General features: G+C 59.6%; 41 protein-coding genes. 15 read left to right on the forward strand and 26 right to left on the reverse strand.

Annotated features, from left to right (window positions below; genetic code table 11):
- From HP546_RS01930 to HP546_RS01945, 5 genes are all read right to left on the reverse strand, one after another.
- Positions 1–779: hypothetical protein (locus HP546_RS01930; RefSeq protein WP_172219095.1), on the reverse strand; the 779-nt coding region annotated here is incomplete at its 3' end.
- Complete coding sequence (locus HP546_RS01935) at positions 739–1,620, reverse strand: hypothetical protein (RefSeq protein ID WP_172219096.1); 882 nt, start codon at positions 1,618–1,620, stop codon at positions 739–741. The genes HP546_RS01930 and HP546_RS01935, both read right to left, overlap by 41 nt.
- Before the next feature lie 141 nt (positions 1,621–1,761).
- Positions 1,762–2,052, reverse strand: a complete 291-nt coding sequence (locus HP546_RS31250) for a hypothetical protein (RefSeq protein ID WP_256678410.1) — start codon at positions 2,050–2,052, stop codon at positions 1,762–1,764.
- Entirely contained in the window at positions 2,049–3,029 is a 981-nt protein-coding gene (locus tag HP546_RS01940) for an integrase domain-containing protein (protein ID WP_172219097.1), read from the reverse strand. Before HP546_RS01940 ends, HP546_RS31250 begins: the two co-directional genes overlap by 4 nt.
- A gap of 950 nt (positions 3,030–3,979) precedes the next feature.
- Positions 3,980–5,236 (reverse strand): integrase domain-containing protein, encoded by a 1,257-nt coding sequence (locus HP546_RS01945; RefSeq protein WP_172219099.1) that lies wholly within the window; start codon positions 5,234–5,236, stop codon positions 3,980–3,982.
- 413 nt (positions 5,237–5,649) lie between these two features.
- Here HP546_RS01945 and HP546_RS01950 point away from each other — a divergent pair, with 413 nt between their 5' ends.
- Positions 5,650–6,456: an HNH endonuclease gene (locus HP546_RS01950; RefSeq protein ID WP_172219110.1), complete on the forward strand. Its 807-nt coding sequence runs from the start codon at positions 5,650–5,652 to the stop codon at positions 6,454–6,456.
- 218 nt (positions 6,457–6,674) lie between these two features.
- Here HP546_RS01950 and HP546_RS01955 read toward each other — a convergent pair whose 3' ends face one another.
- Together HP546_RS01955 and HP546_RS01960 are read right to left on the reverse strand one after the other, a co-directional pair.
- Positions 6,675–6,938, reverse strand: a complete 264-nt coding sequence (locus HP546_RS01955) for a DUF3077 domain-containing protein (protein ID WP_172219112.1) — start codon at positions 6,936–6,938, stop codon at positions 6,675–6,677.
- 161 nt (positions 6,939–7,099) lie between these two features.
- Complete coding sequence (locus HP546_RS01960; protein WP_172219114.1) at positions 7,100–7,342, reverse strand: hypothetical protein; 243 nt, start codon at positions 7,340–7,342, stop codon at positions 7,100–7,102.
- 472 nt (positions 7,343–7,814) lie between these two features.
- On the opposite strand from HP546_RS01960, the gene HP546_RS01965 reads away from it, so the two are divergent.
- Entirely contained in the window at positions 7,815–8,531 is a 717-nt protein-coding gene (locus tag HP546_RS01965) for a hypothetical protein (RefSeq protein WP_172219116.1), read from the forward strand.
- 30 nt (positions 8,532–8,561) lie between these two features.
- Here HP546_RS01965 and HP546_RS01970 read toward each other — a convergent pair whose 3' ends face one another.
- The 3 genes from HP546_RS01970 to HP546_RS01980 form a co-directional block, all read right to left on the reverse strand.
- Positions 8,562–9,260, reverse strand: a complete 699-nt coding sequence (locus tag HP546_RS01970) for a hypothetical protein (RefSeq protein ID WP_172219118.1) — start codon at positions 9,258–9,260, stop codon at positions 8,562–8,564.
- The gene (locus tag HP546_RS01975; protein ID WP_172219120.1) at positions 9,245–10,111 is read right to left on the reverse strand and encodes a hypothetical protein; all 867 of its coding nucleotides are present in this window, start codon (positions 10,109–10,111) and stop codon (positions 9,245–9,247) included. The genes HP546_RS01970 and HP546_RS01975 overlap by 16 nt, the downstream gene beginning before the upstream one ends.
- A 279-nt stretch (positions 10,112–10,390) precedes the next feature.
- Positions 10,391–10,549, reverse strand: a complete 159-nt coding sequence (locus HP546_RS01980; protein ID WP_172219122.1) for a hypothetical protein — start codon at positions 10,547–10,549, stop codon at positions 10,391–10,393.
- A 210-nt stretch (positions 10,550–10,759) separates the two neighbouring features.
- Between HP546_RS01980 and HP546_RS01985 the strand changes: the two genes are divergently transcribed.
- Positions 10,760–11,257 carry a hypothetical protein gene (locus HP546_RS01985; protein WP_172219123.1) on the forward strand — a complete coding sequence of 166 codons (498 nt, stop codon included), beginning with the start codon at positions 10,760–10,762 and terminating at the stop codon, positions 11,255–11,257.
- Positions 11,258–11,600: 343 nt separating this feature from the next.
- Here the strand turns inward: HP546_RS01985 and HP546_RS01990 are convergent, their stop codons facing one another.
- Positions 11,601–11,909 (reverse strand): DUF202 domain-containing protein, encoded by a 309-nt coding sequence (locus tag HP546_RS01990; protein WP_172219124.1) that lies wholly within the window; start codon positions 11,907–11,909, stop codon positions 11,601–11,603.
- Between the two features lie 11 nt (positions 11,910–11,920).
- On the reverse strand, positions 11,921–12,301 hold the full coding sequence (locus HP546_RS01995; RefSeq protein WP_172219125.1) for a YidH family protein: 381 nt from the start codon (positions 12,299–12,301) through the stop codon (positions 11,921–11,923).
- 315 nt (positions 12,302–12,616) lie between these two features.
- Here HP546_RS01995 and HP546_RS02000 point away from each other — a divergent pair, with 315 nt between their 5' ends.
- The 4 genes from HP546_RS02000 to HP546_RS02015 all read left to right on the forward strand — a co-directional run bounded on the left by HP546_RS02000 (position 12,617) and on the right by HP546_RS02015 (position 17,180).
- On the forward strand, positions 12,617–13,042 hold the full coding sequence (locus tag HP546_RS02000) for a cupin domain-containing protein (protein ID WP_172219126.1): 426 nt from the start codon (positions 12,617–12,619) through the stop codon (positions 13,040–13,042).
- Between the two features lie 181 nt (positions 13,043–13,223).
- A complete protein-coding gene (locus HP546_RS02005; RefSeq protein ID WP_172219127.1) occupies positions 13,224–14,276 on the forward strand; it encodes an MBL fold metallo-hydrolase in 1,053 nt (350 codons plus the stop codon).
- 68 nt (positions 14,277–14,344) lie between these two features.
- Positions 14,345–15,712: an MFS transporter gene (locus HP546_RS02010; RefSeq protein ID WP_256676312.1), complete on the forward strand. Its 1,368-nt coding sequence runs from the start codon at positions 14,345–14,347 to the stop codon at positions 15,710–15,712.
- A 190-nt stretch (positions 15,713–15,902) separates the two neighbouring features.
- On the forward strand, positions 15,903–17,180 hold the full coding sequence (locus HP546_RS02015) for an OprD family porin (RefSeq protein WP_172219129.1): 1,278 nt from the start codon (positions 15,903–15,905) through the stop codon (positions 17,178–17,180).
- A 40-nt stretch (positions 17,181–17,220) separates the two neighbouring features.
- Here HP546_RS02015 and HP546_RS02020 read toward each other — a convergent pair whose 3' ends face one another.
- From HP546_RS02020 to antA, 4 genes are all read right to left on the reverse strand, one after another.
- Positions 17,221–18,075: an alpha/beta hydrolase gene (locus HP546_RS02020; RefSeq protein WP_172219130.1), complete on the reverse strand. Its 855-nt coding sequence runs from the start codon at positions 18,073–18,075 to the stop codon at positions 17,221–17,223.
- A gap of 90 nt (positions 18,076–18,165) precedes the next feature.
- On the reverse strand, positions 18,166–19,191 hold the full coding sequence (gene antC, locus HP546_RS02025; protein WP_172219132.1) for an anthranilate 1,2-dioxygenase electron transfer component AntC: 1,026 nt from the start codon (positions 19,189–19,191) through the stop codon (positions 18,166–18,168).
- 18 nt (positions 19,192–19,209) lie between these two features.
- Positions 19,210–19,701, reverse strand: a complete 492-nt coding sequence (antB, locus tag HP546_RS02030) for an anthranilate 1,2-dioxygenase small subunit (RefSeq protein ID WP_172219134.1) — start codon at positions 19,699–19,701, stop codon at positions 19,210–19,212.
- Positions 19,702–19,703: 2 nt separating this feature from the next.
- Complete coding sequence (gene antA / locus HP546_RS02035) at positions 19,704–21,104, reverse strand: anthranilate 1,2-dioxygenase large subunit (RefSeq protein WP_172219136.1); 1,401 nt, start codon at positions 21,102–21,104, stop codon at positions 19,704–19,706.
- A gap of 229 nt (positions 21,105–21,333) precedes the next feature.
- Between antA and HP546_RS02040 the strand changes: the two genes are divergently transcribed.
- A complete protein-coding gene (locus tag HP546_RS02040) occupies positions 21,334–22,323 on the forward strand; it encodes an AraC family transcriptional regulator (RefSeq protein ID WP_172219138.1) in 990 nt (329 codons plus the stop codon).
- Between the two features lie 296 nt (positions 22,324–22,619).
- The gene (gene betT / locus HP546_RS02045) at positions 22,620–24,842 is read left to right on the forward strand and encodes a choline BCCT transporter BetT (RefSeq protein ID WP_172219140.1); all 2,223 of its coding nucleotides are present in this window, start codon (positions 22,620–22,622) and stop codon (positions 24,840–24,842) included.
- On the opposite strand, the gene HP546_RS02050 is transcribed toward betT, so the two are convergent.
- Complete coding sequence (locus tag HP546_RS02050; RefSeq protein ID WP_172219141.1) at positions 24,835–25,938, reverse strand: hypothetical protein; 1,104 nt, start codon at positions 25,936–25,938, stop codon at positions 24,835–24,837. The genes betT and HP546_RS02050 overlap by 8 nt on opposite strands.
- 282 nt (positions 25,939–26,220) lie before the next feature.
- On the opposite strand from HP546_RS02050, the gene HP546_RS02055 reads away from it, so the two are divergent.
- Positions 26,221–26,619 carry a hypothetical protein gene (locus tag HP546_RS02055; protein ID WP_172219143.1) on the forward strand — a complete coding sequence of 133 codons (399 nt, stop codon included), beginning with the start codon at positions 26,221–26,223 and terminating at the stop codon, positions 26,617–26,619.
- 524 nt (positions 26,620–27,143) lie between these two features.
- Here HP546_RS02055 and HP546_RS02060 read toward each other — a convergent pair.
- Positions 27,144–28,307, reverse strand: a complete 1,164-nt coding sequence (locus HP546_RS02060; RefSeq protein WP_172219145.1) for an AAA family ATPase — start codon at positions 28,305–28,307, stop codon at positions 27,144–27,146.
- 180 nt (positions 28,308–28,487) lie between these two features.
- Positions 28,488–28,667 (reverse strand): hypothetical protein, encoded by a 180-nt coding sequence (locus HP546_RS02065; protein ID WP_172219147.1) that lies wholly within the window; start codon positions 28,665–28,667, stop codon positions 28,488–28,490.
- Positions 28,668–28,944: 277 nt separating this feature from the next.
- Here HP546_RS02065 and HP546_RS02070 point away from each other — a divergent pair, with 277 nt between their 5' ends.
- Positions 28,945–29,244 (forward strand): hypothetical protein, encoded by a 300-nt coding sequence (locus HP546_RS02070; protein ID WP_172219148.1) that lies wholly within the window; start codon positions 28,945–28,947, stop codon positions 29,242–29,244.
- A gap of 8 nt (positions 29,245–29,252) precedes the next feature.
- Here the strand turns inward: HP546_RS02070 and HP546_RS02075 are convergent, their stop codons facing one another.
- The 3 genes from HP546_RS02075 to HP546_RS02085 all read right to left on the reverse strand — a co-directional run bounded on the left by HP546_RS02075 (position 29,253) and on the right by HP546_RS02085 (position 34,529).
- On the reverse strand, positions 29,253–30,080 hold the full coding sequence (locus HP546_RS02075; RefSeq protein ID WP_172219149.1) for a helix-turn-helix transcriptional regulator: 828 nt from the start codon (positions 30,078–30,080) through the stop codon (positions 29,253–29,255).
- A 286-nt stretch (positions 30,081–30,366) separates the two neighbouring features.
- Positions 30,367–33,318, reverse strand: coding sequence for an autotransporter domain-containing protein (locus HP546_RS02080; RefSeq protein ID WP_172219170.1), 2,952 nt, complete (start codon positions 33,316–33,318; stop codon positions 30,367–30,369).
- Between the two features lie 302 nt (positions 33,319–33,620).
- Complete coding sequence (locus tag HP546_RS02085) at positions 33,621–34,529, reverse strand: LysR family transcriptional regulator (protein WP_172219150.1); 909 nt, start codon at positions 34,527–34,529, stop codon at positions 33,621–33,623.
- A gap of 139 nt (positions 34,530–34,668) precedes the next feature.
- On the opposite strand from HP546_RS02085, the gene HP546_RS02090 reads away from it, so the two are divergent.
- Positions 34,669–35,493 carry a phytanoyl-CoA dioxygenase family protein gene (locus HP546_RS02090; protein WP_172219151.1) on the forward strand — a complete coding sequence of 275 codons (825 nt, stop codon included), beginning with the start codon at positions 34,669–34,671 and terminating at the stop codon, positions 35,491–35,493.
- Positions 35,494–35,573: 80 nt separating this feature from the next.
- The gene (locus tag HP546_RS02095; RefSeq protein ID WP_172219152.1) at positions 35,574–36,965 is read left to right on the forward strand and encodes an amino acid permease; all 1,392 of its coding nucleotides are present in this window, start codon (positions 35,574–35,576) and stop codon (positions 36,963–36,965) included.
- Between the two features lie 153 nt (positions 36,966–37,118).
- On the opposite strand, the gene HP546_RS02100 is transcribed toward HP546_RS02095, so the two are convergent.
- From HP546_RS02100 to HP546_RS02115, 4 genes are all read right to left on the reverse strand, one after another.
- Positions 37,119–38,465 carry an MFS transporter gene (locus HP546_RS02100; protein WP_256678412.1) on the reverse strand — a complete coding sequence of 449 codons (1,347 nt, stop codon included), beginning with the start codon at positions 38,463–38,465 and terminating at the stop codon, positions 37,119–37,121.
- A 93-nt stretch (positions 38,466–38,558) separates the two neighbouring features.
- Positions 38,559–38,741, reverse strand: a complete 183-nt coding sequence (locus tag HP546_RS02105) for a DUF2783 domain-containing protein (protein WP_172219153.1) — start codon at positions 38,739–38,741, stop codon at positions 38,559–38,561.
- 11 nt (positions 38,742–38,752) lie between these two features.
- Positions 38,753–40,453, reverse strand: coding sequence for an FAD-dependent monooxygenase (locus tag HP546_RS02110; protein ID WP_172219155.1), 1,701 nt, complete (start codon positions 40,451–40,453; stop codon positions 38,753–38,755).
- 130 nt (positions 40,454–40,583) lie between these two features.
- Positions 40,584–42,341: an OPT family oligopeptide transporter gene (locus HP546_RS02115; RefSeq protein ID WP_172219157.1), complete on the reverse strand. Its 1,758-nt coding sequence runs from the start codon at positions 42,339–42,341 to the stop codon at positions 40,584–40,586.
- A 175-nt stretch (positions 42,342–42,516) separates the two neighbouring features.
- On the opposite strand from HP546_RS02115, the gene HP546_RS02120 reads away from it, so the two are divergent.
- Together HP546_RS02120 and HP546_RS02125 are read left to right on the forward strand one after the other, a co-directional pair.
- A complete protein-coding gene (locus HP546_RS02120) occupies positions 42,517–42,768 on the forward strand; it encodes a helix-turn-helix transcriptional regulator (RefSeq protein WP_172219159.1) in 252 nt (83 codons plus the stop codon).
- Positions 42,768–43,729 (forward strand): type II toxin-antitoxin system HipA family toxin (locus HP546_RS02125; RefSeq protein ID WP_172219161.1); only part of this gene is annotated, 962 nt, incomplete at its 3' end. The genes HP546_RS02120 and HP546_RS02125, both read left to right, overlap by 1 nt.

Here is a 43,729-nt window from a genome sequence, read left to right on the forward strand (position 1 = left end):
GGATGGTGATCAAGAAGGAAACTTTGCTTTGCTCCCATGAGACGAACTCGGTAGAGGCCATTTTTTAGATTTTTGGAGTCGATCGGTTGGCCCAAGAAGCTCTTATATTCTATCGAAGCTGGATTGCAAAATTTGCCTTTCATGCATTCGAGGTACATCGAGTTAAAATCTAGGGCGATGATTGCTCGTTCTGGTCTGTTTTCTTTTAACTTGAAAACCTCTTGATATCCATCCTTGAATGCGAATAAGAATTTTCGATCGTAATCGTTCTTGTAACGGATTTTTTTTAAGACCGCTCGTAAGTGATGTCGAGATAAGTGCTTGCTCAGGCTGCTTGAGCGAATTCTAAGTTGATCAAGTTTTCTTAAGTGTTTTGTGAGTACATCATAGTTTGCGCGAAGAGATGGATTAAACTTGATGTCTGGAAAGATTGGGAATTTTGTCTCCAGTACATCGATTTGTATGCCGTAACCTGAAGCAGGAACGACAATTTCAAGATATTCCCTACTTGTGAGAACGCATAGGCGATGGACGCCTTTTGAAGCAGCCATCGCCAAGAAGGCGTCCAATTCCCAAGTCCGTCCGTTGAACCAGGCGCTAGATTTTTCGACGGATACTGGTAATGTTGCCGTCTGGCGAATCTTAGTTATGTCCCGTCCGCGCAATTTGTATTTTTTTGTAGCATGAATAGAAATTGAGCCGAGGTCGGACCGGTTGTCTAGTTTTCCACAAATAATGTCATTTGGCATAATTGTTGTTTGCGTAGGCGAACGCAGCATTTTTGATGAACTCTTCAGATGGCACATTTTCATCAAGCTTTCTTAAGGCCTGAATAGTTGCACGGTGATGCTGTGGGAAATAGTAGGACAACGGTCTTAGGTGCCTAACACGCCACCTTGGCCAGAATTTTTTACCGCTTAACGCAGTCGAAGGGCGTGGATCATCGTACTCCATCTGTAACGAAGCGTTGCTTACAGAATCTATATATTCGACGTAACCAGGTTGTCGGTCAACTATGTCAAAAATGTTAAAATGCAGGCGTGCAGCACTAAGTGCATTTTTCATTGGTGTGACGGGGATTTTCTGTGCTGTACCTATACCTAGATGTCGATCTACGACGGAGTGAATGAACTCTTGGATTTGGGTGACTCTATCGTACGCGGTGAGTCGGCTAGTATTTTGGCGTAGCGATTTACTTAAGTTGCTTATTTGGTCTTTAAGTAAGTTGGTGGGTTCTATTTTGCAGACCTTATACAGAATGCCTTCCGCTAATCTGTTTATACATTCACTATTTTTGAGAATGGTGGCGTAGTATCCTGGTAGGCTTTCTTTAGTCATATATCTCACAATTGCTAGTTGCAAGCTGTCATTGTAGACTTTGTAAATCAATGCTAGTTTTATTTTTCTATTGTTTTTTAGTCCAGCTACCAGTTTGACTGCTGCTTTGAATTTTTCTGAGTTTAAAGGTGCATTTTTTTTCTCATCCGGTTCGTGAGCGTGATCCAAATCGCATTCCCATCTGCCGCAGTGGCAGCGGGTCCCGCCGTTAAGAAGACGTCCAACTCCTGCTGCCCGTTCAAGCGGTGTTAAACAGTTATCATCCCAGCTATCAGAACTCAATTCCTTACCCTCCCTTGTGTAAAGCGTAGCGTACACCCGAATAGTCCCACGAGTATTGAAGCAGGTAAACCTAACACGGCGGACTAAGCATCTTGATTCTTCGCCCCTGATCAGCCGGCGTTGGTTAATCGTGCTGCAGCGTTAGGGCGGTTGCTGGCGGTCGAATATCCATGACTTTTCTAACCGAAAAGTGAGCAGCCGCACAGTCAGGAGGTAATAGTACCGCGTCGACTCACTGCGCCCACCTACGCGATGATCGAGAAACCAAGCTACGTGCTTTCTCTGCCAAGCCCATGGTGTTTCCAGCTGCCAGCGTTCAAATATCTCAGCTTGGATGAGCTTTGCTTGCCGTAAATGGCGTTGCCGCGTAGCGTGCGATCCTGTAAGTACGCCAGCCAAGAATAATTCCATGTTGAATGGCTTACTACTCATGTACTCCCTCCAATGTAGGCAGCAACCACGTCGATCCGACCGTGCCCCAGCTCGTAGCTGATTTGCCTCCGAGCCTCACAATCAAGGTTCCTATCTACCTGGCAACAGTGGCCGCTATTGATAGGCGCGCGGTGTTGGGTGATTTGCTCATAGCGCTCACATGCGTATGCCGCTCGTAGCTCATGGAAACCTTTGAGGTTGTTTGCATGCAGGATATCCCGCGCAGGACGGATGATTTCTTGTAGAAAATTCAGGTAGCTTTCGTGTGGCGCAATCAGGTTGCGGCTACCCGCAGGCGACACCTCGTACGCAAACCCAAGTGCACCCCGAACATGGTCGTCCACCGCAATCCATCGTTGCGCCGAGGCACCGGCGCGGCCGCCTTTGGTGCCGTCTTGGATGTTGATCATGCCGAACTCTTTAGCCTCACGACTTAGCCGCGGCAGGTCAGCCAAGATGGCCTCACGCAAGCGCACGCCGGTGGCTCGCGCCAACAGAACAATTGCGGCGGCCCGTAGCTGATGATCGCGGCAAAGCACATCAACGATCTGCTTAACATGTTTACGGTCTTGGCCCTGCGGCACTGAGTGGCGAATACCGGTGCGCTGCATACCCAACGCCTTGCTCGGACTGGGCAATTTCACGTTCTGATCACCGCGAAGCGCCGCCATGGTCCTGTTAACGCTGGATAGCCGGTTTTGTGCGGTGCTGACAGCAAGGTCACCGCGCCTAACCGCGTCTTGCAAGTACGCCTCGTAGTCGATTAGCACCTTCCGATCAATTTGCCGCGCATCATTGATGCCGGGGCCTGGGTCGGAGCGGCACCACTTAACGAATGCCTGCCACCGATCACAGTGTGCTTTCACCGTGCCGTAGTGGCCGTCGCCGAACATGTCTTTCAGCGCCTGCGGCCCTGCATAGCTCAATTGCCTGCCGTAGCCAAAATTACGACCATCGCGTTTACCCACCAATGCCATGTCGGTCACCTCATCTCTTGCTCTCCAGTCCTCGCCCCACGTCATCCCGCCAAGAATGCTGAGTGTTATCAGGGATCAAGGCCCCTGCGACCTGTGGGGAATGTCCTCTACGCGGGACTGGCGACTCCTTACGACCGGGAGCAGGGGCATCTCATGATCTGGCCTCCTGAGCACCGATACCGGTGGGCGGGTGGAGGCTGCATTGGCTGACGAGACCAGTGCCGCGAGATCCTGAGCCGTGTGCAAGCAGCAATGCGATGACCGGGGCATGCCTGACTGTCAGTCAGGTGCAGTCCATTCCCTGGTCTGCGGCACCATCATCTACAGCGCTGTTGCTGGTGACATCGGCGTTTGTCACGCCGATTGTCACGAGGAGAGTTGCCGCAAAGCCAAGTGCGATGAGGGCTGCAGCAGTGTTAGAAGCGCCCGTCTCTTTCCAGAGAAAGAGACGGGAACAGGTTGGCGCAAGATTCGGCCAAGCGGATAGGTTGCTGCAGGGCAGCGCAATAGGAAGTGTCGTCTGGCGCACGAGGGCCATGAAATGTAGTTGGCATCCATCACCGGGGAGGTGACCGGGCGAGCTGCCGGATGCGAATCGCCCTTGGGGAGAACCACCGCGAGAGCGGCGTGGCCTTGAAGGTTCGGGCCACCTGGGGTGCTGTCATCGACAGCGCTTGCACGGCCAGTTCTACGCCTGTGGATAAACCCGGTCAAGGGCCGCGATTCAGCGCTACTTGGGATCTGAAAAGCGGTTATCCACCGGTGGAATTCCGTGGTAACTCCCGGACAACGACGTGGCTTTTAGCTTTTCAAAGTGAGGTCCATCCAAACAGGGCGGCTTTGCAGCCCTGTTTGGATGGACCCGCGCTGACAAGCGGATAAACGAGGCTGCTTTCCCTGAGTCTTGAGCGCTCAGTTGCTGTCGCCGCCGTTATTGCGCCTATACAGCCCTAGCGGATCGATACCACGTTCTTGTCTCTGACTTGGCCGTATGCAGAGGCGAGCAGGCTGCCGGTGGCGGCTTTCTGGATGTACTCACTCCACCAGGCCATCATCGGACGTCGGCGCTCAATGTAGTCGGCTCGGTTGTAGGCGCTGCGCACCTCATCCTTGTCGACGTGCGCCAGTGCGACCTCAATGAGCTCCGGGTCCCACCCATGTTCATTCAAGATGGTGCTGGCCATCGAGCGCATGCCATGGCTGACCAATCGATCCTGAAAACCCATGCGTTTCAACGCCATGTTGGCCGTTTGGCTATTGGCGTGGGTGCGTGGATTTCTGTCTGCCGGGAAGACGTATTCGCGATGGCCGCTGTGAGTCTTTAGTGATTCCAACAGTGCGACAGCGTGATCACTCAACGGAATGCTGTGTGGGCGGCGCTTCTTCATCCGCTCCGCAGGGATAGTCCAAACGCGCCTTTCAAAGTCAATGTCTGCCCAGCGAGTAGTCGCCGCCTCGGCGGGGCGAGTCATCGTGTGCAACTGCCATTCGATCAGGCAGCGGGTGGTGCGTTTGATGCTGGCGTTCGCGATCTCCATCATGAGCTCGGGGAGTTCTTCGGGCGGAAGCGCTGCCATGTTCTCTTTCTTGGGCTTCTTGAATACAGCCCTGATGCCGCTGAGCGGGTTGGCGAAGATCAGGCCGGAATTTACGCCGTAGGTCATGATTTCGTTAAGCCGCTGGCTAAGACGCTTCACCGTCTCCAGGCTGCCTTTCGCTTCGATTGGACGAAGCAATGCGATCACCATCGGCGCGGTGATTTTTGCGAGTGGTGTCGTCTTCAAATCGGGGAACACGTGCAGTGTGAGCGACCGCCAGATGTCCTCGGCGTAGGCCGGGGTGACTGAGTCTTTCTTGAGCTCGAACCAGGCGGTGGCCACGTTCTCGAAGGTGTGTTCCGTTTCTGCGCGCTTGGCTTCATTCAACGTATTGCGCTGCACCTTCGGATCGATGCCTTGGGCGAGCAGCTCGCGCGCTTCGACTGCCTTCTTTCGTGCGTTCGCCAGTGACAGTTCGGGGTAGGTCCCAAAGCCAATGTTGATGCGCTTCTTGGTCACCGGTTCGCGGTAGTTGAAATTCCACAGCAACGAGCCGTTGCTGCGTACTCGGAGCTGCAAACCGTCACCGTCAGTAAGGACGTAATCCTTGGACGCCGGTTTGACTCCCTTGAGCTGTCGATCGGAGAGGCGGAGGTTTTGAGCAGGCATGAGATTGTCCTCAAGCACTGATTCGGTATTCCAAAGATTAGCACCTGGTGAGCTGGAATACCGTCTGGAATACCCGAACCGCTGGAACTCAAAAACTCTCAAAAGACCGCAAAAACGCTGGAAGCCGCGTATTTGATGGATCGCAGGCACAAAAAAAGACGTCCGTGGACGTCTTTGTTTGATCATTTGGTGGAGCCGGGGGAATCTGAACTCGCGTCCGCGTTTCTTTAGCTCGGCGCTCATATACAGGGCGGAATGTGAGGCGCATCCACTGGTTGGACCGGCTAACCGAAATCAACCCAGAAATAGCTCGTAGTAAGTCAACAGCGGTTAGAGATCACATCCACTTTCATTTCGTCGTAGGAAAATTCCTCTTTTTTGGTAGTCTTTCGTAACCAATGGAGAGGAATTTAATGCCCGTCATCATCGTTGAAAACGACACATCGCAGTGGGCAGACGAGACAGGGGCTGTCTATCACTTCCCAAAACGCTACAAAACCTGGCTCGCTCAGGGCACGGAAGTGATCTATTACAAAGGCCGCATCAAGGACAGAGCCTTTTCTCCGTCACGCCTCAGCGACGCGCCGCATTATTTCGGCAAGGCACGCATCGGCAAGGTCTATGCGGACCCTAAGAGTGATAAAGGTGATCTTTTTGCGTTCATCGAGAATTTCAGACCGTTTGAAAGCGCTGTCCCAGCGAAAGTCGGCGGAGCGTACCTGGAGACTATTCCCACTAACCGCGTTAAGAACTACTGGCGTGACGGGGTTAGACCCATCTCCCAGTCCGATTACGATGGCATTTTAAGCCATGCGAAGCTTTTGCCCTTCCAGGCCGAAGCGATCGTTTCCAATACGGACGATGATGAATTCATCTTTGAATCTTTCAGTGAAGGCAGCAAGACAAGCTACTTCGGAACTCGCTACGAGCGTCGGAAAGATCTGAGGGTGAAGGCCATCGCCTTCCACGGGCTTGACTGCAAAGCATGCGGGTTTGAATTCGAACAGGCTTACGGTGAGCACGCAAAGGGCTTCATTCACGTTCACCACGTGGTACCAATTTCAAAATTTGGTGGGGAGCAGGCTGTGAACCCTGAGACAGATCTGGTGACTCTCTGCGCCAATTGTCATGCGGTAGTGCACCGCAAGCGAGAAATGACTCTAAGCGTTGATGAGTTGAAAGGCATGCTGCGCGGACGATGGGTCAACGATCCTGTGTAGAGGTCTAAGCGAACACCGATTCGGGCCGATAGCCATGCGACGGGCTTGAACAGATCGCGCACCTTTTAGTCAGCTTACTCAAGCCTTTACGTTTAGCTTCGGCCTTGATGTCGAAAAGGAGCTGGAGCTCGGATGGGTCAAGCAAAACATATACTTGGGTCGCCTCCGAGACCAGATGTGAATTAGGTCTCGAAGCCATCCGTTGAGGAGTGGTCAGTTCAGCGCATCATGCCTAACTCGGCATCATCCATTAATGCTTTTGCCAACGCGCAGAGGTAGTGCGATGCCCAGATCAGGTGCGGCTTGTCTTCCATCAAGCCGTCCAAGGTCATATCCCGTGCATAGCCCATCAGCTCCGAGGCTTGTTCACGGGCGCTCTGGCAAGGAATGCCGGCTTCGATGCGAAAGAGGGGGTGGGTCTGGTTCTCACCTTGGAAGAAGGTAGTTTTGCCAACGGTAAATTTGGTTTCTTCTGTAGACATTGTTCAATCTCCCCGAAATCTCTAGTACCTGTGCTAACGCCATCGCCAGCAATCCCCCACAGTTGCTCACAAGCGCGTCGGCTTGTGACGAGGGTCAGTCCACTGTCGGGGCCTGGCTTGCTGGTGATGGGTTGTGCCCAGGCCAAACAACCAGTTAGACGTCAGTGCGAAGTCGCGGCTTCAGTGGGTGTCTGTAGCTGAACCAGCGCGGACTCAAGCAATGCTCGCAGCGTCTCCAGTTCGTGCATCGAGGTCATCATCAGAATCGACGCTGGTGACTTGGGTTGCAGCAGCATTGCCTGATGCACAACGGTCGCCGCGCATAGCGCGTAATCCGTGGCTTCGATCAGGGTGTCTTCAAGGCAAAGAGTTTTGTGGGGCGGATCAGGAACGATCTTCAGCATCTTTTGGTCCTCGGTGGAGCGACCAGCGCTTGCTGTCAAACAAGTGGAGGCAGCCGTGTATGGGTTGACAGACCGGTGAAGACCAAACCGGCGCACACGAGGTGCCCCACACACAGCCGCCATAGGCAAAACCGCGTGTTTGGTCGTCAATCAGCCTGTCAAAGCTAGTCGTTGATATGCAACGACAGACCGAGACTAAAACGCTGAAAAATCGACCGCAACGAAAAACAGCCGCAGGGAGTATCTTTGGGAAATGCCCTACAAGGAAGTTCTTATTTCTGATTTTTTACGCGCTTTCATCGCCAGAAATCTGCAGCGTTCATTGCTCGTTCAACAATCGAAAGCTCTCAAAAAGCTAACCAGCCAGTAATTGCTGTATCCAGCTATGTCCCGATGATGTCAAACGGTCACCATGGACTTACGCCCCCCAGCCCCCGAAACTGTCCCTCACGCACCCAGACCAAGGCAGGTCATGACCAACCTCAAGCGCGCCACCTCCCTCCTGCTGTTGCTGGCCACAGCCTCACTCACGGCGTGCCTCCCTTGGAAACGCGAACGCGCCGCCTACGCGGACCTCTGCGAATCCGAGTTCCAGTTCAAAGTCCCAGGCCCGCAGGGCGAAACCACTCTCTACCTGGAAACCTACCTCTACGATCACGCCGCCCTATGGGGCGAAAAGCGCTACGAGCAAGGCCTGCACGTGCAGTACCCGGGCGAGCAGTACCCGCGGCCGGAATTCTTCGTGCAGATGATCGCCTACAACAAGGACCGCCAGCGCCCGTCGACCGACTCCAAACGTGGCCAGCCGCCGATCCCGGTGCTGTACGACAGCCGCCAGGCCTACATTACCTTCGAAGACGGCTCGCGCCTGAATGCGCGGCCCGAGGTGTACGTGGGCCTCAACGATATCTACGACTATCCGACTGTGACTGAGCGGGCTGCCAGGCCATCGCCGTACGACATCAACAGCGATGAAGTGCACCGGATGATTCCCAAGCTCACCAACAACAAGCGCTATGGCTCGGCGTATGTGATCTTCCAGACGGACAAGCTGGACGCCGACGCCAAGTGGACCATTCACCTGGGTAGCCTGCAGGTGCAGGGGCGCGAGGTGGCGATTCCGCCGCTGCGGTTGTGTTATCACCCGGTGAAGAAATGGATCGGTATCGAGCCGCTGATGCGGCCCTGATACCAAGGTTTGAAGGGGGTAAGTGCTTTTCTAGTTTTGCTGCGGAAGGCCAGCCCACCCGTCCCGCATGCCTGCAAACACGTTCAAGCTCGGGCATACCAGGCGCACCATGCGATCTGCCTTGCGGCGGTATTTGAGGTTTTCGTCCTCTGTCCACACGTAGGCTTTGAGCCAGATCGTCACGGAACCGACCTGAAAGCGCAGGGCGCTCTCTTCATCCAGAATCTTCAGCGCTCGCTTGATCTTTTCGTCGCGCTCGAAAACGGTGGCTACCAGCCCGACGCGATAATCCAGGCCGCTATCCTGTTGCTGTTTCACCGCGCGGAAGTCGGCATCGGAGAAACGATAGTAGCCCCCTCGCTCCAGCTCCAGTTCGGTCTTGATCTCATCATCCTGATAGCTATACGGATGGCTGTGGTAATCGCCGAGGAACGTGACCTCGGGGAAGAAACTATCGATGAAGCTTTGTTTGATTTCCTGCGGGGCAGCACCGTAGGAAATCGACCCTTTGTCTCGGGTGACAGCGGTGCACGTGTCTGCCCAAACCACGCGATACAGGGTTTGTCCGCCAATGGTGGTTTGAGCGTAACCCCACAGGTGGCCGAACGTTTCCACCCGCGCTGAGAAATCACCGTTTTCGAGTTGGTGCTCGACCTTGTAGGCTTCCAGCGCCGAGGTGACGATGCTGAAGAATGCCTGTTCGGATATCGATACTACTGAGTTGACCATGGGTTGCCTGGGGTTAGTCGATCGGTTGTAGGGGCGCCGTTCGGCGTGGCTTTACGGTAGGGTTCGTCATCAACCGTGCTGTTGGCCGCGACGGTTTGAAGGTCCGGCAGATTGCGCAAGAGGATCTGGTCGATCAGGAAGCGGCGTGCTGCACGTGATTTGGCACTGACGCTGCTCGGGTGCTGTATGCGGTAGCACTGCACCGAGTCATGCAGGCGGAAGCGCCACAGTTGGTTAACCGGTATGCCGTGCATACGGTAATCACCAAGCTCGCTGCAAACACTGTGCTCACCCTTGTGCGGAAAGAACTGCTGCCTTATGCGGGCACTGCTCGCGCCGTTGGCAAACACGATGATGTCAGGGCGAAGAATGTCGATTTGCGCCTCGAGCAGGCGCTTGGATACCTGCATGAGCTGCGTGAAATGCCGCCAACGCAGTGGGGAGCTTCGCTGCCATGCGAAGCTGAAGAGGTTGGCCCAGGCGATACCCAGGGTTTGATCAGCCTGGCGTATTTCGCGGAGAAAGTTGAAGAAGCTGGCTCCGCGGTCGGTTTTGTCGTGTAGATACTTTGCAAAATGGCTTTGCTGTATTGCCATGGCGCGCTGGATGTACTCGTCCAGGTCTGCAAAGGGTTTGCCGGGGGTCAACACATCCCAACGGCGCGTTTCGCGGCCCACGACCATGATGCGGTTCGTGGCCTGCTCGAACTCAGGTGAGGTACCAGGAAGGAACAAGCCTGAAAGGTGCTTGAAATCCGCTTCTTGATCGCGGCTGCGGTCCAGCCAATGCAGCGGGAGGTCTGATAATGCTTGGCGGTACGCTTCCGTCAATTGCTGATGTTTGCTTTCCATCGCTTGCTTTCCAAGGCCGCATCAATGCGGAAATTCTGTGGTAAGGAAGGTTTGCAAATTGGTGGGGTAGTGTCAAATTGATGTCACGCATCGCGCGCCCGGCAGCGCATCAGCGGTTGAGGGTAGGGCGGTTCATTGGCGGGCGCCTGAGAGGTGAGCGGCGATGAAGGGGGACTTCTGGCCTTCTCATCCGGGCGATTCACGGCATGTGATCATGCTGATCGCAAATTCGGGTAAACGCGCTTCAAGCCATGTTGGGCTCGGGCAAATCTCGTCACTTCACTGCCGCTGTGAACGTTGAAACCCGCTGACTGCGATCTGCACGGCGGCTGCCACCAGGCAAAGCAGCCCGATCTGCCAGCCGCCCTGCAGCCCAAAATAATCGCCTATCGTTCCGACCATCAGGACGGTGAAGAAGATGGTGAAAGGCAGAATCATTTTGTTTATCGGGGCTTTCAGCAGGCTGCATGGGCATAGGTAAAGCGCAGCGTACTCGGCAGAAATGAGCGCGGATCATAGCAAGCCCGGTTCCGCGTAAGGCGTCGTGTGCATGGCTTCATCACTAGTATCAAAGTGATATCACTTTGGATATAGTTGCGCCCGGCCGATGACCGGCCTTGCCAATGATGGCGCAGTGGAGCACTCCTGATGATGGTTCGGAAGTTGATTGGGGCAGCAGTAGTCGTAGCAATGCTGGGTACTCAGGGTTGCGCGAGCATCGTTGGAGAGTCGCGATACCCGGTCGCGGTATCCAGTGCGCCGATGGGGGCGTCATTTGAAATCACCGACAAGAACGGCACCGTCGTACACACGGGCAATACCCCAAGTACCGTTACCCTGAAGTCGGGCAAAGGCTATTTCTCGGGGCAGACCTATACGCTGCGGTTCAAGAAAGAAGGCTATCCGGACAAGACCGTGGAACTGGATTCGAGCCTCAGCGGTTGGTACTGGGGCAACATCCTGATCGGGGGAATCATCGGCCTGCTGATCGTCGATCCTCTCACCGGCGCCATGTACAAACTGCCGGAATTCGCCTCTGCAGATATGGGCAAGCCGTTGGCTGACATTGGCGAGCAGCCCCTGAAAGTTGGCGTAATCGACGATTTGACTGCTGCTCAGCGCGAGCGTCTTGTTCCGGTTAAATGATCAACTGCAGCTACATCCCGTCTCCCAGCCCTCCCGGCTGCGCTGTCGCGCAGGGAACTCTGCCCGCAAGCCCGCCGCATCAGGTGTGGGAGCCTGGCTTGCCGGCGATGGGCTGCGCAGCGGCCCCAAGGTCTCAATTCAGTCACAATCCGCCAGAATGGTGTCGCCTGCATTGGGGCTGCTTCTCAGCCCATCGCCGGCAAGCCAGGCTCCCACAGTGACCGCATCAAATCATAGAGATACGATTTGGTCCATGAGGTCGGCTTCAGCCGCGAACACCGGCGTAGCCGGTGCCATCCACCACGTGCCGGTTGTACTCTGATTTTCACTGCAACCTCGCCGATCAGACGCCGCACAATGCCGCAATGCTCACCAGCGTAACGCCCACGCCCATCGCCAGCACTGCGCCCAGTCGCGGTGTCGACCTCTCTTCGCGTATATGCCGCGCAGCCCTGCGATAGCCGCCGATGATCAACAGCGAGTAGACGCTGCCTATCGCCAAGGCCATGAGCATCAGCGTGGTCATGGAACCGTAATGGGCCAGTGGATGACGAAACGCGATGCATCCCAATATCAGGCTAGACAGCACCGTGCGCTCCCAAGTAAGCGCCGTGCGCTCGGGCTGCAGGCCTTGGTCGTCATGCGGGGGCATATGAGGTGCGCTCAAGGCAGCAACAGCAAGGTGGAAACGATCAGCCCGAACAAACCCAGCAGCGGTGCCAAAATCGGGTACGGCAGCGCTTGCCGATGGCGCAGGGCGCGCTCGACATTGAGCCAGCGCAGGGTCGCATTGACGCTGACCACTAGCGCCATGCCCGTCAGGGCATAGGACAGCAGCGCTTGTGGGCGCCCGGCCAGCAGCTCCAGCGGCAGCGCATCCAGTGCGATACCACTGGCCAGAAGGGCAAGGGCCGTGCGGATCCAGGCCAGAAAGGTGCGTTCATTGGCGAGCGTGAAGCGTGGGTCGGGTTCGCACCCTTCGGCCAGTGCAAAGACCTGACGGAATCGGGATTTCAGCGATTTTTCAGCGGGTGGATGCAGCATGGCAACGAACCTTCTATTTGAACGCTGGTGGTGTGCAGTCGATCGACGCGCCTGCGTTGGCATTCTGAAGGGTTCTGTTTACATGGCTAGGGCAGTTCTTGCTTAACGCTATGCACTTCTTGGCAACCGCCGTACTAAAAAAGCACAGCGTTGATCGAATATCTGCATAGCCCGCACGCTGGGCCGTTGGCTAATGTAACCCCTGCTAAAAAATCCGACGAATCATATTCAAAAGGGGTGAACTCCATGGCTTCAGGGGAACTGCACTCGGCGCAAAACGTGCCACTGCCTTTCGGTGTTGATGACATTAAATCCATGATCGGCCGTAAAGTCTGGAACGTGCTGGGTACTTCGTATTGGCCGATTCTTGGCGGGGATGATCAGAGCAGTTTTGCCTGGTTGACCTATGACCCGCCCGGCAGCTTCATACCGCCCCATACGCACCCTATCCAGGATGAGCATGTGTTCGTCCTGGAGGGTGAGTACTCGCTGTACAAAGATGGCGAATGGATGACCGCCAAGCCGGGCGATCACGTCTGCTGGCCACGTGGTTCCAGCCATGGGTACCGCATCGATGCGGACAAACCCGCCCGCGGGCTGTTCTGGGTAAGCCCAGGTAACGACCTGTCCAGCCTGTTCGATGAGTTGCACAACCAGGCCAGCCCCGAAGAGGTGGTCAGGCTGTCCGGGCTGCGCAACATCCTGTTTGCCAAGCCCGGTACTTCGCCGAACTTCGAATAGACCAACGGCTCAGCCATCCTGCCGGGGTGGCTGATTACCCAAAGCAAAAATGAATATAAACCCAACGAGAACCGCATAGTGATAGGCCCAGTGCCTGAATTAGATTGCTGTGGCGATAACCCGCATGTTTAATCAATTAGAATAAAAAGGTAGTCAGATGAGCCAGGTAAATCATTCCGGAATGACTGTTCACACGCTCGGTACTGGTGGTGGGCCAGTTGTCTCCGCCAGCCGCGCGGGTATCTCGACAGCGGTGGTAGTTGATGGCTGTTCCTACGTGTTCGACTGTGGCATGGGCAGTATTCGTAACTACCGCTCCCATTGCACGTGGGATCAACTGCGCGCGATTTTCATTACTCATCACCATTCTGATCATATTTACGACCTGGGCTCTTATTTGCTGACCGGCTGGCAGGTGCCGGGCGAGTCCTTCAGCCAGCCGATTCACGTTTACGGCCCGGCCAAACCGCCGCGCGTACCCGCCCTGCATGTTCACGGTGATCACCCCGTGGTGCCGGGCTGCTGCGGCGGCGACCACCCGATGGTCGGCACTGCGGATGTGGTGGATGCATTGATCAACCGCGTATTCGCCTCTGACGTTGCCATTCGCATGGCCGACGAAGGGCGCTCCAGCCCCAACCAGTGGGTGTATGGCCACGATATCGAAGTGCCGGCGCACGCCAATGCGGACCCTGTGCTGGCCCGTCACCCGGTGATGGACCCCTTTGAAGTGTATCGGGACGAGAACGTCGTGGTGTCGGCGATTCTGGTTGATCACCGCCTGTGCTACCCAGCCTTTGGTTTCCGTATCGATAGCCAGTATGGGTCGGTGGTGATCTCCGGCGACACGACCTATTCGGAAAACTGCATCCGCCTGGCCAAGGGGGCCGACGTGCTGCTGCATGAAGTCATCGACCTGGATGCTATCCTCGCCACCTTCCCCGAAGGGCCGACCCGCCAAGGTATTGCCGTGCATCTGGAAGAGTCGCACACCTCGTACGAACAGGTCGGCAAGGTGGCGCAGGCAGCGGGCGTCAGCCAGTTGATCCTGCACCACATCGTGCCGAACGTGCCGGGCGCGGCAGACATCGAGAAAATGCTCCGGGCCGCCCGCCGTGACTTCAGCGGCAAGGTTTTCGCGGCAGAGGATAACGACAGCTTCCGCGTGGGTGGCACGGTCACTGCTGCTTGCTCGAACACTCTTTTGCCTGCGTCTGAAGCCGTCGAGGTGTGAACATGACAGAGCTCACTCAAACCGCATATCCGCCTCATACACTGCGTGCTGCGGTTGCCAAGGGGCAGATGAATCGCCGCGCCTGGTTGATCACCGGCATGCTGGTGATCTTTCAGATGATCAACTTTGCCGACAAGGCTGTTCTGGGATTGGTTGCCGAGCCTGCGATGGGTGAGCTCGGGTTGTCGGCGAGTGAGTTCGGTTTTATCGGCAGCGCTTTTTTCTTTCTGTTTGCTATCAGTGCCGTGTGCGTCGGTTTTCTCGCGGCCAAGGTGCCGACCCGATGGATCTTGCTGACCATGGGGGTGCTCTGGTCGGTCTTGCAGTTTCCCATGCTGTTTGGCGGGGGCGCTGCAATACTGCTGGTGACCCGCATTGTGCTCGGCGCCGCCGAAGGGCCCGCAACGCCGACTACCCTGCACCATGTGCACGGTTGGTTTCCCGCGCGGGAGCGCGGTTTGCCCAGCACCCTGGTCGCCATTGGCTCTACCCTGGGGCCGATCATTGCAGCGCCCATCCTGGCCTATATCATTGCCCACCCGCAGTGGGGGTGGCGCTGGGCATTCGGTTTTCTCGGGTTGATCGGCTTCATCTGGTCGGTACTCTGGCTGGTGGTCGCCAAGGAGGGCCCCTACAGCCACCTCAAGGGCAAGCAACAGGACCACGCACCAGGCGCGCAGCCGGCGCAGGACCAGGCCCCTGCCAGTGAGCGAGCGAGCATTACAGAAAAGTCGGACACACTTGCGCAGGTGCCGATTGTTCGGGTGTTCTGCTCGCGGATGTTCATCATTGCCACGCTGGCAGGTGCCGGGTGCTTCTGGGCGCAGGGCTTTCTGACCACCTGGTCGCCGCGTTACCTCGGTGCGGTAGTGTCGCTGTCGCCCGAGATGGTCGGGCTGGTATCGACCTTTCCGTGGTTGTTCGGCGCGCTGACCTTGGGTGTGCTGGGTTATGCGTCACGGGTAATGATGCGCCGAGGTGTTTCGGTATACCTGTCCTTGGGTGCCTCGTTCGGCCTGGTCCTGCTGCTGTCCGGCGTCTGTTTTCTGGTTCTTCCGCACCTGCAAGGGTATAGCGCGGTCACCATGCTGGTTGTGGCCGCGGGGCTGGCGATGACTTTTCCCCTGGCGCCGACGGCAGTGGCCTTTTGCGTTGCATCCAGACAACGTGGCGCGGTCATGGCAACGTTGACAGCGGTAGCATCGCTGGGCGGCATTGTGGCGCCGGTCATGGTCGGCCTTCTGATGGAGCGGGCAGGGTACCTGCAAGTGGGCAAGGGTGCGCCACAGAGCCTGGAAATGACCGCACGGCTGGCCGAAGGCATGAATGCTTCGTTCGCCTACATTGGTTGTTACCTGGTGGTGATGGGGTTTGTCAGCATCCTGTGCCTTGACCCTGACAGCACCGCGAAGAAACTCCAGAAGCGTTTTGCCTGACGAACCCAGGGCTCGCTCCCGCTACGTGCAGGCACGACACCATGTTGCGCCTGCACCCACTGGCGGTCCCCTCCGATTCAGTAAGTGGTCATAAAAATAACAACGTAGGTCGAGTGCCGGAGCTCTGCCTTTCGGCCAACTGACCTGCCTCCACGGCTGTGCTTTGCACACCTCAGAAGGGCTCACTTCGATGTTCCATAAAAACTGGCTGGCCAGCGGCGTTGCCGCGGGCTTGATGGGGATGTGCGTGCCGATTTCTGCCCAGGCAGACTTCGTGGGAGACCGCCAGATCAGTCTGGGGCTGCGCAACTTCTACCTGGATCGCGACTTCAAGCAGAACGGGGCGCCCCAGTCACGGGTCGGTAGCTGGACCCAGGGGTTCGATTTTCGCGCCATCTCTGGCTACACCGAAGGCCCTTTGCAATTCGGTCTTGATGTGTCCGGGCAATATGCCTATCGCCTGGATGGCGGCGGTGGTCGGGGCCCCGATAGTGTCATCCCCTACGATGACAGCAAGGGCCAACCGGTACACGACTATGGCCGCGCCGCCTTGACCGGCAAGGTGCGCTATTCCAGAACCGAGCTGAAAGTCGGCGAACACCGCCCGATGCTGCCGGTTGCCTTCATCGACGATACGCGCCAGCTCATTACCACCTATCACGGCCTGTTGCTGGACTCGCGTGAAGTGGACGGCCTGGTCCTGACGGCTGGGCGGTTTACCGAGATCAGCAGCCGCGAGTCTTCCAATCGCGAAAAAATGTACCTGTTCACCGGGCCCAATGGCCCGCGTCGCACCAGCGATGGGCTCAACTTCGGCGGTGCCAGTTACGCATTCACCCCGCGTTTGTCGGCGACGTACTTTTATGGGCAACTGGAAGATATCTATCAGCAGCAGTACCTGGGCCTTACCCAGAACACCGAGCTGGGTAACGGCTTGGTGTTGAAGACCGATCTGCGCTATTTCGACAACAGGGAAGATGGACAGGCCCTGTATGGCGACATCGACAACCGTTCCTACGGTTTGCTCGCCAGCCTGAGGAAGAATTCGCACACCGTCGCGGTCGGTTATCAGCGCATGCTCGGCGAAAGCACATTTCCCACCCTCAATGGCTATGCACCGCAACCCTACCTGGTGAACTGGTCTGCCGTCGGCTTCGTCAAACCCAACGAAAGCTCCTGGCAGTTGCGCTATGACCTGGACTTTGCCGGCTACGGTGTGCCGGGGCTGAAGCTGATGACTCGCTACCTGCGCGGCACCGGCATCGATCGTGGCAACAACGCCCTGGACCAGAACGTGGAGAGCGAGCGCAACCTCTTCATCAGCTACGTGGTGCAGAGTGGCCCGCTGCAGGGCGTTGCGTTCGAGTGGCGCAACATCGACGTCAAGACGCGCTATGGCAACGGTCAGGCCGCGGGGGTGGATTACCAGGAGAACCGCTTTATCACCAGCTACACCTTCAAGTTCTAGTGGCTCGCAGGCCGCCCTCAGGGGCGGCCGCGCTCATGCTTCAGGCTGTTTCAGTAGCAGGGCAGGCCGCTTGGTAAAGGTTGTCGATCAGCTCGAGCAGCATGCCACCCGGCCCCTCGAACGCCTGCAAAACGGTGAAGTGATCACGGCCTGCAATCTCCAGGCAGGTCGCCGGGCTACCTGTCAGTGCCCATGCCTCCGCCATGCTGCGGTTCTGCTCCAGAAACGCTGGCGTTTCTTCCCCCCCGACGACAAACGCTGCTGGCACCAGATCACCGCTGACGCGGGCGAGTGGCGAGCAAGCGTGCGCCTGGCGCATGTCCAGGCGTAGCTTGTCATTCAGGCTGGTTTCGATCAGCGGCGCCAGGTCGTAGACCCCGCTGATCGGTACTATCGCGGCGATGGGGCGCTGCTGGGGCGCGAGCGCGGTTTGCGCCAGGGCCAACTCGACCGCAAGGTGCCCCCCCGCCGAGTGCCCCGCGACGATCAGCGGCAGCTGCCGGTCCCTGACCGGAAGTGTCGTGAGGCTGAAAAGCAGGCCGTGGCCTACGCTGGCGACTATCTGATCGACAGCTACATCAGGGCACAACGGGTAGTTCAGCAGGGCGACGTTGTAGCCGCGTGCACTCAGTGCCGCGGCGATGAAGCGAAACTGTGCCTTGTCCCGCGACTGCCAGTAGCCGGCGTGCAGGTAGATCAGGTTGGCTTTGGCGCTGCCTTGGGCAACGCACAGGTCCAGGGTTTGCCTGGGGTGTAGGCCGTAGCGCACCTCAAGATTCCAGGTGCGCTCGCTTAGCACCTGGGCGTTGGCCACTTGGTACTGCTCGAACAGCGCGGTGAAGCTGGGGCGATACTGCCCGGTAACGTATTGGTATTCAGCGGTGTTTTTTGGCATGGCGCAGTCTCTTGCGTTAAAGGCAGGCTGAACAGAAACAGCCGAACCGCCACGCGGCGGTTCGGCATTCGAACAATGCACCTTCAGGTCTCAGGTGTTGCTCTGGGCGAATTTTTCGTAGTAGAGGTGGCAGTTTTCCAGGCCTTGCTCGTTCAGCCAGTTCTTCACCGACTCGACCATCGGCGGTGGCCCGCACAGGTACATGTCGAACGGCGTGGTGTGCATGTCTGGCAATTGGAAATGCTCCGTGACATAGCCGCACTTGCCGCTCCAACCAGCATCGGCGTCGCTGATTACCGGGGTGAAGCTGAAGCCTGGAATGCGCTTGGCGTAGCCTGCGATCCGCTCCAGCTCGCAGAGGTCCGCTGCCTGGCGCACGCCGTAGTAAAGGTGCACGGGTTGGCCGCACCCACCCCGGTCGGCAATCTCGTCGAGCATGCCCAGGAACGCCGACAGGCCCGTGCCGCCGGCAACCATCACCAGTGGCCGGGTGATGTGGCGCAGGTAGAAGGCCCCCAAAGGCGCCTCGAATACCAACGGGTCGCCAACCTGGCAACGCTCACGGATATAGTTGCTCATTGCCCCGTCAGGCAGCAGACGAATCAGGAACTGCAACTGGTTGGCGCTGTTGGGCTGATTGGCGAAGGAGTACGAACGCTTGTGATCGGTGCCTGGCACCTGAATACGGGCGTACTGGCCGGGCAGATAATCCAGGCGCTGCGTTGCGGCGCTGGCATCGACGTGCACAATCGCCGTGGTCGGCGAAACCTGCACCACGGCGCTGACAATGCCGCGGTGTTCACGGGTATCCGCGCCATGGCAACGTGTTGAGTCGAAATCGAAATAGAACGCTGCATCCGACTGCACGCGGGTCTGGCAGGCCAGCACTTTGCGTTGGGCAAGGTCATTGGCCGACAGCGCCTCGTCGTCCACGTAGTCCTGGGTGTACTGCCCAGACTCACAGCGCCCCTGGCAGGTGGCACACACACCTTCGCGGCAATCCAGCGGAATCTTGATGCCTGCACGCAGCGCTGCATCAAGCAGCACTTCGTTGCCCTGAACGGTGCAGAACAGTGTTTTTCCATCGGCAAAGTTGAAGGCAACCTTGTACGTCATGATGGCTCCTCCGCCGTGTCAGAGATGGTAGAAATCGAGCACCGAATTGATCGTGTCGTTGAGCAGCACCACATGCTTGCGGGCAATTTTCCAGCTCTCGCCGTCGGGCCGCAGGCGGTAGGTGGCGCGGCCGAAGAATTGCTCGGCGTTCTGCAGCCGGTAGTACAACGTGTGCCAGTTCACCTTCACTTCCAGCTCACCACCGTGCAGCGGCGCAATGCGGACGTTGCTGATCAGGTGAAGGGTGCGCGGCATGGGAATGGTCGAAGCCGCTTTGCCGGTGCGAATCCGAAACACCCGATCTTCCAGCCCCCCGCGGTTGGCGTAGTAGATCAGCGACATGCCTTGCTTTGGGTCAAGGGTATAGACGTGTTCCGAGTCCCACTGCGGCAGGTGAAACTCGCTGTCCTCACTGAACATCGCCAGGTAGGCGTCCCAGTCCTGGGCATCGCAGGCCTCGGCGTTACGGTAGAAAAACTGTTCGACGCGGTACTGCAGTTCGCCATTCATGGTCATACCTCCTTGAGCTTGAGGGATTGCTGTTCTTCGGCCTTGCGGGCCAGGCCCTCGAGCAGGAAGCGCTGCCAGTTGCCATGCTGGTTGACGTAAAGGCCTTCGTGGGTGAACTCGGTGCCGGTCAGGGCCGGGGCGATGCCGATGGTTTCGCTGTTGCGGGTAGGGCCATCGACCCACTTGTCGCAGCCGCGGGAAATGTCGCTCCAGCGCTCCAGGCGCGCCTGGAAACCGCGCTGCGCTTCACGAAACTCCACCAGGTCGTCCGGTGTACCCAGGCCCGAGACATTGAAAAAGTCCTCGAACTGACGGATACGGTTCTCGCGGTCGGCGTCCGACTCGCCTTTGACGCCGAGGCAGAAACTGTTGATCTCGGTCTTGTTCCAGGCCAGCGGACGGATGATGCGCAGCTGCGAACTGATCTGGTCGAGGAAGAACATGCTTGGGTAGATATTCAGGTTGCGCAGGCGGTGCATCATCCATTCGGCCTTGTCCTGGCCATGCTCTGCAACAAGGCGCGGCATGATCGCGGCGTAACCGGGGCGTACGGCTGGGTTGGGCATATCACTGAACAGCACGCTATGGCCGTTGTGGAAGGCAAACCAGCCGTCATCGGTTTCCTTGTCACCCGCCCCCAGCTTGCTGTAGTCCAGGGTGCCGCTGGCGGTCAGGCCTTTCTCGGCATTGACCTGTTGGCGGTGCTGCACGGTGGCCACGTAGTTGTAGTGCACGGTGCTGACGTGGTAGCCGTCCAGGCCATTTTCGTTCTGCAGCTTCCAGTTGCCGTCGTAGGTGTAGGACGACTTGCCCGGCAGCACTTCAAGTTCGCCAGTGGCGGACTGCGCGACCATCATGTCGAAGAACACCCGGGCGTCGCCCAGAAAGTCTTCCAGCGAATCCTTGCCGTGGATGTCGAGGCTGACGAAGACAAAGCCCTTGTAGCTTTCGATGCGGGCTTTTTTCAGGCCGCGCGTTGCCTTGTCGAAATCTTCCGGGTATTCGCCCGGCGCCTTGACCTTGACCAGACGACCGTCGCTTTTGTAGCACCAGGCATGGAAGGGGCAGGTAAAGGTCGATTGGTTGCCCTTGCCGACGCGGGTCAGGGTCGTACCACGATGCTGACAGGCGTTGATCAGCGCGTTGAGCTGGCCTTCGCCGTCGCGGGTGATGATCAGGGGCTGGCGGCCGGCGCGCATGGTCATGAAGTCGTGCTTTTGGCTAATCTCGCTTTCATGGCACGCATAGATCCAGTTTTTCTCGAAAATCAGCTCCATCTCGAGGTCGAACAGCGCCGGCTCGGTGAACATGTCACGGGCGATGCGGTACACGCCTTCCACGGGACGAAAGTCCAGGCAGCCCTGGATAAAGTCCTGCCACTGGGCAATTGATTTGGTGCTCATGGAGTCTGACCTTTGCTTGCTGCGGGAATGGCTCGATTAAACCCCCCAGCCCGTCCCGGCACTATTCGGCTACCACGTGATTGCTATGCAGTTTTGCGTTTTCCATCAGGCCGCTGGCAGGACTGACGGTGCTTGACGTTGGCACCCGAGCGAAATAGCTTGGTCCCGCGTGCTACCGCAAAAGCGCATACATGAGACGCTCGCGGTTCGGGCCCTATGAGGAAATGCCATGCGTAACACCCACAATAAAAACAATGCCAGTCGTCAGCAATTCTCAACCGTTCTCAATACGCCCGCGCAAGCCATACAGTGGATGTTGAGCATCAATGGGCCACATGATCTTGAAGTCCCCAGGCCTGGCGAGCTGGATTTTCGTCATCACGGCACGATCATTGGTAATGCCGCTATCGGCTTGATCGAATACTCGACCCTGGTCAGCGTCAAGATCCAGGATTTGCAGGAGAGCTACAGCATCAACTTGCCCGTGTACGGCGAGCAAAGCATCGAGCATCAGGGCAAGGCCTTTGTTTCCAACCCTTCGGTGGGCGTAATCCTCTCGCCTAACCAGTCGTTGCGCATGACCATCGGTGAAAAATGCCTGAAAAAAATGGTCAAACTCTCGCGCAGCGCGCTGGAGGCAAAACTGTCCAAGTTACTCGGTCGGCAAATCGTGCAGCCTATACTTTTTGAACCCATGGTGCCGGTGCAAGGGGCGATGCAAGACTGGTGGAAGTTGGTGGAAAGTGTTCAGTCGATGCTGCAGACCGAGAACTCTTTGTGCGACCTGCCAGAAGTCTGGAGCAACTTTGAAGGCAGCTTGGTCACGAGCCTGCTGTTCTCTCAACGGCATAACTATTCTGATGAATTGCAAGCGCGACAAAGCGGGCGCCCGCAGTACCTGGCCCAACTTGAAGCGCTGTTCAACGCGTCGCTTGAAGCGCCACTGACGCTCGAAGACCTCGAGCACGCTGCGGGTGTTTCACGTGAGCGCCTGTACCGTGATTTTCATACCCATTACGGGATGACGCCGATGGCCTATTACCGCCAGTTACGCTTCGAACAAGTACGTGTGCGCCTGACCCAGGCACGCGCTTCGGAGAAGGTTTCCAGTATTGCCATGGATTACGGTTTTCAGCAATTCGGCCGTTTTTCCAAGGAGTACAAGGAGCGTTTCGGGGAGTTGCCTTCGCATACGCTGAAGGCGCATCGTACCCACTGAAGTTGTGACTGCAGCATCGCAACGGTGCTGCCCGCGAGGTCTGGCCATCAGGCCAGGTTCAGCGTGAAATCAGTGAGTTAACGCCCCCCATCAAAGCCATCCCTGCAGAAAATGTTATGGTAGGTGGCTTGGCGAGGTGATATTTGCACCCGCTTTGCCTTCCCGCCCGTGACATATCCCAGGTGTTTGCCCGTCCATGCGTACGGCTGCCGACATCTGATCCCGCAGCGTTTCCAATCAGCGAGCGCTCACCCGTTCCCCGTGTGCTTCAAGCCACATCGAAGTAGGAGTAGACCATGCCTGTCAAACCGTCTGACGAGGATCAGCCGAACACAATACAGCCCAATGGCCCGATGCCGAACGCTGAAAATGAACCGCTACGCGCCGCCCTGGAGCGCAAGCGCTTCGGTGGTCTGGACCGCCGCCATGAGCGTCATGAAGACGATGCGCCCGTGTCGCGAAGTGACCTCAGCAAAGGCCCGCAAGAGCTCATCGAAGACTACCAGTCGCATATCAACTGGTCGGTAGTGATCATTTCGTCAGTGGTGATTCTGGTGTTCTCGATTTGCACGATACTCAGCCCCGCTGAAGCGCGCACGACCATGAAGCTGATTGTGGACTGGATCGCGATCAACCTCGGCTGGTATTACGTGCTGACCATGACGCTGGTGATCGCCTTTGTGCTGTGGGTGGCGTTTTCCAAGGAAGGTGACGTGCGCATCGGGCCTGATCACTCGCGGCCGCAATACAAGCTGGTGACCTGGGTCGCCATGTTGTTCGCGGCAGGCGTGGGTATCGACATGCTCTTCTACTCGGTCACCGGGCCGGTCGTGCAGTACCTCACACCGCCCGCTGGCCAAGGCGGCACGCCGGCGGCCATGCAGGATGCCGTGGTCTGGACAATGTTCCACTACGGCATCGCTGGCTGGGCGATGTATGCATTGCTGGGCATGGCCATGGGCTATTTTGCTTACCGCTGGGGCATGCCGCTGTCGATTCGAGCGGCGCTGTATCCCTTGCTGGGCAAGCGCGTGCGGGGCCCGCTTGGGGATGGTATCAGCATCATCGCGTTGATCGGCACGGTGTTCGGTGTCGCCACCTCGATGGGCATCGGCGTGGTGTTGCTGAACGTCGGCTTCTCGCTCATCTTCGGCCTGCCAGAGGGGCTTGGGCTGCAGATCGCGCTGGTCGGCGGTGCGGTGCTGCTGACCATCGCCGCGACCACCTCCGGTGTCGACCGGGGTATCCGCTGGATCGCCGAGCTGAATCTGTGGAGCGCGGTGGCGATGATGCTCTACATCCTGTTCAGCGGGCAGACGGCGTTTCTATTGAATGCGCTGGTGGAAAACATCGGCCGCTTCATCGTCACATTCCCCGCACGCACCTTGCAAACCTTTGCTTACCAGCCTGGCACCACCGACTGGATGGGCTCATGGACATTGTTCTTCTGGGCGTTCTGGCTGGCTTGGGGGCCGTTCGTGGGGGTATTCCTGGCCCGCATCTCCCGTGGCCGCACCCTGCGCGAATTCGTTATCGCTGCCATCACAGCGCCGGTGCTGTGTGACTTCATCATCGTCTCGCTGTTTGGTAATTCCGCGTTGTTTCAAGTGATGCAGGGCAACACCGAATTCGCCGAACTGGCAATGCAAAGCCCGGAGCGAGGCTGGTACGCGCTGCTCGGCATGTTCCCTGGCGCGATGTTCCTGATCGGCCTGGCGACGCTGTCCGGGCTGCTGTTCTACCTGACCAGCGCCAACTCGGGCGCGATGGTGATGTCGAACTTTTCTACGTCGATCCCGGACCCTTCGCATGACGGGCCGAGCTGGCTGCGCATCTTCTGGGCGATCATGACTGCGGTACTCACCGTGGCGATGCTGATTGCGGGAGGGGTGACCACCATGGAATACGCCACCCTGATCTTCGCCTTGCCGGTCACGGTCATTGCCTACCTGGTCATGGCCTCGTTCTACAAGGTGTTGCGCATGGAGCGTGCCGAGCGCGAAGGGCAGGTGCTGCGACGGCCATCGATGGCCCCGATCGGTGGCCACGTGCCAGAGCGTTCATGGAAGCAGCGGCTGGAGCAGATGCGTGCGTTTCCGTCGCAGCGCCAGGTCAGCCAGTTTCTGCAGCGCACTGTCCGGCCTGCACTGGATGAAGTCGCCGCCGAATTCGGTAACCAGGACTACCAGGTCGAGCGTGAAAACATCAGCAATGCCTACGGCATCGAAGAGCCGATACTGCGGCTGCCGATGGACACGTTCCGCGACTTCCTCTACCACGTTGCCATGGTAGAGGCACCGGTGCCGATGTTCGGCGGCCGCATGTCGCGGGAGACCGACGTGTACTACCGCCTGGAGGTGTATACCCAGACCGGCTCGGGTGGCTATGACCTGATGGGTTTGACCAGGCAGCAGATCATCGACGACGTGCTGGAACGGTATGAAACGCACCTTGCGTTCCTGACCCTGTCTGCCCAGACGGATACGGCATCGGTCATTACACCGCCCGGTGTCACTTGATCAGCGACAGATACCCGGCCACATCGCGTTTCTGCAGCAGCATCCTGAGTTGGCGCCGCCCCCAATGCATCCCCGCGGCCTTGTACCTGAGCAGCGCAACAACCAGCGACAAGGCAAAGATCTGTGGCACATAGGTGATCAACCATTGCGTCGTCCTGCCCAGGGCACCGGTCAGGCGAATGTCAGGCATCAGTTCGGTAAACCTGAGCACTACATAGCCTGACGGATGCAGGGCCATGAACAGATTCAGCAGCAGGATGCCGGGCACGGCCAGCACAATGGCGCGTAGCAGATGGCCCTCGGTCCAGCGCCAGACCTTGGGTGCCAGCAGGGGCAGGACCATGCGGTTGAAGACCAGGGCAACCAGCCCCCAGCAGGCCAGCGGCCAGTAATCCCCGCGTTGTGCCACGCTGTTTATCAGCGATTGCAGCGGCAACATGAACGCCGCCACTACCGAGTCGGGGTTGTGCGCCAGCGCAAACAGCCCGATGTAACCCTCGTTCCCGGCCATGGCACTGGGTGTGTTGCGGTGCAGCAAGCTCATTGCCCCATACACCACGGTCATCACTGCGCTTAACGAGAACGCCAGCCCCAGCACGGCGCTCAAGCGGAACTTCAGGCTGGTGGAGATGATGTGGTAAAGCGAGCGATTACGGGCATCCATGAAAGCAGTCGCGTCGGCCGCGCTGATGATGCCGTTACGCACGGGTGAGGTTTTCTCGACGTCGGTCTCGCGCTCCATTTCCTTTATCAGCAAGCGCGCGATCTTGCTGTTCGATGCCTGGTTGACCTGCCAGATGTTGGTGTATTGCTGCACACCGTCGACGGCTTTCTTGAAGCCGCCGCTGAGCACGCCATCAAGGAACACGGTGTGCAGGTTGGGGCCGATGAACCGGCAGGTGCCGCTTGCCTGTTGATAGGTCACTTGCGCCTGTGCCGCGACCGCGTGACCGCTGGCGGTAAACACGTTTGGCTGGTCGGCGGTGGTCTGGTAGCGATCCACGGCAAATACCTGGTGGCGGTGCGGGGTGTTCATCACTTCCCGCAGGGCTGGCAGCAACCAGTCTGCACTCATCGCACCCCATTGGAAGTTCACGGAGGTGTCTGCGAAGACGTCCAGATGGTATTCGCAGATCAGTTGGCAAGCGCCTTTGCACGTGGCGCAGGTGACCTTGCCCGCTCGGCACGACCTGCAGGTGATGTTCCCTGAGCTGTGGCAGATGTGGCAGGGGATCGTTCCCGAATCATTGCACCTGTTGCAAGGCATGCCGGGCCTGCGGTTGCCGTTGCAAACGTTACAAGGCAGGCGTAATGAGCGGTAGCATCGATCGCACGGTTCGAGGGCGCTGCCCCTGCATCTGGAGCATTGGGTTGTGCCATGTCCGGCGCACCCCTGGCAGTCTTCGATGCCGCAGTAAACATTCTGGTCAGTGAGGATGCGAAACTTTCCAGGCTCTCGGTAGCGGCTGACATTACTTTTCAGCTGCGCCTGAGTCTGGTCCCGCAGAAAACCTGGTGCGGCCAGCAGCTGTTGCTGTCGATGGCTGAGTACCGCGCGCATATCGGCCTGGTCATACAGCGGGCCGGTTGCCTGGCTGACGTAGCGGCTCTGGTACTCGAACGCGTAGTTGGCGGTGACGGTATAGGTGAGCTCGGCCCGGTGCTGCTGCACATTTTGCACATTGACTGGCGCGGTGACCTTTTCGCCGAAGGCGTCCTGTGCCTTGGCCTTCATCGCCTGGGCGATATCGTTGGCGGTGAAACCACTTGTTCCTGACATTTGCAATCCATGGCTGGGGCTATTCTTGAAAGGCGCATTTTGCCAGCGCCGAGTCGTGCGGGTACAGCGCATGTGTGGGTTCACCCGCGAACACCGATGAAGCCGGTGCCATGCAGCGGAGCAAAGGCCCTATAGGCTAAAGCCAGTCAGTCAAGGCTGATGGGGCTGCTGCGCAGCCCATCGCCGGCAAGCCAGCTCCCACCCAGACCGCATCGAATTCAAGCCATGCGCCGTACTTGTGGGATCCAGGCTTGCCGACAATGGACCGCTAAGCGGCCCATTGCTTGACTGACAGGCATTCTCGCCACATCGAATTCAAGCCATGCGCCGTACTTGTGGGATCCAGGCTTGCCGACAATGGACCGCTAAGCGGCCCATTGCTTGACTGACAGGCATTCTCGCCACATCGAATTCAAGCCATGCGCCGTACTTGTGGGAGCCTGGCTTGCCGGCGATGGGCCGCAAAGCGGCCCCATTGGTTAACTGACTGGCATTCCCCGATAGGCTGCCATCGGCCCAACTCAATCAACCCATCGCCAAAGCGGCTCATCCAGCAACCCGACCCCACGCAACTGGGTCTGCCCGTGATGCTTCTCAAGCTCCAGCACATTGCACCCGTCGCACGCCGTCAGCGCGTCGATCAGCGGCTTGCTGTGCGAGACCACCCACACCTGGCTGCGTTGCGAAGCGCGAATGATCAGCCGCGCCAGGGCCGGCAGCAGGTCGGCATGCAGGCTGGTTTCCGGTTCGTTCAGCACCACCAGCGACGGTGGCCGTGGGGTAAGCAGCGCCGCCATCAACAGCAGGTAACGCAGGGTCCCATCGGACAATTCAGCCCCGCCCAGCGGTCGCAAAAGCCCATGCTGATGCAGCCGCACGCTGAACAACCCTCCCGGCGGCGCATCAATCTCAAGCCGGCTACCGGGGAACGCGTCCTCCAGGGCCGCTGTAAGGTCTTCAACCTCGCCAATCTCGATAATGGTCTGCAACGCCGAAGCCAGGTTGCGCCCATCGTGATGCAGCACCGGCGAGCGGGTCCCTAGCTGTGGCTGGCGGCAAGGCGCGTCGCGGTCGATGCGGAAGTGGTCGTAGAACCGCCAGCTGTTGATGAACGCGCGCAGGTCGCCAATCTCTGGCGCCTGGCGGGGGCGGCCGACAATGTTGAAAAAGCTTTCGCCGCTGTCGGCATGCTGGTCGAGCACGGTCCAGCTGTTGCCCTCGCGGGCGCGCACCATGGCGTTCTTGCGTTCGACCAGCAGCGAGGCGGGGCGATAGGCGCCGGCGCCCCAGATGGCTTCGCACTTGATCTCGGGGTCGAGCATGAAGGCGGTTGGGTAGGGCACGGGGATCGGCAGGCCGAGGGAGATGGCAAAGCCGAAATCTTCGGTGGCGAAGCCCAGGCGCAGGCGTTTGGCTTCGCTTGGGTGCTGGCCCTGGATGGGCACTTCGCCGCGCTTCATGCGCGCACTGGTTTGCGGGCCGGCCCACCAGGTGGAGTCCAGGCCACCTTCGCGCGCGAGAGCTTCGATTACCCCGCCCTGGGCGGTTTCGGCCAGCAGGCGCAGGGCTTTGTAGAGGTTGGATTTGCCGCTGCCGTTGGCGCCCGTTACCAGATTGAGCTGGCCGAGGGGCAGGACGAGATGGTTGATGGAGCGGTAGTTGCCGATGGCGAGGGTGGTGAGCATGCCGTGCGTCCGAGCTGGGAGCTGATGGGCAATTGTGGCTGGCCTCGACACCTGGATGGAAGCGAAATCGCAGGCAAAAGAAAGCCCGCCGAAGCGGGCCAAGGTCTATCACGTAGGGATGGTGCGATTGTCCCTGGGGCCTCGTGAAAATTAGGTGAAAGAAAAGTCCCCAGACCGTGATCATCGCGATGCTTTTTGCCGCTGTGCACGCTGGAAACGGCTGACCGCGATCTGCACGGCAGCGGCCACCAGGCACAGCAGGCCGATCTTCCAGTTGCCTTCCAGGCCGTAATGCTCGGCGATCTTTCCGCTGATCAGGACGCTGAAGAAGATGGCGACAGGCAGGATCAATTTGTTCATCGGGGGCTTCCAGCAGGGTGTACATGGCTTGGGTGAACGGGCAGCTCACCCAGCGAAGAAGAGCAGCGATCATAGCAAATCTGTTTCCGCGTGAGTGGTGGTACAGGGCGCGGTGATAGCACTTCACTGATGTGCCCGTGAAGCGGTGTTTATAGAGATGAAAAAAATGAAGCAATTTGCCATCTCCAGTGGTCGATCCAGTTGGATGGGGCTAATTCGAAAGTAGGATTCCCCGCGCGCCTTTGGACACTGCCAATGTTGGTCGCTGGAGGGCTATATGCGAATGAGGGGTAACGTTTACTGGGCATGGGTCGATCCTACGCTTCACCACCGCTCCCATGAAGAAACGCTGGGCGACGGCAGCCGGATCGACGTGCAGGTGAGGCTTTCGCGCACCGGTAGCACGCAGATGTTCCTGGGGGTGTATGCGCGTTCCGGCATGGCATTACACGAAGAGGCGTTTGCCTCGCGGCCAAACGAGTCGATGGCCCGGGCGTTAGCCTGGGGTGTTGCCAGGGCGCGTCGGCTTGCCGATGAAGGTTTCTTTGCCGCTGATCCCATGGCGGCCCTGGAGTAGAGGGGCCGTCAATGAACCGGGCTCGACCACTTGCGTTGGGTCGCCAGGGCCAGCAACTCCCGCTGGCCGGCAATCCCCAGCTTGCGATACAGCCGCTTGATGTAGGTGGCCGCACTCGACTGCTGTATGCCCATGCTCGTACTGATGGCTTGCACGTCGCAGCCGGCCAGCATCAGCTGCAGCAGCTCATGGTCACGCCGGGTCAGTTCCGGGTACAGGCTGATGACGCGCTCACTGAGCAGCGCTGGCATTTCATTGGCTTCAAGATAGGCGCGGTAGTGCAGGCGGGAGATTTGGACGATCAGCGGGGCGGCTGTTTCGATGACATTGATCTCGTTGGCTGAGAAGCGGCCGTGTTCTCGGCCGCGGTAGAAATTTATCGACAGCCAGCGGTTGCCATCGCAGTGGCTTAGCAGCGCGACGCGCTCGGATATTTGCGGCAGCTCGTAGCAGATGCGTCGGTAGTCGCGGTGGGCGATGTCCTCGATGCCCTGGCGTTGCACCATGATGCGCTCGGCGCTCGAGGGGGTAGGGCGTGCAGTCATCGCCTGCTGGTTGCCGTCCATGCTGTAGAAGCGTTCGGCGTAGTTGCTGGAGATTCTGGGCAGCTCGAGCATGCGGGCGCGGTCGGCAAAGGAAATGATCTGCGGGCTGCGGTTGGGGCTGTAGGCGAAGAGGGTGCATTGTGCCAGGGGCACCTGAGCGCCGAGCAATTTCAGCATGTCGGCGGCCAGTAGCTTGCCGTGGCTTTCACTTGTGCGCGAGAGCAGGCTGGCGGTTTGCTCGACGCTCAGGCGGAAGTCGCTGGTGGATGGGCGTAATGGCCAGAATTCCATGCTGAGCTCCGTGGGGACAAGGCATGATTTATTGTTGTACGCGGCCCGGCGGGTGAAGGCCAGTCAGTCAAGCAATCGGGGCCGCTTTGCGGCCCATCGCCGCGGTTCGTCGCCACGACAAGCCAGGCTCCCACAATTACGGCGCATGGCGTGGACTCGATGGGCTGCGCAGCAGCCCCTTTAGCCTTGACTGACTGGCATTAGCCTGGCGGGGGCTGTTGAGCAGGATAACCAATTTGTCAGCCAGGCAGCCAGATGAAGCGGGGCTGCGCAGCAGCCCCGTGGCTCAGAAGCGAACCGTGATCCCCGCATTCACCGAGTGCATGCGGGCGTCCGAACCGAACTGGCCCTGATACGACAGCCCCACATCCGTCTGGCGGTTCAGTTGCACCTTCGCGCCCACTTCGGTCATGGCCACGTTGCGCGTCTGGGCGATCCCCTGTACCGCGAAGTCCGGGCCGCCGGCAAAGGCCTGGGTGCTGCCAGGGTCCAGGTCACCGTACGCGCGGCGCCAGCCCAGCGAGCCGTAGAACTGGGTGTCGTGGTTGGCCACGCGGGTGTGTGTCGAAGCGCGCATGCCCACGGTCGAGAACCAGGTGTCCTGCTGTTCGCTGGACACATCCAGGGCCGCTGCACCGCCTTTTTCACGGAAGCTGTCGGCGTCGTATTTCACGTAGGAAACGCCCACGAACGGCTCCAGCGCCACCGCACCCAGGCCGATGCGATAAGCTGCTTCGCCACTGGCCTGCAGCGTGTTGGCGTCGCGCTTGCCCTTGAGGTGGTCGGTGAAGCCGGCAAAGGCCACGTTGCGTTTGCTGTCCAACTTGTGCCAGGTGTAGCCGACGTCTGCACTCAGGCGCAGGGCATCGAGTTGGGCACCGGTGTACAGGCCCAGGTGGTAGTTGTCACTGTGGCCTTTGGCATCGCGGTCGTCGGCATCGAACTTGGTGCGGCTGTAGCCACCGTAGACGCCGGCGCGCCAGTCGGGGTTGAAGCTGCCGTCGGCGCCCATCAGCACACCGCCGGTGCGCTGATGCAGGCCGCTGGCGCCGTTATTGCCGTCCAGCCGCGACCAGTTGCCGAAGGTTTGCGCCCAGGCCCCGCCCTGCGCTTCAGGGGTGGTTGGCATCAGGCTCGATGCACCCAGCGGCATGCGCACCGTGGTGCTGTCGAACAGGCTGCGCAGACGAGTGCCCAGCACGCCGGAGACCACCTGGCTGTTGGCGATCAACGCGGTCCCGGTGCTGCTGTGGTAGTCGCCGGAGAGCTGATCGATGGCATTGCGCGCGCTGTCGGCATCCAGCACCAGCAGGTTGTTGTACAGCCGCAGCGGGTCGCCGCTCTGCTGCAGAACGCTGAGTGCGCCCGCAGTGTTCCACTGGTTCTCGGTGAGCGCCACGGTCTGGAAGATCCCCGGTGTGCCTGGCCCGCCCGTTTCTGGCGGCTGGACGGGTGGCTGCACCGGTGGCTCGACAGGCGGCTGCACCGGAGGCTGCACAGGCGGCTCTACCGGAGGCTGCACCGGTGGTTGCACAGGCGGCTCGACCGGCGGTTGCACAGGCGGCTCTACAGGCGGCTCTACAGGCGGTTCCGGCGTGGTGGTCTTCTGCGCGATGGTCAGGTTCAGTTCATTGGCCGTGCGCTGCAGGCTGACGTCGAGGAACGCGGATTGGGTGAATGCCTGGGCATACGCGGTGCCGGCGGCGGCACCGTCGACTACGCCGCCCTGGGCGGCCAGCAAGGTGTAGGTTTGCCCGGTCTGGTAGCTTTGCGCATCATTCAGCGTGGTCACATCCACCCGCGTGCCACGCAGGGTCGCGGTGCCGCTGACATTGACGTGGTCCGAGCCGCCATCGCCGGCGATGTCTGCGGCGTACCGCGAGCCGGCCGCCATGTCCAGGTCGCCCTTGATCGACAAGGTCCCCAGCGCGCCCTCACCCGGAGAGAGGGTACCGCCCGAGGCAACCTGGGTTGTACCGACCTGACCGCTACCGGCCAGCACGCCGCCGTCCAGTACCTGAGCGCGGTTGCTGTAGTTGCCGGCGGCGTCGGTGTGGCCGACGGTGCCGTTGACCACCAGGGTGCCGTTGCCGACGCTCAGCAACGAGGTGCCGCGTGGGTTGCTCTGGTCAACATCGCCGGCCAGCACCAGGCGCCCGCCGCGCACCACGGTGCTGCCGGACATGCCGCTGAGGTCGCCGCTGAGGGTGGTATTGCCGCTGAAGGCGTAGACACGCCCTGCGCCACTGATGCTGTTGCTGACCTGCAGGTCGCTGTCGGTGTGGTTGAACGCCAGCGCTCCGCTGCCGGCGCCAAAGCGGATCGCCGTTTGCGGGTCCAGGCGCCCGGCGGCCTGCGCGGCGCCGGCGGTGATGGCGTCGATATCGGTGCGGCTGTCATCCCTGACAACCCCGCCACCGATGCTGAGGGTGCCGCGTGCAGCCGAGTTGATACTGGTCAGCTCGCTGATGTCGATGCCCTCGGTGCTGCTCAGCTCGGCGCCATCGGACAGCACCAGGTTGGTGCTGTAGGTCGTGGTACCCACGGTCAGCGTGCGCGTGGCCAGGCGCGTGCCTGCGCCGGATACGCTGACCACGGTGTTGCGGCCGATGTTGGCAGAGCCCAGTTCCATGGAGTCGCTGGTCAGCACCGCGCCATTGCTCAGGCTCATGTCGTTGCGGTTACGGAAGGTCCCAGTGTTGTCCCAGCGCGTGTTGGCGCCGGACAGCTCGCTGATCGAGTTGATGGCCACGCGTTCGCTGGCAAGCTGCCCACCATCCTTCAGGGTAATGCGCGAGTCGTAGAGAAACACCCCGCCTGAGGTCACGTTGACGGCATCCACCTTCGAGCCTTGACCGCTGACCAGCAGGTTCGCCCGGGACAGGGCATTGCCGGCATTGCCGTTGTCGCTGAGCTGAAGGTCGCGCACCAGCACTTGCCCGCCGTCGAGCACATTCAGCGTGCCCTGGCCGGCGCCGCCAACAACGAGGGTGTTGCCCAGCACGGCAGCGGTCCGCGGCACCACCCAGCGGGTACCGGGGCCCTGGACCGTGACGGTGGCCATGGCCGCACTGGCTTCGTTGTTGGTAAGCGAGCCACCTATTCGCCCGCCTTTGCTGGTGAGTTCGGCACCGTTGTTGATGGTCAGGCTGGCAGGGACACCGTTGCCGGGGCGCAGTGACACCGTGCCGTCATACGCGCGGTCGCTGCTGAAGGTGTCTTGCCCGCTGTCGAGGATGTAGTCCGCCGCGTGGGCGTTCGGCAGCATGGCGAGGGTGATCGCGAACGTGAGCGGGGAAAGTCTGAATAGGGGGTTCATGGCGACTCCAGATACTCCATTTGATGCCACGCAAGTGGCTGCCAGCCTCGAGGGCAATGGCATTCCTTAGGTGCAACGCATTAACACCGGGAGTATCGGGAGCGCTCGCCGCGCGGAGAATAGTACGCATGTACTAGCGTGTTCCGGAACGTGATGCGGCGCACATCGTGCCGTGCAGGTACTGCATCCAAGGAGCGGGCCGGCCCGCGAAGAGTCCGGCTTCAGACCGCTCCGCCTGCAACCTCACCAGCAACCCAACGGCTGAATGCCTCCGCGACCGGCGAAGGGTGCATTGCAGCGGATTGCGCCAGCACCACTTTCTGCGGGGATACCTCTTCCAGTAATGGCCGGCACAACAGCGGGGTGCCGTCATAGCAGTGGTCGCCGGCAGGCCGGGTGCATGACAGGGCAACCCCGTAGCCATGCGCGACCAGGCCCCTTTGCATCTCGAACGTCTGGGTAAATTGCTGGGTACGCGGTTGCAGGTTGTGCGCCCAGAACAGTGACAGGAAATACTCGCGGGTTTGGGCGATGTCCTCGAGGATCACGCACTCTTGCGCCAGCTCATGCAGGGGTATCGCTGCCAGGCCGGCTAGCCGGTGGTCAGTGGCGACCAGCGCGTAGGGTTTCAATTGCGCCAGTACCTGGCGCGGCAGCGAGGGATCAAGGCCTATGTCATAAGTCAGCGCGAGCTCGGCTTTACCGGCACTGAGGTGGCGGTGTACCCCTGCCAGATCAGTCTCGAACAGTGTGACCTCGACATCGGGGTGTTGCTTGCGAAAACCGGATAGCAACCGCGGCGCGTAATAAGGCCCCAAGTCCTGAAAACAGATAAGCGACAGGTTGCCGCGCAGTGAGCCCGGAGCGGTCTCCGCCTTTTGATTCATGGCGATGGCCATGCCAATGATTTCGCGTGCCTGGGCCAGTAGCCGCGTGCCCGCAGCAGTAAGCTCGAGCCCGCGACTGACCTGGCGGCGGAACAGCCGCTCGTTCAGCGCCTCTTCCAGCTGGGCAATCGCAACCGAAACCGAAGGCTGGGACACGTGGCGGGCCCTGGCGGCAGCACTGATGCTGCCATGTTCGGCCACGGCGACGAAGTATTCGAGCTGTCGGAAGGAGAACCCTATCATGTTTTCCTATACTCAAAATTAGGAATTATATTCTTTTCCTATTGGTGCCAAAACGCAATACTCGCTGCGCACCTTGCTTATCGCGTTCATACACCTGGCAGGGGTGCTGTTGCCCAATAAAAAGACTAAAGGGTGCTCTATGAAACCGTCCGCCGAATTTCAACTAACTGAAGAAACCATCGAGGCATTCCAGCGCGAGGGTGCTGTCTGCGTACGTCAATTGTTCACGCCAGAAGAAGTTGCCCTGCTGGAAACCGGCATTGAACAGAATTTGAAAGCGCCAAGTGAACGCGCCAAAGTCGCGAGTCGCCCGGATGACCCGGGTTGGTTCTTCGAGGACTTCTGCAACTGGGGCGATATTTCGGCCTATCGCCAGTTCATCTTCGAAAGCCGGGTGGGTAGCGTTGCCGCGCAATTGATGAACAGCGAAACAGCCCGGCTGTATCACGACCACCTGCTGGTCAAGGAGCCCAATACCCGCCAGCGCACGCCGTGGCATCAGGACCAGCCCTACTACAACATCGATGGGCGCCAGAACTGCAGCATGTGGATGCCGATCGATCCCGTCGCCAGGGAGTCCACCCTGGAGTTTGTCGGCGGCTCGCACCTTGGCCCCTGGCTGATGCCGCGCAGTTTCCTCGACAGCCAGGCGCAATGGTTCCCGGAAGGCAGCCTGGCCGACCTGCCGGATATCGAGGCCGATCGCAGCGCCTGGAATATCCTCGGCTGGGAGCTCGCGCCAGGTGATGCGGTGTTCTTCCACATGTTGACGTTACACGCCTCTGGCGGTGTCGGTGGCAATCGCCGGCGGCGTGCTTTTTCGGTGCGCCTCCTGGGCGACGACATTACTCACGCACCACGCCAATGGAAAACCTCGCCACCGTTTCCCGGGCTTGAAACGCAACTGGCCAGCGGTGCCACGATGGACCATGAACTGTTCCCGGTGTTGTGGCCAAGGGCTTGATGAGTGCAATGACGCGTGCCTGATTAAACCGCGCAGCATCGGTGTTGTGCGGGCCTGATAATAAAATCAAGAAGGTATCTATGAACGCTCAATCCTCACCGCAACTCAAGCGGGGTCTCACTACCCGGCATATTCGTTTCATGGCCTTGGGTTCTGCTATCGGTACGGGGCTGTTTTATGGCTCGGCATCGGCAATAAAGTTGGCAGGGCCTTCGGTGTTGCTGGCCTACCTGATCGGTGGCGCAGCCATTTACATGATGATGCGCGCCCTTGGCGAAATGGCGGTTCACAACCCGGTGTCCGGGTCGTTCGGCCACTATGCCAGCCAGTACCTCGGTCGTTATGTAGGCTTTCTGACGGGCTGGAGTTACGCGTTCTCGATGCTGATGGTGTGCCTGGCAGACGTGACGGCGTTCGGCATATACATGGGGCTGTGGTTCCCTGAAACACCCGCGTGGGTCTGGGTGCTTGGGATAGTGTTCTTTATCGGGGCGCTGAACCTGTGCAGCGTGAAAGTGTTCGGCGAGATGGAGTTCTGGTTGTCGTTGCTCAAGGTAACCGCCATCGTCGCCATGATTGTCGCAGGGGCCGCCGTGCTGCTGCTGGGTATCCAGCTGAATACTGGTACGGGCACTGTTGCCGGCATCTCGAATCTATGGAGCCATGGTGGGTTCTTCCCCAATGGCGTCAGTGGCATGATTGCCTCCTTTACCGTGGTGATGTTCGCCTTCGGCGGGGTCGAAATGATCGGTATTACTGCAGGGGAGGCAAAGGACCCGAAGCGCGTGCTGCCCAAGGCGATCAATTCGGTGCCACTGCGCATCCTGTTGTTCTACATCCTTACCCTGCTGGTACTCATGGCCATTTACCCTTGGACGGGTATTGGCAGTCACGGTAGCCCATTCGTGCAGATCTTCAGTGGTCTGGGTGTCAGTTCTGCGGCAACCGTGTTGAACATTGTGGTGATCTCTGCGGCGGTTTCGGCGATCAATAGCGATATCTTCAGCGCTGGGCGAATGATGTACGGCATGGCGCAGAACGGCCAGGCGCCTGCCGGTTTCGCGTCACTCTCGCGTTTCGGTGTGCCGTGGATGACGGTTGCTGTAATGGGCATCGCACTGTTGCTGGGGGTGGTCTTGAACTACCTGGTGCCAGAGGACCTGTTCTTGGTGCTCGCCTCGGTAGTTACGTTCTCCATTGTCTGGGTGTGGTTGATGATCCTGCTGTCCCAGGTGGCCATGCGCCGTGGCATGAGCAAGGAAGAGGCGGCTGCTCTGGAATATCGCGTGCCGCTGTGGCCGGTAGGGCCAGCGTGTGCGATTGCATTCATGGTGTTCATCTTTGGCGTGCTTGGTTGGTTTCCGGCCAGCCGCACAGCGATGTATGTCGGGGTTGGCTGGCTGGTCCTGTTGTCCCTGGGTTACTGGTTGTGGGGTGTGCGCGCACCTCGCCCGGTGTCGGCAAGCGCTTGAGGCATTGATTTGTGGGGTGTGCAAGTTCGCTCATAGAACTGCACATGACTTACTGATTTAGCAGGGGCCTTGTGGGAGCGGGCGTGCCCGCTCCCACAGCGCCCAGCATCAGTTCTCTGCTCGACAGCGCAGCTCAATGGGCTGGGCAATCCCCTACAGGTTCGGTGTTGGCTTTGGGGTGGACGAGGGCAATGGCAGCAAGAAGGTCAACAGCGCGCCGATCACCAGCAGCACCGTGGCGTAGACAATCCCGGCAGTGAAGCTTTGGGTCAGGTCCTTCAGCCACCCGACCACCAGCGGGTTGAGCGCCGAGCCGATGTTGCCGAACGCGTTGATCACCGCAATACCGATCGCCCGTGCCTTGAACGACATGGCCTGGTCCGGGGTGGTCCAGAAGATCGACATGGCGGTGTACGAGCCGGTGGCGGCCATGCAGATGCCTGCCAGCTGCACCTGGGGGGCGCCGGCATACGCAGTGAACATCCAGCCGGCCGCTGCCACCAGCATGGGCAGCACCAGGTGCCATTTGCGTTCCCGGGTACGGTCGGAATGCAGGCCCCACACCAGCATGCCGATAATGGTGCATACCTGTGGAATCATCGCCAGCAAGCCAATGGTGCTGTTACTGCTGCCGGCGGCACTGATGCTCTTGATGATCAACGGCGTCCACACGGCGATCATTGCCAGGGTGTTGACCAGGCAGAAATACACCAGGCTGAACATCAGCACCGTGGGCGAGAGCATTTCGCGCAGCAGGCTGGGGCCCTTGTCTTCGGGGGTGGGGGTGGCTGCCGGGGTGTCTGCGGCCAGGGCGTGCTGCAAATGCTGCTTTTCCTGCGCATTCAACCAGTGGGCCTGTTGCGGCTTGTCGTTCAGGTAGTAGAACACCACCAGACCCATGATCACCGATGGCATGCCTTCGAGCAGGAACAGCCACTGCCAGCCGTGCAACCCCCATGTGCCGTCCAGGCCAAGAATCAGGCCGGAAAGCGCCGAGCCGAAGCCTGCCGTGAATGGCATGGCGATCATGAACAGGGCATTGGCCCGTGCCCGATAGGCCGCCGGGAACCAGAACGTCAGGTACAGCAGCACGCCAGGTAGAAAACCGGCTTCGGTAATGCCGACCAGGATTCGCAGCAAGTACAGGCTGTGCGCATCGGTCGCGAACAGTGTCGCCGTGGAGGCGAGCCCCCAGGCGATCATCAGGCTGCCGATCCATTTGCGCGCGCCGACCTTGGCCAGCGCCATGTTGCTGGGGATACCACAGGCGATGTAGGCGATATAGAACAGCGTGGTGGCCATGCCGAACTGGGTACTGCTCAGTCCCAGGTCGCCCATCATGGTCAGGCCGGCAAAGCCGATGTTGATACGGTCGAGAAACGACAGCACAAAGCAGGCGAACAAAAAGCCGAGCAAGCGCCTTGAAACCTTGCGCATTACCGCTTGCTGCGGGTTGCCGGTGGTTGTTGCGGTGGTAATGGGGGCTGTGGTGTGGTGCATCTGGGCGCCTGATTATTATTGGTTTGAGCGGCACCGGCCGCTGTGCCGGCGCGCAAGGCAAGGGCTGCGCCGGTGCTTGTGCAGCCGCAGGTTCTACAGGTCCTGCAGGGCGGATCGGGTCAGTTCGGTGAAGGTCTGGGCATCGCCGATAGCCTGGGCACCGAGCAAGGCCAGCTTGGTCAGAAACAGCTCGGCCTTGGCCGGTGTGGCCTGGTCCAGGGCTTCGGCCAGTACGTCGTAAACCACTTCCAGGTCTGTTGCGCTAAGGGTATTCATTGCGGTTGCTCTCAGTGTTTGCCCAGGGCGGTGTCGATGGCGAGGTGCAGTTTTTCGGCAGACAGTTGCTGCCAGCGGGCGCAGATGTGCTGGTCCGGCCGCACCAGGTAGGCGCCGCCACGGGTGATGCCGTACTTGCTGGCGATATGGCCCGTCGGGTCGTCGATCAGCTGGTCGGCGCCGGTGATGGCAGGCTGCGCGCTTTGCGCAATCGCGATGATCTGCAAGGGCACGCCGCTGTCGCGAATGGCATTCGCCTGCGCGCGCACATCGCTGGGGATACAGTCACTGTCGGTGAAGCAGAGCAGGTGGAAACACGCACCAAGGCGGTCGAACAGGTAGTCGTTTTCGGCCAGCTTGATGTTCAGCATCGGCGCACCGTTGCGCGGCCCAGCACTGAACAGGTCGTTGTCGTCAGTTGCACAATTGAGCACCGAATCGGCGTAATCGTGCGGCCGCGAGGTGCGCCAGTGGTACAGCGGGCGGACGAATGCCTGGGTCAGGGACAACGACAGCACTGCATCACGTACAAGCCGGTAACCAGCGCTGGGCGGGGCCATGAACCGGGTGCTCTTGCCGGCCTCGCTGATGATTTCCCGCGCGGCACTGACCCGCTCGGTGGAATAGGAAGGCAGCAGCCTCGGGCCTGCCAGCCCTTTGAGGGTGAACGCCAGTTTCCATACCAGGCTGTGGCAATCCTGGAAGCCGGTGTTGGCGCCACGCACCCCGAAAATCGGCAACAGGTGGGCTGCGTCCCCTGCGAATATCACGCGTTTGTGCAGATAATCCGGCAGCGTCAGGGCACGCGCCGAATACACCGAACTCCAGTCCATCTCCCACTCAGGGGCTTTGACGCCGAGCATCTCCAGTTGAGCGTTGATGCGCCGGCGCAAGGACTCAGGTTGCAGCGCCTGCTCCGGGGTCTCGTTTTCCGGCAGCTGGTAGTCGATGCGCCAGATATTGCCCGGCTCGCGATGCATCAACACCGTGTTGCCCGGGTTCCAGGCGGGGTCGAAGTAGGCCAGCCGCTCGGTGGGCAGGTCCAGGTCGATCTTGATATCAGCGATCACGAACCGCCCTTCGTAGGCGGTGCCTTCCAGTTTCAGGCCGAGCAAGGTGCGGATCGCCGAGCGGGCGCCGTCAGCCGCCACCACCCAGTCGGCGTCCAGTTCATAGCTGCCGGCAGGGGTATCGATGCTCAGGCGGGCGAAGCCGTCATGCTGCGCCAGGCCGGTCACGTGGTTGCCCCAGCGGATGTCCACCAGCGGGTTGGCCTCGGCAGCCTCTGCCAGTAACTGCTCCAGGCAGGGCTGCTGCAGGTTGGTCATGGGTGCATGGCGGTCGTCCGGGTCGTGCGGGGTTTCCATGCGGAACACCAGCTGGTTGCGGTAGAACGAATTGCCGCAGCTCCATGGCAGGCCCAGCGCGCAGACCCGCTCGGCCACGCCCACTTGTTGCAGGATTTCCATCGAGCGGCGGGTGAACACGATTGCCCGGCTGCCTTCGCTGAGCTGCCGCTCAGACGCCAGCACCACACAGGCGATGCCATGGCGGGCCAGGTCCAGGGCGGTGGTCAGGCCGATCGGGCCGGCGCCGACCACCACCACCGGTTTGCGGTCAGGGTGCGCGGCGCCGACGCTGGCGGTGTGGGCAGGGAACACGTGATAGTCGAAATACAGGGAGCGCCGCGGCTCGCTTTGGGGCTGATGCATGGCAATGCACGTCCTTATTCTTGTATGAGCTCAGGGCTCTTCAGGTGTGCAAATGACTGTACGTGAGGCGGCGGCGGGCGATGTCCCCTGCAGGGGACAATTGCAGTGGATGGCCACGATTATCGCAGTGCTATAGCGTGCGCAGCATCTCCCAGAACGATGCCCCTACGCCCATGATGCTTTCACCGGCAATCAACCCGGCTGCCGCCGTGATCGCGAAGCGCTCGGTGATGCTCGGCCAGCGGCGACTGACCAGCCAGGTCAGCACCGCGCCAAGGCCCATCATCATGGCGATCGATGCCGGTAGAATGAATGCCAGCCCCAGCGCCGCGGTGCTCGGCAGCCAGCGCGCCACACGCTGCGGCAGCAGGCTGTCCAGTGCGCCCAGCAGCACGCCGGCCCCACTACCGGCCACGATCGCCCAACGCACCTCCGGCGGCAGCGCACCCAGGCCCTGGGTCAGGGTCTGGGCCACCGCTTTCCAGGTCGCCACGGCCGGGGCCGGCCACTGTTCGGTGAGCAGCATGGCCTGCGGATCAGGTATCAGCATCAGGTACACCAGCACGCCGACCACGCTGCCGATGAAAATGCCGATGCACTGCGCAATCAGCTGCTTGTGCGGGGTGGCGCCGATCGCCAGGCCAACCTTGAAGTCGTTCATCAGGTCGGTCGATTGCCCGGCCGCGCCGCCCGCCGTGTTGGCGCTCATGAGGTTGATCGCCACCTGGCCCGGGGCGACCAGACCGAAGCTGAGCTGCGACAGCTTGCCAATGGCGCCAATGGGCGCGATACCAGTGGCGCCGACCACGCGCGCGGCGACCACGGCCAGGCATACCGCCAACGGGATGCTCAACAGCGCCATCCACCAGTCGATCCCGAACAGCAGCGCCTGCAGGGTCACGACCAGCGCGATGGACAGCAGCAGGCCCGACGCAGCCGCCGGGGCAAAACGCAGCCTGGCGCGCGGCGGCCGGGCGGTCAGTGCATCAGCGGGTGATCGCCGCCGCACGTGCACCAGGCGAACAGCCAATGAAGTCAGGGTCGCACACACCATCAGGCTCACGCCGGGCCATAGTAGCCATTCCACCAGCGCGGCAAACTGTGGGCCGCTGGCGTTCGGGCCCAGCACCACCCAGGCATGCTCGATCAGCCACGGCGCCAGCCCGCCCCACGCCAGTGCGGCGCCCAACAGCAGCGTCAGGCCCACGCGAATGCCGATGATGCCGCCAAAGCCGATCAGCAACAATGAAGGATCGAGCGTGAAGGTCAGGCGCTCCAGCCCAGGTGTGGGTGACCAGCGCGGTATCGCCCAGGCGAAGCTGTCGATCCATTTCACCAGCCCGGACAACAGCGCGGCACTGCACAGTACCTTGATCCGGGTTATTGCTTCCTGCCCGTGCTGGTAGATCTGCTGCAGCGTTTCCAGGGTCGCCATGCCTTCGGGGAACTTCAGGTCAGGGTCGTTGAGCAGGGCAGGGCGCAGGTACCAGGCGATCCAGATGCCCAGAAAACTCACCGAGAACACCCAGGCCATCATCGGCACCGGGTCCAGCTGCTGGCCGGTGAGCAGTGTGTAAGCAGGGATCGGCGCCACCAGCCCGCCGGAAACGATCGAGGCGGCGGCGGATGCCACGGTCTGGTTGATGTTGCTTTCGTGCAACGTCCACGGGGGGCGCTGATTTCTGCGCCCTGCCAGGCCTTTCCACAAGGCGAAACCGATCAGCAAGGCGATGATCGACATGTTGAATGACCAGCCGATCTTCAGCCCGACGTACACGTTTGAGGGGGTGAGCAAGATGCCCAGCATCGCGCCAGTGAGCACCGCCCTCAGGCTCAGCTCACGTTCGACGCGGAGCTCGGGGAGGGCAGTGGGGCGAGCAGGGGTCATGGCAATCCTTTGTGGCTGTCGCAGGGGCGTGAACAACTGAACGCCTGCAGCTACGAAGGTTCATTGCCGCTTAGGCAGTGACTGGCCTTGGCCGAGGATGGTGCAAGAGAAACGTTGATTCCTTTTCGGGTTAGGTATATGTTACATCCAACTTAAATTGTCACGTAAATGGAACATGGATTACTCGCTGATTACCACCCGGCTGGGCGAACAGTTGCGCAACCGGCGGCTGAATCGCGGGCTGACGCAAGCCAGGCTCGCAGCGTTGGCTGGCATCACCCGGCAAAAGGTCATTGCCATCGAGAAAGGTGACCTGACGGTAGGCATGACAGCCTATGCGCGGGTAGTCGGAGCCCTGGATTGCGAGTTTGCCTTGGTGCCCGCTGCCATGCCTACGCTGGATGAAATAGAGGGAGTATTCAGCTGATGATGACCACCTTGCGTGTGGCAACCCCTGAAGGCGAGAGCGGCAGGATTATCAATGCTGGGGGCGACTACCTGTTCCGCTACCGTGAGGATGCGCGGGCGTCTGCAGCGATCAGTATGCTCATGCCTGCGCGCCTGGAAGAATACCGTCACCGAGAGCTGCACCCGATCTTCCAGATGAACCTTCCTGAGGGTTATGTGCTGGAGCAGCTGCGCAATCGGCTGGCCAAAGTGGCGAATGTCGATCCCATGCTTTTGCTGGCGCTGTCTGGCAGCAGCTCGCCAATCGGGCGGGTTGCAGTGAATTCCGATCAGGTCGATGCGCTGCTGCGCCGCCAGCAATTTCCGGGAGAAAAGCTGGATGAGATTCTGGCCTGGGACGGAGCAGAGGACATTTTCGCCACCTTGGTCGACCGTTACATCTTGCGCGCCGGGATATCTGGCGTTCAGCCCAAAGTACTGGTGCCGGAGCAGCACGACACTGCGCCGCAGCGTTTTACCTCTAAAACCTCGGACTTGATCATCAAGAGCGGCCGGGACGAGTTTCCCGGTTTGGCGATCAATGAATACTTGTGTATGTCGGTGGCTAAAAAGTCAGGAATCGCGGTACCGGAGTTCTATCTCTCGGAGAATGCCAAACTCTTCGTCATGCGCCGCTTTGACCGGGATGAGCACCTAGACCCTATCGGTTTTGAGGACATGGCTGCATTGATGGGGCTGGCTGCCGAGCAGAAATACAGCAAGAGCTATTCAGCTATCGCCAAGGCCATACGGCTTTTCTGCCCGCCCAACGCAGTGCAAAGCTCGTTGGCGCAGTTGTTCGCGATGGTTAGCCTGAGTTGCATTGTCGGAAACGGCGATGCACACCTGAAGAACTTTGGTCTGTTGTATTCCGACCCCACCCAGCGCAATGCACACTTGGCCCCGGCCTACGATATCGTCAACACCACGGCCTACATTCC

Source organism: Pseudomonas sp. CM25 (genome assembly GCF_013179705.1).
In the GTDB taxonomy this organism is placed as follows: domain Bacteria; phylum Pseudomonadota; class Gammaproteobacteria; order Pseudomonadales; family Pseudomonadaceae; genus Aquipseudomonas.

Excerpts from the sequence above, each read along its gene's own strand:
- HP546_RS01980 (WP_172219122.1), bottom strand. The coding sequence starts at position 10,549 with ATGATTCTGCCTTTCACCATCTTCTTCACCGTCCTGATGGTCGGAACG.
- HP546_RS01970 (WP_172219118.1), bottom strand. The coding sequence starts at position 9,260 with ATGGTCAACTCAGTAGTATCGATATCCGAACAGGCATTCTTCAGCATC.
- HP546_RS02005 (WP_172219127.1), top strand. The coding sequence starts at position 13,224 with ATGACTGTTCACACGCTCGGTACTGGTGGTGGGCCAGTTGTCTCCGCC.
- HP546_RS01985 (WP_172219123.1), top strand. The coding sequence starts at position 10,760 with ATGATGGTTCGGAAGTTGATTGGGGCAGCAGTAGTCGTAGCAATGCTG.
- HP546_RS02110 (WP_172219155.1), bottom strand. The coding sequence starts at position 40,453 with ATGCATCAGCCCCAAAGCGAGCCGCGGCGCTCCCTGTATTTCGACTAT.
- HP546_RS01955 (WP_172219112.1), bottom strand. The coding sequence starts at position 6,938 with ATGTCTACAGAAGAAACCAAATTTACCGTTGGCAAAACTACCTTCTTC.
- HP546_RS01950 (WP_172219110.1), top strand. The coding sequence starts at position 5,650 with ATGCCCGTCATCATCGTTGAAAACGACACATCGCAGTGGGCAGACGAG.
- HP546_RS02070 (WP_172219148.1), top strand. The coding sequence starts at position 28,945 with ATGCGAATGAGGGGTAACGTTTACTGGGCATGGGTCGATCCTACGCTT.
- HP546_RS02000 (WP_172219126.1), top strand. The coding sequence starts at position 12,617 with ATGATCGGCCGTAAAGTCTGGAACGTGCTGGGTACTTCGTATTGGCCG.
- betT (WP_172219140.1), top strand. The coding sequence starts at position 22,620 with ATGCCTGTCAAACCGTCTGACGAGGATCAGCCGAACACAATACAGCCC.
- HP546_RS01940 (WP_172219097.1), bottom strand. The coding sequence starts at position 3,029 with ATGGCATTGGTGGGTAAACGCGATGGTCGTAATTTTGGCTACGGCAGG.
- HP546_RS02065 (WP_172219147.1), bottom strand. The coding sequence starts at position 28,667 with ATGAACAAATTGATCCTGCCTGTCGCCATCTTCTTCAGCGTCCTGATC.
- HP546_RS02015 (WP_172219129.1), top strand. The coding sequence starts at position 15,903 with ATGTTCCATAAAAACTGGCTGGCCAGCGGCGTTGCCGCGGGCTTGATG.
- HP546_RS01995 (WP_172219125.1), bottom strand. The coding sequence starts at position 12,301 with ATGCTGCATCCACCCGCTGAAAAATCGCTGAAATCCCGATTCCGTCAG.
- HP546_RS02040 (WP_172219138.1), top strand. The coding sequence starts at position 21,334 with ATGCGTAACACCCACAATAAAAACAATGCCAGTCGTCAGCAATTCTCA.
- HP546_RS01945 (WP_172219099.1), bottom strand. The coding sequence starts at position 5,236 with ATGCCTGCTCAAAACCTCCGCCTCTCCGATCGACAGCTCAAGGGAGTC.
- HP546_RS02095 (WP_172219152.1), top strand. The coding sequence starts at position 35,574 with ATGAACGCTCAATCCTCACCGCAACTCAAGCGGGGTCTCACTACCCGG.
- HP546_RS01965 (WP_172219116.1), top strand. The coding sequence starts at position 7,815 with ATGACCAACCTCAAGCGCGCCACCTCCCTCCTGCTGTTGCTGGCCACA.
- HP546_RS02105 (WP_172219153.1), bottom strand. The coding sequence starts at position 38,741 with ATGAATACCCTTAGCGCAACAGACCTGGAAGTGGTTTACGACGTACTG.
- HP546_RS02060 (WP_172219145.1), bottom strand. The coding sequence starts at position 28,307 with ATGCTCACCACCCTCGCCATCGGCAACTACCGCTCCATCAACCATCTC.
- HP546_RS02085 (WP_172219150.1), bottom strand. The coding sequence starts at position 34,529 with ATGATAGGGTTCTCCTTCCGACAGCTCGAATACTTCGTCGCCGTGGCC.
- HP546_RS02100 (WP_256678412.1), bottom strand. The coding sequence starts at position 38,465 with ATGCACCACACCACAGCCCCCATTACCACCGCAACAACCACCGGCAAC.
- antC (WP_172219132.1), bottom strand. The coding sequence starts at position 19,191 with ATGACGTACAAGGTTGCCTTCAACTTTGCCGATGGAAAAACACTGTTC.
- HP546_RS02055 (WP_172219143.1), top strand. The coding sequence starts at position 26,221 with ATGTCCGGCGCACCCCTGGCAGTCTTCGATGCCGCAGTAAACATTCTG.
- HP546_RS01990 (WP_172219124.1), bottom strand. The coding sequence starts at position 11,909 with ATGCCCCCGCATGACGACCAAGGCCTGCAGCCCGAGCGCACGGCGCTT.
- HP546_RS02090 (WP_172219151.1), top strand. The coding sequence starts at position 34,669 with ATGAAACCGTCCGCCGAATTTCAACTAACTGAAGAAACCATCGAGGCA.
- HP546_RS02120 (WP_172219159.1), top strand. The coding sequence starts at position 42,517 with ATGGATTACTCGCTGATTACCACCCGGCTGGGCGAACAGTTGCGCAAC.
- HP546_RS02115 (WP_172219157.1), bottom strand. The coding sequence starts at position 42,341 with ATGACCCCTGCTCGCCCCACTGCCCTCCCCGAGCTCCGCGTCGAACGT.
- antA (WP_172219136.1), bottom strand. The coding sequence starts at position 21,104 with ATGAGCACCAAATCAATTGCCCAGTGGCAGGACTTTATCCAGGGCTGC.
- HP546_RS01960 (WP_172219114.1), bottom strand. The coding sequence starts at position 7,342 with ATGCTGAAGATCGTTCCTGATCCGCCCCACAAAACTCTTTGCCTTGAA.
- HP546_RS02020 (WP_172219130.1), bottom strand. The coding sequence starts at position 18,075 with ATGCCAAAAAACACCGCTGAATACCAATACGTTACCGGGCAGTATCGC.
- HP546_RS02075 (WP_172219149.1), bottom strand. The coding sequence starts at position 30,080 with ATGGAATTCTGGCCATTACGCCCATCCACCAGCGACTTCCGCCTGAGC.
- HP546_RS01975 (WP_172219120.1), bottom strand. The coding sequence starts at position 10,111 with ATGGAAAGCAAACATCAGCAATTGACGGAAGCGTACCGCCAAGCATTA.
- HP546_RS02010 (WP_256676312.1), top strand. The coding sequence starts at position 14,345 with ATGAATCGCCGCGCCTGGTTGATCACCGGCATGCTGGTGATCTTTCAG.
- antB (WP_172219134.1), bottom strand. The coding sequence starts at position 19,701 with ATGAATGGCGAACTGCAGTACCGCGTCGAACAGTTTTTCTACCGTAAC.
- HP546_RS31250 (WP_256678410.1), bottom strand. The coding sequence starts at position 2,052 with ATGAGTAGTAAGCCATTCAACATGGAATTATTCTTGGCTGGCGTACTT.